We start from the raw sequence: 51,690 nt of genomic DNA, 5'->3' as shown, positions 1-51,690 counted from the left end.
GGGGCGTCCTGGCATGACCCATGACCTCAAAGGGGACTCCTTTAGTTTGGCGCAACTTCATATTTAATTGGTATAAGACATACTTTTGAGACTGAGCACACCCTAGTGGACAAGGCAGCCAAGGCTAAGACGTCCAGAGGTGTGTAGATATTACCACTAGTGAGCAAGTGCTTGAATCCAGTCGCTGCCAGCCCAAACAGAAGCGATCGGTTTGGGCTGGCAGCGCATGAGTTTGCCATCGTTGTGACGCAAGGTCCAATGACGCAAACCGCCTACCTGCCGCAGGCACTTTCATCATCAGTCACCTGATAGTGAAAGCGCTTGTCTCGGTCATGGGTGCCAGTGACGACCGCGACCACGAAACTTCTCTTCGACCTCTTCCCAGGAACAAGCGGTAATCGTGGGCGCAGTCGCGTCCTCATCAGTGTCTTCATCAGCGTCGGTCGCTTGGGCGAGCCGTTGCTCAGATTGCTTGGCCGTTTCGGCTTCCGCTAGGAGCAGGCTTTGCTGCTCGATGGTATAGGCAATCGCCTCGATGACGGTTGCATTGCGTTCCAGGTGGGTAGGTAGAAGGAACAGCGGTAGCACCTCTAAGTGAGCGTGTTTCGTGTTCTCGTAGTGCGACCATGGGGCTAGCAACTGCTCGGCAGTGTGTAAAGACAACGGCTCTCGCTTAAGGTGCTCTGGAAACGCGTCAAAGTCTGCCCCAAGTAGTTGTTACGCCATAGAACAACTGCACTAGAATAGCCGCATAGTCCATGAAGACGGCTTGTGAGCAGCATTTTCCAGGTAGAGACCTTAAACGGGATCGAGTTTGTCAACCTCGGCATGGTACGGCGTTTTGTGCCTGGGGCAGACAACTCTTTGGAACTACGGTTTGGCCAGGCAGAAACGCTGGTGTTGACTGGCGACAGCGCTCAGCAAGTGTTGCAGTGGGTCACGGCTCAAGCAGAAGCCTTCAAACTGCCAGCAGCGCCTTCAAAGACGCCACCAAAGGCAGCAACGTCCCGTCAGCCTGAGAGTAAGGCGAAACCACAACAGCGGCGGCGTATTCAACTCATGCCGTTAAACATAGCCACGCACCTGAGTGTCGTGCCCACTCCTACCCCTCCCACGACGCCTACCCTCGACAGCATGGCCGCCAGTGCAAGACTACAGTGCTTACCCAGTCACACCATTGACCGTCAACACTGGCTACCGTAGAGCGTCAGGACAAGAGTAGTGCTGCCAGTGCGTGCCCAAAAAACATTTGCGAAGCTTCGCAAAAACTTTTGATGTTAAGTTTAGCTTCAGTTAAGATGTGCTTTCTTCGGTTCAAGTAATAGAGCTTTAATCATTGCTATAAATCTTTGTAAAAATTCTTCTGCTTGTGCTTCGCTGAGATACCTCATCTGGAAGTCAAGCTTCAAATACAATTCATCTTCTTGTTCTAAAATATTTAGCATTAATGGAAACTCTACATAATTAATTGGAAGAGGGAGAAAGCTTGCTTTCTTAAGACTCTCACTAAACAGAGGTAGCTGAGGTTCTATGTTGAAACTAACTTGTATCGGTTGATATTCTGGTGAATGATTTTGAGTTACTATTGACATCCACTTGCTGTAACTATAATTTTGATTTGCAAAAGCATCTAATAATATCTCTTTGACAGTTTGACTGAAAATTTCAGGACTGTTGTTGTTCGCCTTGCATGAACACACAATAGGCATTAAATTCACACAACATCCCACTAAAGAAGCGCCTTCGGCAAACTGTCGATTTGCAGTTGGCACTGCTACAGTAAATTCCTCTTTCCCATAGGTTTCATAGAGATGAATCTGAAATAGAACAAAAAGAAGAGTAAATGTAGTGCATCTTAGACGCATTGCTAATTGCTTTAATTTACTTTTAATAGATTTTATGGCAATCACATGGAGTAATCTTTTCCCAATGAACGGTGAGATGCGATCGTCAACAACCGACAACAACATCTCAGGCCGCTTTTCAGCATGCTGCTTCAACCAGTACTGCAAAGTTGACTCTGAAACACGCGTAGGTTCGTTCATCACATACTCAAAATATGATGGAGGTACAGAGAGCCTAAAAGTACCATCTTTCTCATGCCCTTGATAAAACTTAAGTAATTCACCAAACAATAGTGAAAAAGACCATCCATCCCCTACGGTATGATGTGCAGTTAAAGACAAGTAACATGCTGAGTTTGTCCCTCTTATAACCGAAAGTAAAATCAGGGGGCCATTGATTAGATCGAATTCCTGATTTACTTGCTCAGTAAGTAACTCTTCTAAAGTGGAATTTTGTTGGGTTGATAGATCTATTTCATTAAAAGGAGTTTCTATAATTCTGCTTTTTCTTTGTCTCTCTCCATCTACATCTATCTGAACTGATAAAGACTCATGACGTGCTAATACTTCTTCCCAAGCTTTTTTCAAGCGTGAAGAGTCTATTTCTCGATTAATCTTGATGGCACAGCCCATATTGCCAGCTTGCTTCCCTTCATACCCTAGTCTAGCTAGGCGAGAAAACCTTTTCTGAGAGTCGCTCAGGGGATACCAATCGGTGACTTCATGACTTTCAGTACTGCCAATGCTTAAAACATTTCCTTTTTGAATGACTTCCCTACCTTCTGATAAGAAACTTTGAGTGGTCAAGTCTGAGAAAGTGGATTGTATGCCTGCTTGAGCTGTTAAAACCAACTTATCTTTTTTTTTACTTTGTAGAACCTGCAATTGCTCTGACATGATTTGGAGCTGTTTCAAAATGATTTCTTCTAATACTGATTCAGATTTTTGAGATTCCTTGCTTCCTAATGACATCTGTGTAATCTCATCCGGAGCAATGGCATTTGAGTCATACACATCATGAGATTTATCGGTCTCAGGACTTATGGGAGCTGGTGAGCCTAATTGCTCTTGAATATATAAGGCCAATATATTAAGTGTTGCGAGTTCTTCAAACAGTTGATGAATGGCAATTTTGACTTTGTAGGTTTTCTCAATCTTTTGTGTTGCTTCAATCAAAACGAGAGAATCTGCACCCATTTCTAAAAGGGATGAGTGAATATCGACTTCTGAACTGTCTAATTGCAGCAACTCGGCAACAGTAGAGCGTAAATCAGAGACAATTTCTTCGTGTTGAGCTGCTTTATGTCCTGTATTCATAGCAATCTTAAAAGGTACTGATTCTGTATTAGGCTGAGTCGTGATTTCCTGGCTTGCTTGAACTTGGTAGGAAGTGCATTGAAAAGGATAGGTAGGGAGTTCCAATCGACGTTCCACATAATCAAGATTCAACCCTTCCCAATTGATGCTTACGCCGCTGACATATAACTCAGCTAAACTTTCCATCAACACAGACCAATCATCTTTACCTTCAGCTAAAGATGACAACCAGATAACCTGCTTCCCTTTCTGAAAGCTTTTTCCTAAATTTAATAGAATTGGCTTTGGCCCAACTTCTATAAATAGGTCAAACCCTTGATTCAACAAAGTATTGAGTCCAGGCATGAACTTCACAGTTTCCCGTGTTTGACTTCGCCAGTAGCTAGCATCAGGCATAAACTCTGATGGCATTATTTCACCCGTAAGTGTCGAAACAAGTGGAAGACAAGGAGCTTGAAACTCAATTTGACTAGCTTTTTCCTCAAAGACACCTAGGATTGGATCAACTAAGCCTGAGTGGAAGGCATGAGACACCTTTAGTTTTCTAGTCTTAATTCCCGATTCTTCTAAAATAGTGATGAGCTTAACGATATCTTGCTGACAGCCAGAGATCACGGTGTTACTCGGAGCATTTACTGCAGCAATCGCAATACCAGGTGCATGATCTTGAACGGCTTTTTCAACGGTAGCTTCACCTGCGAAAACAACTACCATTTCACCGTCGCTAGGCAAGGTCTGTATTAATTGCGATCGCGCTGCAATGAGTTGCAATCCAGCTTCAAGGCTAAAAACTTCTGCAATACAGGCAGCGACGTATTCTCCAAGGCTGTGGCCAATCACAGCAGATGGCTCAACACCCCAAGATTGCCAAAGCTTGGTGATAGCGTACTCGATTGCAAATAGAGCAGGTTGGGCGTAAAGAGGTTGTGCCAGAAGCGATGAACCATCTTTTGAGAAGATAGTATCTGTTAATGACTGATCTAAATAAAGAGACAATATTTGACTACATTGCTCGATTGCCCTCCGAAAGACTGGTTGAGTCTCGTAAAGTTGAGATCCCATTCCCTGATACTGAGAGCCTTGACCCGTAAATAAAAACGCAATCTTAGGTTTTCTTCTTTGATTGGCTTTCTTTGTGACAAGTCTAGGAGCTTGTTCTCCCTTAACGAAAGCATTAAGAGCCTGTTGTACTTGAGTATGAGATTCAGCAGCAATCGCTAAACGATAATCAAAGTGAGATCTGCCCTGATTTGTTGTAGAACAGATATCCACAAGTGATGTATCTGGATGTGTGTCAAAGAAGTTTATATACCTTTGAGCCAGTTGCTTTAAGGCCTGCTCATTCTTTGCCGAAAGTGTGAAAAGGTGAACTGGGCGTTGAGCAGAACTAGATGAAACTTGAGGGCTAATGAATTCTTCAAGGATGACATGACAATTGGTTCCTCCAAAGCCAAAAGCACTGATACCAGCAATTCGTCTCTGATCGCCGATTGTCCAGCTTTGGGGCTCAACCGGAATGCGAAATGGCGTATCTTGCAATGAGATATATGGGCTCAATTGCTCTAAATGCAGATGGGGTGGAATCTGCTTGTGCTGTAAAGCCAGCACGACCTTAATCAAACTGGCAATGCCTGCCGCAGCTTCTAGATGACCTATATTGGTCTTGACTGACCCGATCCAGCAAGATTGATCGGGCGATCGATTTTCCGTCAACACCGCCTTTAACGATTTAATTTCAATTGGATCTCCAAGTAGTGTACCAGTACCATGCGCTTCGACATAGCTGACTTGATTGGAATCTACGTTGGCATTCTCCAATGCTTTGCGAATGACCATTTGTTGAGCAAACCCGTTAGGTGCTGTAAGCCCATTACTACGACCATCTTGATTGACCGCTGAACCTCTAATAATCGCTAGTACGTTGTCTTTTCTGCTGATTGCGTCTGACAAACGTTTGAGGATAACCATCCCGCACCCTTCGCTACGACCATATCCATCTGCGGCGGCATCAAACGCTTTACAACGCCCATCCGGTGCCATCATCCCTGCCTGAGAGAATGTGATGTGAAGTTCAGGAGTTAAGATGACATTCACACCTCCAACAAGACACAAGTCCGATTCTCCAGTTTGCAAGCTCTGACACGCATAATGCAATGCAACAAGAGAGGAAGAGCAGGCCGTATCGATAGCGACACTAGGACCGTGTAGATCCAAAAGATAGGAAAGACGATTTGCGATGATGCTAAAAGAAGTACCAGTGCCACAATAACCATTTACATGATCTAAATCCTGATAGAGCAACCGATGATAATCAGCGTTACTTACACCGATAAATACTCCGGTATGGGTATTCGCTAAGCTGTCCGGGGCGATTCCAGCATTTTCTAATGCCTCCCAAGCTACTTCAAGAACTAACCGTTGCTGGGGATCGATGTATTTGGCCTCACGAGGAGAGATGCCGAAAAACCCTGGATCAAATTCGTTTGTTTGCTTCAAGAACCCACCCGATCGCGTATTCATTTTTCCCGGAACGCCTGATCCTTCAGCGTAAAAGGCATCAATATTCCAACGGTCTTGTGGAATCTCCGTTATGGCATCAATTCCATCATACAAGAGAGTCCAGAAAGAGTCTGGAGTCTCTGCGCCAGGGAAACGGCAACCAATCCCAATAATTCCAATGTTTTCCACTTGGTAATCTCTACTTTTAAGTAGTGTAAACAACTTTCAAATTCGGCATCTTGTCGAATTTGTTACTGTTATGCGTTACTTCTCAGCATTAAGTTCCCCAGCCAAAAAATTAGCTAACTTTTGAATGCTAGGATGTTCATATAACAAGGTCGGTTCAAGGTCGATAGCTAGCCAATCTGCTAACTCGCCTGTTAAGCCTATCGCTGCCGCAGAATCTAATCCGTGTGAGTCAAAAGTTGCTTGCATATCGACTTCATCTTGACTAATATCAAGCAACTCGCTTAAGTAAGTGGTTAACCAACGTTCAATTTCTGTTGAACTCACTGATTCACTTACCTTATTTTGAGTATCCACGTTGAACCTCTCCTTTTTGATCAACAAGACTGGGGCTACATTTTTCTTCTCGCATCGATCATGGCTGTTGTGGGAATTTTTACATTCCACGCTAAGCCCACCTTTTCAAAAAGATGAATGACCCAATAGCCAATATCTAACTGCCACCACTGGAGTCCAAATTTAGCTGAACTTTGGAACGCGTGATGATTGTTGTGCCATGCTTCGCCAAAGGTAGGAATGGCAAACCAAATATTGTTTGTGCTGTGGTCAGAAGTATTGAAAGCACTCGTTCCAAATAAATGCATCATAGAGTTTACACTCCAAGTAAAATGATGTGCCAGGAACACTCGCAGTAGTCCTCCCCACAAAAAACCAGAAGTGAACCCTATCCAAGTCTTTAATAAAGCTGCTCCAATGAGAGCGGGTAGAAGAAGACCTAAAATTAACCAGACGAGGTAGTATTGATTAATTTTTGTGATGACTGGGTCGCGTAACAGGTCTTTCGCAAACAGTGAAGAATTAGTAACTTCACTGGTAAATAACCAACCAATTTGTGCATGCCATAACCCACGCAACCACCTGAACTTACCATCGCCTTCTAAGTGGGGTGAATGGGGATCGCCAGTTTGGTCGCTATATTGATGGTGACGACGATGATTGCTCACCCAATGAATAACAGGTCCCTGAGCAGCCATAGAGCCTGCGATCGCGAGAACTATTTTGAGCGCATTGCTGGTTTGAAAGGCACTATGGGAGAACAACCTGTGAAAGCCTACTGTAATTCCAGTAATCGTCAAAGCATACATCCCGACACATAGCCCGATCTCAACCGGAGTAATTCCTACTTGCCACAGAAGCCCAAGTGCAACAACAGAACCGGCAGAAGGAAGCAAAACTGTCGCTAAAGCAAACCGCCTTTGCTGATTTACGAGATATTCGTTTGCTATGGTTATTTTTTTCATTGTGTTCAACAATCCTTGTTCGCTTTCGTGTTTCCACCATGTTCTTTAATCACATCAAAGGCTGAGTTTAAGAAAAGACTACGGCAGGCATAGCGCTGAATTTTGCCGCTGGACGTTTTGGGAATACAGCCTGGTTTAATGAGGACGATAGAGAAAACCTGCAAACCATGCTGCGCTGCAACAGACTCGCGAATACGTGCCATCACTTTCTGCGTCGGTAAATCTCGGAGTCGGTCTCTTCTGACCTCTTGCACGATGACTAATTTCGCTTCACCATTCATTTCTACAGAAAATGCTGCCCCAGGTGCAGATTGAATCGCCGGATGGCTTTGTTCTACAGTGAGTTCAATATCGTGAGGATAGTAGTTGCAACCTCGGATAATAATGATATCTTTGATACGTCCAGTAATGAAGAGATTTCCATCTTGTAAAAATCCCAGATCTCCAGTGCGTAGAAAGGGCCCTTGAGTGCCTAAATAGGCATCAAAATTCTTTCTGGTTTCACTATCCTGATTCCAATAGCCGAGCGCCACACTTGCATCTGACACCCAAACTTCCCCAATTTGATCAGAGGAGCACATCGCTAAAGTGTCGGGATGGACAATCACAACCTGTCTACATCTGATTTGCCCACAACTGATAACGGCTTCTACTGCTGCTGCTTCCGAAACATCATTTAGCGATCGGTGCTGCTCAAGGTCTGACTTGCGAATGGAATGAACCAATAGCTCTTTTGTTTTGGGACCTCCAGAAACCAGTAAAGTAGCTTCTGCTAAGCCATAGCATGGGTAGAATGATTTCTGGCTAAAGCCGCAAGATTCAAAAGTTCTAGCAAAATCAGCTAAAGTTTTCGTGCGGATAACTTCTGAGCCATTAAAAGCCAAATCCCAACTGCTCAGGTCTAGCTCCTCTTTTTGCTTCGCTGTAACCTTACGAACGCATAAATCGTAAGCAAAATCAGGTCCTCCACTGGTCGTTGCCCTGTAGTGAGAAATAGCCTGCAACCATCGCAGAGGCTTTTGCAAAAAGTGTGCAGGGGACATTAATATGACTGGGAACCCGCCATAGAGTGGCTGTAAAATTCCACCAATTAAACCCATATCATGGTAAGGAGGCAACCAGACTAGACCTTTACTCTGCGATTGATGCGTAAAGGCGTTATAAATTAATGCTGAGTTGTGAAGAATATTGCCATGAGTGATCATGACCCCTTTAGGAGTTCCTGTGGAACCAGAGGTATATTGTAGAAAGGCCAGCGTCTGACGATTGATTTCAGGAGTCTCCCAGTCCTTCACTAAAGCAGGATGAGAAACATCCGTAGCAAGACATGGCAACGTATCTGCATTGAGTATTTGAGTGAATAGATCCTTTGCCTTGAGTAAGACTGCCTGCGTCGTCAGTGCCAGCCCTGGCTGGGCATCTTTCACAATTTCTTGTAGACGAGATATAGACTTGTTTGGCCGAGGCGGATAGGCAGGAACCGCGATGAGGCGCGATTGCAGACAAGCAAAAAAGGCAATGATGTAATCCAGACCAGGTGGATAGAGCAGCAATGCCCTTTCTCCAGGGGCAACTAGGGTACTCAAATGGCAAGCAAGACTGTTTACTCGCTGATGCAACTCTTCATAAGTGAGGCTAATTTCCTCGCGTTCGCCATCGACTAGGAAGGTATAAGCGGTTTGCTCAGGCTGGCGGCTAGCCCTGTACTCCAACACATCCAGCAATGATTTTGGGCTGAGTTTCAAACCAAAAGGATCGAGTGATTGGCTCATCATATCTATACTGTCTGGCTTTCCTCTGACTGTGCTTCTACTTTTTTGGTGGCTGTTTCTGACTTACACCTATAAAGTCTTTCTAAGAGAGGGGAACCTATGCAAGTTTGTCGATAAGTCTGACTAGATCGGCGGGGCATAGGCAAAATCGCGTGCTCAGGCGATGCCCGAGCACGGCAGCACTCGCATTCACAAATCCCCTACCTGTGAAGTAGTCATAGCCCAGAGCGTCCAGATCAATCGCTGTTTGTGCCAGAATTTGTTTCATCTGTCCCTGGATCTCCGTTATTAAACCTGACGCTACTGTTTCCAGTCGATTCTGCTCCTGAACGATCATGTGGTCGAGTGATGCGACCTGCTGTACCTACTGCTGCAACGGCTCCACCACCAGAGCTCTGACTATCCCACAAAGTTGAGGGAAGAGGCGAGTGCTAAACCGAGTCGCATTTGGAAGGATATTCCAGCCTCACCAGAGTACGGTTGGTCCAGGCTCAACATCATCCTTGCGAGCGAAGAAGCGACCCAACTTAGCAAGCGCAATCATAGTTTGAGACACACAAAAGTCTGAGCGTTGAGTCTCGCTAGCTTGATGCGCAAGCAGTAGCAACGTCCGAAGCCCAATTTCAGTCAAGATCGTCAGGTCCAATTCCCAATTAGAACGAAGGCAGCCCAGAAGTAGGGCTGCTTTTTGTATTGGGAATCATTCAGAATTGATAGCTGCGCACGACGTAGGGCTTCGGCTTTGGAAATACCAGACTTGTTGATTCGCGCCAATTCGCTGTAAAATTTGCCCATTAAACTTGCTGTGGCTTTGTCGTTGATGCGCCAGAGAGTGGCAACCGTACTACGGGCACCCGATCGCACAGCGACTCCTGCCAAACCCAAGGCGGCGCGATCGTCTCCATCTGCTGTTTCACAAGCACTCAATACCAGTAGCTCCAGAGGCTTCGTTCGCGATAATTCACCGCTTTTGAGAGTGCTGCTGAGTTGATTGATCGTGAGTTTGCCATCCCAGGTGAGAATAAAGGTTTCTTCAGCCGTGCCACCAAACTGCCCGTGCGTGGCTAAGTGAACGATCGGAAAAGGAAGGGCTGTAATCTGTTTCTGAAAAGCCGTACTGGTAAAGGCTTGATTGAACAGAACCCGATTGGGTAGTTCAGATTGAATTGTTTGAATTTCACGTTCCACATAAGGGAGAGGTGGAAAGTTGGCACGTTCTGCGTTCAGTCCAGCGGCAAACACGCTCAAGGATTCTTGTTTGAGCGAGCGTGGCGATAGCAGTTGCAAGCCTGGAGTGAGCGCAACACTATATTTTTCAATTAAAAACTGTTTCCCATCATACAAAGCTGCAATTGGGATATTACGAAGCTTGCCATCCAGTACAAACACTAATGTTTCAACTGGATGGGTAAGAAGATCAGCTGTGATCGGTTTAAGCAACCAATCATACATTTGCTGGAGTTTAGGGAACGCTAGATCTGAAGCTGTTTCTTGATCCAGGTCATCCCGCAAAATATCTACCAGATTTTCAACCTTTGAACGCTTCACTGCCGTTTTGTAATACTGTAATTCACGCATGGTAGAGTTTGCACTTTGGGGAAAACTGGCAATAATTGCTAGTTGATCGTCCAATAAAATTGGATAAATGACTGCTGCCCGCTGATCAACCTGATCGATCTGAGCTGGATTGGCATTCAAACAGGCTTCTCGAAAAAAATTGTCGAGTTCCACTAATTTCAATGACTCAATGATGTTTCGTGCTGTTTGCAGGCGATCAGGCTGAGTGGATTGCAGTAGTAATTCAACGAATTGTCGATGAATGGGTTCCACCGTATCTCGAAAGGAGAACTGTACCTCTGGATTTGCTGCTGCCAGGTCTGCTCGGAGTGATTGGATCGTGGTCACTGATTCCTGGTAGGAGGCAAGGGCCGCTTCATCGTTACCCTCTGCTTTGAGAATTCGTCCTAGTTGCCAGTGCCAGAGGTAAGTAAGTTCTCCCGCATCCAGCGATCGCACAAGTTGGAGCGCGTTTCGCGTGAGCTGTGCTGCTCCGGCCAATTGTTGCAATCGCTCGGTTTCATCCTTTCCACTGAGTGCGGATTGCTCGTAAACACCTCCCAAACTTCCCAACGCGTGGGATTCTAAGCGCGGATCACCGAGTTCCCTTGCCTGTTGAACTGCGGAGGCTAACGACTTCGCGATCACCTGCAGATCTGGCGTTTCTGCTAACTTCATCAGAGTTTGTGCCAGATTAATTCGGGCCTCAATGGATACTCGACTTGCAGGTAGGGCATCAACCTGTTGCTGAATCTGTGGCAACAAGCGTTGAGCCGTGACTATTTGCTTAGTCTGCAGCAATAGTTTCAACAGATTTAGTTGAGCCTGCACTCGCAAACTGTTCGAATCTTTATCCATTACCTGTTGATAAAATGCTGATGCAGTTTGAAAATCCGTTTCGCCATAAGCAATATTTCCTAAGCTGAGTTGAGCAAGGGCAATCAGATCATTCAAGGGCGATTGTTGGGCGATCGTTAAACAACGCTCCATGACACTTTTTGCTTGGGATAGATCACCAATCACTCGTAGCGATTCACCTAATTGGTGGAGGGCGACCGCAGCCTCGGAAGATGCCACAGTGTTAGCCAATTGAGTTTTTAGGGAGTCAGAGCCTTGGGTGGAAAGGTTAAGCGCTGATTGTAGGAGAGTGATCGCGCGTCGATGTAATCCCAGTTGTTGTAGTGCTTTGGCTTGATTGGTTTGGCTTTCTAAGACGCGGTTTGTCTGTCCTTGTTGGCGATAAAGGAGAGTGACTCTTTCCCAAACGGCTAAGGCTTCTCTAGCTTGTCCTCTCGTTAAGAGTAAATCTGCTTGGATGTCGAGTGCTTGAGCGAGTACTAATGAGTTGATGCTAGATGCATCAACTTGATTTTGTAAAATTGCTAAACTATCGAGAATGGCATGATTTGCCTCTTCCCAGGCTCCCATCTGCTGATGGCAAAGAGATAAATTGCTCAAGCTCAGTACTTGGCGAATGGAATCACCAGAGGCTTGATAAGCCTTGGCAGCTTGCAGGAATAAGGTTGCGGCTTCAAAGAATTGTTTGGCTTGATACCGCGATCGTGCTTGTTGTTCCACATCGGAGGCAGATGGAGATTGGCTAATGGCTCCTGCTGAATTTGTTGGAGAATGAGCCCAACTGGGCAAGGAAACACACAGCAAAAGTGCTAGCAAAAAGAGTGCAACGATGCGAATGAATCGATGTTTCATTGATTGCACTGCTGTATTCCTCATTTAAGGTGGGGAGCGAGTTGAGAACAATCCAATCGGGATGGATAACCTAAAACATCAGAAATTGGGATAACGGTCACCAAGAGCACCTCGCCGTTGTCAGTTCTAATAATTTTTTGGGCTTCGATGATTGGATCTGGTACAACAGCTTTTGGCTCGGAAAGTATTGGTTTAGAACCCCTTTGTGGAATGGTTTCGATCAGATTCGCCAGCGGCTTTACCGGAAAGCTACCAGTGAGCAAATCTGTCGGATTTTGCGGCAATCCTCCGCGTCCGGTTACGACAAAGGTGCCAAGTTCGCGACTTCCTACTCCACGAGGACAAGTTTGCACAATTTGCTGAGATGGATCAACCAGGTCAGTCGGTAAGTCTTGTAAACCTCGGCTCGGGTCGATATCAAGCGTGTCGAGGGTAACTATGCCGCTGATGCCGAAGGTAGAACTGGCAGTGATGTCGCTGAAGGACGTGAGTTGGGGACGAAACTGCAACCCGTAAATGCCTTGGGCGGTAATATTCACTCTGCCACCGCTTCCTGTGAAGGCATTCGCAGTAATGTCGCTGTTTTCTCCTTGCACCCCAATAATGAATCCCTCTGGTATCTTGATCGTAATGTTACCTCCATTACCGCCCGCTTCTGCAGTTCCTGCTGTTGCTGAGATGACACTACCGTTCCGCAATATCAAAAGATCGCGCACGTTCAAATTAATATTGCCCCCATCTACGGCTGCTGACTCTGCACTGATAATGCCTTGATTGAGCTGAAGTTGAGGCGCTGTAACGGTGATATTCCCTGCTCCACCTGTACCCTGTGAACGAACGAAAATTCCACCGTTCAGAATGGGCGTGAGTTTTGAGGGGTCAAACGCTGGATTCGTTCCTGCGATCGTGAGATGATCGTTGGCAGTGACTTTGATGGTGCCTGCTCGACCTGTACTTTCAGTGGCTGCATTAAATAGGCTGCCGTTGAGCAAATCAACTGTATTAGCATTAACCGTAATGCTGCCACTATCTCCGGTTGCAACCGTACGGACATCGAGTAATGCTCCATTGAGTAGCCGCAAGGAATTGGCATTGACGAAAATATTGCCACCGCTGCCACTACCACCAGTTTGTGTAAATAACCCACTGGGTTGTTTGTCCTGGGGATTTAGATCCGAAAGGGTGATTGTATTCGCTTCTACCCGAATATCACCAGCCTTGAAAGCTGTTTCAGTGTTAGCAATTACCGTTGAGCCATTTTTCAACTCAAAGATGTTTGTTGAGAGAACAATATCGTTTCCACCTCCAGTACTCCCTGGAAGGGCACGACTGGCAATAAAGGAATTATCAAATGAAACGCGATCGCTGGCATTGATAGAAACACCGCCAGCACTACCTGCGCCAACGCTAGACGTATTTAGTTGAGTTTGATTATTCGCTTCCAGAACCTTTGTGGAAATCTGTAAGTTGCCTCCATTGCCAACAGCCCCAGACTGGACAGCACTGACAATATCGGCACTGTTTAGCCGGATGCGATCACTGGCATTGATGAGAATATCTCCGGCATTACCAGTTCCAATGGTTGAGGTATTGAGTTGTCCCCGATTTGTTATTTCCAGAGTTTTGGTGGAAATTTGAATATCTCCGCCTCGACCAACAGCATTTCGATCGACAAAGCTAAGAACACTTCCTCCATTAAGGAGGACTCGATCGCGCACATTGATCAAAATATTTCCGGCATTACCGGGTCCCGCCACACTGGATTGCAGTGTGGACTCTGGTGTAGACAATTCTAAAGTATTGGCAGAAATCCGAATTGCACCTGCATTCCCAACACCCATATTCACACTTAATGCTTGCCCCGCGTTAAAAGTGACACGATCGCGTGCATCAATCACAATATCACCCGCATTGCCGCGTCCAGCACTCGCTGCCTGTAGCTGCGCGCTATCTGCTAGTTCCAGTGTGCCGGATGAGAGCTGAAGATTGCCCCCCTGCCCAACTCCAGTGGAAAGAACACTCGTGACAATGCCACTAAGACCATTTGCTAGACGCCCCCCGATGGTAATGCGATCTTGTGCCTTAAGCCTGATATTTCCTGAGTCTCCCTGTCCCGCTGTGAGCGATTGAATTTGAGAGCTATTCAGGGCAATGCTGTTGGCAACAATCTGAATATTGCCCCCCTGACCAATGCCTGTTTGTGTCACATTGCTCTCAATCGTGGATGCATTATTGAGCGTGACACGATCGCGAACCTGGATAAACACATTTCCTGCATTTCCCTCTCCAGTTGTATTGACCAATACTCTGGCACCGTCATTCAGTTCAAGAGAGCCTGCAGTAATTTGCACATTCCCGCCGTTACCAATGGAATTTGGTAAGACGGCGTTAATGATGGCACTGTTGGTGAGGGTATTGGAAGTGCCTGCGATCGTCAATTGATTCGTAGCATTGAGGGTGATATCCCCCGCCTGAGATGTGCCGCCGTTGCCAGATATGCCTGAAAGCAACAAACTGCCGTCAATGCCAATATTTTGACCCGTAATGGTAATGGCTCCACCCTGAGCTGCAATCACATCAATTACACTGCCATTCCGCAAGGTGACATTTGAGCGGAGCGTATCATCGGGAAAATTCAGACTTAATCGGTTCTTTACATCCAGCCCAATCGTCCCTTGCGCTGCTAATCCAGCAATTTCTATCCGCCTTCCTGGCGAGATGACAAATGATCCATCCAGGATTACCTCTCCACCAATTAAGGCAACATCAGTGAAGAGGCTATTCACTCCGGCACTAACTTGCATCGCTGACTGTATTTCGCCTGGGCTTTGCCCAACTTGTAAACCCGTGGGCACACTGACTGTTAGTAAAGGAGCCGGATCACGAGTATGGAAGACTGTTCCAGGATGGAACTGCATTCGATCAGCAGTGGTTGCCAGGAATGAACCGCCGATTAACAGCGTGGCATTCGGACCAAAAATAATACCGTTTGGATTGAGCAAAAAGAAATTGACTGGGATGAGAGCACCTGTTGAGTCAATGGTTGCAAGGGTGCCATTAATATTAGAGACAGAAGCATTACCCTGCCCAGTCACTCGCATAATCACATTTTGAATCGCTGGAGTAATGACAAAGCCAGCGGCATCCGTCGGGTTCGGTAACGAGAACTGTTGAAAGCTGTGAAATAAATTACTGCCTCGTGCAGAGCCATTCGTGATCAAGCAAGTCCCCGTACAGGGAGCCGTCAGGGCACCATTCACCTGAGTTCCCAGAGTCCCATCCCCGGCAATTTGAGCAGAGGCAGGCAGGGACATGACTGCCATTACCAAGGTTAAAAGGCTGAATAGACCGAGGCGTTCATCGAGATAAACCATGAATGCAGAAGGGGTTTATGGGGCAGATGATTGACATAGGGAAGCAACATAAGACGATCGCTGCTCAACAAATTGAGCCGATGGATTGCTGACTTCATAAATTACCTGGAGCGCATCTGACCAAAGGTCTTGATCCGCAAAAAACTCGGCTTTGATCAAGGCAATGTCTTCAGCTGATGCGTTTTGTTGCTGCAAACGTTGCTCTAATGTCCGCAAGGCTGTGCCGATCGCTTGCCGTTGCTCGGCGGGCAAAACCCTGAACGTTTCCCAGGTTTTCTGATTGGCTAAACGATTGGGGGTTGCCGGATCAGTCGCCATGATCTGCCATTGATAGAGTTGACCAGGTTGCAGCGCTGCTTGGCCGTCATATCGTACTGGTGCTTGATCCGTAATGGTACGCTCCCATAACACCCTGTCCCGCTGGTTATAGTCCCGCACCCGGAGTTGGCTCCCTTGACCCTGCCAGATGAATAAAGGCCGATCATGCCAGATATTCAGCGTTTCAATTAATCCTGGAGAAATGGGGCAAACATTACCGCGAATCGTTCGTGGTCGCCTAGGTTTGTGCTGCCAGAAGCCTATCTTGGATGTTGGTTGGGAGTTAGCTTGGGCAAATCCGCGTAACAAGAAATTCTCCGACTCCGTTAACGGGACTCCGTTCGCAGGCAGGTAAAGGATGGGTAGTATGAGGCTGGTCATGATAACTCTACTAAGCCATCGGCTGCATTGGCGTGGATTAATCATAGTACTTTCCTTTCAAAGTGACTGAAATATATGTGCAGCAAAGCCCTGTTGGCAGGAGCCACGGTAACAAAATTGCTCCAGACAGATAGAGCTGTAAGGTCGCCAGTCCATAAATTGCGCTCGCTCCAACTGTTCCCCCTAGAATTTGGTAGCGATGAATGCGTTTGCCTTGGCGCTGGGCAGAATGGATTCCAATCACCACACCCTTGCCGATCAAGGTAGCGAGTCCAATCATCCACCAATCAGGAATGGGCACCACCAATCGTTGGGTTAAAAAATGATGCGTCATATATGCCAGCAGTTCTCCGCCTGTTAACCCAGATTGTTGGCTCCAAAATTCGATCGCTTTAGGGGCAGAGAAGCAATCGGCTTGGCGCATTGAAAACCCCAAGCGATCATCGCACCCGCCTGCAATCAACGCCAGTTGGTTTGGCTGAATCCGCAAGGTTTGAGATGCCTTTGGGTCAAGCAATTTCCAGGCTGGAATGCGTTCATATACGCGATCGGGTGGTATCGAATAATCGACTAGTGGCTGCAAACCCAGAGGCGTTTGCATTGTTTTGAGCGCTGTTAATTGATGATTGGTTAGACTCGTTTCGCCAACTCTTTGTAAGAATTCAGTTCGCAGGTTGGAAGCACGAGACAGGGCTGGTTGGAGCAGTTGAGGACGATCTTGTTTTGCAGATTGTACTAGAGCTAGCAAGTAGGAAAAGGGACAGATGTGTTCACACGCCTTCAGATCAGCCATTTCTAGAAAATAGGAGTGAGTATCCGTATAGCCCTGTACCATCCAGTTGGGGTTGGCAATTCCCGTGGCTTGACTGACTCCTAATTCTCCATCACCATCCAAAATTGCCGAAAAGATCAGCCAGGTTTGTCGCTCAAGCGCACGTCGGACAGTCGCCGCCAAGGCCTTGTCCCCCGGTTGGCGTGTGTCTAGCAGAACATCGATCCCAATCAGCGAAGCATCTAGGTTTTGCAGTCGATCAATCAGTTGCGCGAGGTAACTGCGATCAATGGGATGCAGTTGGGACAACCCTTGGCGGTAAATGGATTCTTGATCAATCTGAATGAGCGCCACTGGGGGTGTGGTTTGAGCCGGGACTTGTCCTGTCACAGCACGATAGTAGGATTGGCACAACAGACGAGTATCCAGCAACCAATCTTGCACAGGTGTGAGCAAGCTCAACGTTAAGCCAGTGCCAAGTGCGATCGCTTCCAACCAATTGGGATACCAAGCTCGAAAGCGATGTGGAACGGAGCGAGGAATGCGAAATCGATTCGCTCCTGGATGGCAAAACAATGAGGGAATTAGGGCTGTGGAGGGATAAATGCTTTGTTGCGTCTCTAAAAAGTGCCGTGCTCGATGAATCGCTTCACAGACATCAAGATGTTTACCCAATCCATCCAAAAACGTCCAAAGAAACTGCTGTGCCACCGCATTGTGAATCGGTTCGCGCATGATTGCAACCTGGCTCAACCCTAAATCAATCAAGGCCTTTGCTAAACTTAGACCATTGCAAGAATTAAAAATGGCAACGTGTAATCCATGTTGCTTCGCGATCGTCAGTTGAGGCATCAGACTTTGCAGCGTGATGTTGATTCCCGGAGCAACACTCAGTTCTCCCCCCGTCAGCGCCGTTTCCTTGCTATGTCCGGCAAAAAACAGCACATCCCATCCGGATGGATGAGTGATCGCAGCAGTGATCTGCTGAATGACCTGAGTTGCAGTTTGTTGTGGTTGCCACCCCACAAATTGAATGTCTGCCACTTTTTGCAGCGATTTTACTGCCTGCCGATCAGTCTCAAAATTTAGCCCGGTATCATCGCCTAAAATCGCCAAAATTCTCGCCCGTTTGCCTTTTGGTTGACACATGGATTGGGTTGCTGCATCTCGCACATTGAGCGGTGAGCGCAAAATTTGTACAACTTCTGTCAGCCCAAATTCGCCACCTAGGTTCCAGCTTTCCCAGGGTAATCGTTCCAGTTCGATCGTGTTGCAGGTTAAAAAGAGCTGAATTGTTGTAGCTAGGCGTGAAGTCAGGAGATTAGATTTTGGTCTAACAGCAGTAATTTGCGTTCGCAATTCGTAAAGTTCGGCACTGTGTAACCAATAGTGAAACCGCTCCTTCAATTTCTTCTCAGTTTCATCCAATTGTGTGCGCCAATCCATCGTTATCGCGATTTTTCCTGCTCGCCCTCTGAGTTGACCTGACTGATAGAACCCTAAGTATGCTTGTTGCCAGTCCTGATAGATCTGAATCACGTCGCTAGGATAGGGAACCTGCACGGTTAAACTCTGCCCCTTGCCCCAACCCAACTCAAATAAACAGATTTGCCCTAAAGCTTGAACCTTAAGCTGGAAAATATGAGTGTGGACTGGCGTAGAACGGTTCATTGCGCTTCAAATGCAATCGGGGGCAGTGTGACGCTACTGCCAGGGGGGAAGCTAATCGTAATCATAAATTGCTCATGCAAAAAGCCAATCACCTGGGCTATCTCATAGGCAACTCCCGGCAGCAAGATCCTCTCAAGCATTAATGTCTGTTGCTCTCGGATGGCTAACCGAATGCCCTCGATGGGTGTGACCCCCTGTACCATTTCAACGATCACCAGGAGCGACCATTCTTGCTCTGCCTCATTGAGAGAGTCAGCCGCCAGTTGCCAGGTGACGATCGACAGTCGCAGCTTCTGATCACCCATTAATACATCTTGATAAACTGCGCGCACCGCTTGAGGTACGTCATACCCCTGGCTGCGTAGATTTTGCAGGATAGCAGCTAGATTAGCTACAGGTTGGGTTGCTGCTGCTTGAGCCGATCGCATTGCGCTAGCGGTCTGCCTCTCCGGTGGTACCCACGTCAGCACAATTTCATTGCTTAACTGATGCAGCCCCTTGGCCAGGTTTGCAAGCTGTTGCTGTGCCCAGGTTGCTGTATTGATGATTGGTTGTAACAGAATTTGTTGAATAGCGGGCGAAGTGGTAGTGGAGGGAACGGCTTGGGCGATCGCGGTTGATCGTAGCCCAGTTGCGAACAGTAAGAGATGATGCAAATCAGCATCAAAGATCGCTCTAGGCAGAAGGTAAGTGTGATGGATTGTTGGGAGCAAACCAGTGTCCTGCCGATACTGAGCAAGCTGATCGTAGCGGATGAAGCACTGCACGTCCGCTTGCCCAGATTCGTCATCGACAGCGATGGCCACATAGAGGTGGGCTACTTGACACAGTTCATCGACTACACTGAGCGGCACCTCGATCGCCTCTTCACGATCGGCGCTCGCCACAATCAAGCAAACCTGTAGTTGACTGAGCGTCAGATGTGTAATTGCCGCTGGGACATCAAAGTGGGACGGTTGAATTAGTCTAGCATCCGACCGCTCCAGTTGAATGGGTAGGGTTTGGGTTTCCAGCCAGGCTGCAAACCCTTCTAGTGCTAATAATGCCAGATATGATTGCCATCGAATTGGTTCAGGCATCGCTTGACTGAAGGCAACGGCACGATCAATGACCACTGGATCGAGAGCAACGCGATCGCTCACCTGCGGCATAAAGTCTAACGGAATTGAGTCAACAGAATCAGAAAACATAAAATCAATTGAAAGGGTGAATCATCGGCTTTTAAGCGAAAGTCCCTTAAGGTATTCACAAATACGCCGACCGAGTAAGCTGCCTTGTTGCTGAAGATGAGCTTTTGTCGTAAAGCCCCAATCCTGATCCTGTTGAATTAGTTGATCCAGTTGTTCAGTCAAGGCTGCATCAATGGCTAGGAGTTGATCTGGGCTATCTCCCACATTCACAACTACTTGAATATAGTTCTGCAAGCAGGCGAACATATGAAGTTTAATCTCCGATCGGAGTTGAGTCAGTTTTAGCAGTTTAGCGATCCGGTCTTGCCCACTAACCTCCATTTTTTTAGCAATCTCACCCTGAGAGAGTCCTTCGCAGTAATAGGAGTTGAGTGCCTGCAAAAAATTCTCGACGGTTGTGACGCGAATGCGGCGAGACGTTCCCTGGATTCGCCCCTTTACAACGGTATTGATGGATTGATCCAGACACTGCAAGACTTGCTGCTGATAGTCATGCAAGAAACGATCGATCTCAAGATCGTCCTCTCGCTCAACGGGTGGATCAATGCGTTGAAATGACTTGGGTTGCTGCTTTAGTCGGTATTGGCGGAGCCGCTTTGCACTCCACTGTAGGCAAGTCATCACCGTTGCAGGGGATAGAGATTGCTGGAATGTTGCCTGAATGTAGGCTACCATTCGCTGCAACTGCTCTGCTGTCGGGTCCGCGCAAATTTCTCCTCGACTACCTGGGCGATCGGGTAGGTAAACAAATCGATAAGCTTCATGCACCCATATCGCCTGATTGGTAATTGCTTCAGCTTCATCAAAATATTCCCTCAGAATGCGCCGAAGTTGTCGAGCTTTTGTGTCATTGAGTAAACCCCAATCTGAAATGAGCAAAAGCCCGTAATCCTTCAAGCATCGCTTTAAATCAGCATTCTGGCGCACTAATCGCGCAGCCCAAGTACTCAGTGCGGCAACCTCAGCATTATATTTCTCCAAAATCTCATACCCAAAGGGCTTGAAGGTGCCAATAGTAAGCTCACCCTCGTCATTCAGCACATAGGACAATAGATCTGCCACGTCAAAGCCGTAATAAGCCCCAAATTGCTTTACTAGGGCTTGGCATTCTTGCAAAATTACATGAGAGATGTAGCAGCGCAGGCTCAAACCAGCTTTTAATTCACCCGCTTGAAATAGTTGGGCAAGCCGCCTCTGAAGCGCTCGGTCGGGCTTAGGTTTTGCTTGTAAGTCTGGAAAAAGATGCTGAAGATAAGCATGAACTTGACGAATGTGATTAACCTGGTAGCCGCCTGCAGGATTCAACCGAACCAGTGACCAATACATTGACAGTTCCCAATTTTCCATCATTTGAACCTGCACCGACATCCACACTTTAGCCATCGTCAGGTGCTCCAACTGGTATGTCAATAGATGGGGTAAAGGTAGCGATGATACTGACTTGAAAATCTCGTCTAGTTAAGCTTTTGCTGAAGCACCTTGGGGTTGCACAGAGACTTGATGACCCAGTGTTTCTAGCGTTTGACTAAGCGTTTGGGTAGTGCTAAACAGGTAATTATAGCTGTAAGTTTTTCCAGATAAGGCTTTCAGAGTCTACAGCCAACTTTGCAGCTCGGAAGTATACCGACTTTTTCCACGTCTTTGCAGCCACACGCCCAAGGGAGCAACGAGAGAATCAGCCTTGTAGCTTCCGTCTTAAGCTGATACTTGGAGCTTTCCAAACGACAGTGTCTCGATAAACTCAAGGCTGGCAAAGCGTTTTAGCCATCCTTACATCTTTAGGACTACCATTAAATGTGACCCGAGAGTCGTAAAACCAAGCCGCTAGATTTGTTCATCCGCTTTGATAGGGCGATAAGATGGGGGCTAAGAAATCATTACGCTGAGATGCTTATGGCTTCGACAACTCGCACGCTACTGGGTACAGGTAGTGCCATCCAGATTGAGCAACATGATCCACCACGCCCGCCGAAGGAGGTGTTGCCAACCATGTATGATTTGCCCAGTGAAGACTCCAAGGAGCCTGGTTTGCCAGATGAATTTCATGACCTCCAACCGCAACTCCTGAGCCGGACGCTTAGTTTAGGGGGCTACAGTCGAGACAATTGCTTCACGGCCTCTGACCTTAACCTTTACTACACAGTGCGTCAGCCGCTTTGGTACAAGCGACCCGATTGGTTTCTCGTGGTCGATGTGCCGCGCCTCTACGAGCAACGAGATTTGCGCCGCAGCTATGTACTTTGGCAGGAAGACCATCCGCCCTATATTGTCGTTGAGTTTTTGTCACCGGGAACAGAAGCAGAAGACTTGGGGCGCTTCTACGATGAAACAGCGAACGTGACAGAGAGTGAACCGATAACGCCTGCGGGTAGCGCTGCCGTTTCAGAGGCCGAGCAGGCGGGGTTGGATGCAAAGCCACCCGGAAAATTTGAGGTCTATGAAACGCATCTGCGGGTACCACACTACTTTGTTTACAATCGTTACACACAGTGCTTACGTTACTTCAAGCTTGACGGCGGGCTGTATCAGGAACAGCCACTCAACCTGGAAACGCCACTGGTCTGGTTGCCAGATTTGAACCTTGGCTTGGGGCTCTGGCAGGGTAGCTTTGAAGGTGTGACTGCCCCCTGGTTACGCTGGTGTGACCAGACGGGCACCTGGTTGTTGACGGATACAGAGCAAGAGCGACAGGCAAAGGAACAAGCTCAGACCCAACTGTTGCGAGCAGCACAAACGCTTCTAGCAACGGGAATGGCACTGGAGCAGGTGACGCAGCTGTTGCAGTTGTCAGCGGCACAAGTGGAAGCCCTCAATGGCTTGCCCTGATGCGGCACTTGCTAGAGTAAAGGCTCAGTTTGCCCAAGCAACCGCAGCGTTGGCAGCCATGACGGCTAGCATTGTTCTAGGATGCCGATCAGGTGCCGTCCCTGCCTACCGATTCTGATTGCAGCGGTGCAGCGCTATGCAGCCGTATCAGTGATAGCAGCGTTGAGACGGATAGCGGAAGCGTTCTACGCGGGAGTGGTGGTTCAACAAATCGCCCACAAAGGCCAGCAAACAACTGATCTCCTGCTTGAGTTGCACAACCTGACTTTCATCAAGAGTCAATGGAAGGAATTCGGGCTGGGACAGTGGTTCTGGCAAGTAACGCTCCGCTTCTAGCAAGCAATACGCCATGTCATAATGCTGACTGCGCAGACTCTTGAGATGTTGACTCTCCTTGTCATCAATGAGCGGGGATTCTACAAGGATGCTACGCGGTAGGCTAAAACCGTACCGCTTCGATCTCCACCCAACTCTCTGCACCACAGATCACAGCACAAATTGTGATCATCACTATATCAATCAGTAAATGCTCAATGCTGTGTTGGGCACATGGATCAGGCAGTTCTCCGAAATGGGCTTTGAGGCTTGTAATGGCTGATTCAGGCATGAAGAACCTCGACTCAGATGCACGACTGCCTTGAATCCTAAGTCTTCTGTATTCTCCATGCACTCATTGTTAAGTTACGTGTGCGTTCGCCCTGGCCAGTAGCACCTGTGGCTTGCACAACAACTGTAGAGAGTGTAGAAGCGCCAACAGTCGAGACAGCGAGTTCTGGGCGCTCATTGAGTACGCCTACAGAAGCGTTGCTGCCAGCACTCGAACTGGGGCAAAACGTAGAGTTAGCCATTGTCGAGCCAGTCACGGAGGCTGAGAGTTCTGACCACTCATTCGTAGCGCCTGAGCCGCATTCCTGCCACTCATTCGTAGAACCTTTAAATGAGCGCCCAGAGCTCCCAAACGGAGCCGTTCGTACTGCAGCAACCGTCTTAGCGTTGCCAGTTACGTCAGACCTGACAGTCAATGTTCAGGCACCTTTGAGTTCCGACCAGGAATCCAAAGCGCCAACCATTGAGTTACGGGCAGCACTCGAAATGGCTGACAAAATTGTTGCTGAGCACGCTATGAACGGGTCAGCAGAGCAAGTCTTAAAAACGCCTGAAACCTTTGAGCAGTCAACAAGCTTCATTCTGGGCGCTAATACTTTAGGCGTTCTGGGCGCGAATGAATCGACAGTGCCAGAGTCGTTACCTGTAATACCGTTGGCAGAACCAATGGTAGAGACTGCTCCTTTGGCAGTGGAGCAAGGGGCTGTAACACCAGCGACTCCACTACCAGAGCCACCACCACCGGTTGACAGGGTGCAAGAGTTGGCGACTTTTGCTGAGTTGCTCTTGCACACGTAGCAACGGTTGACCCTTGCGAAGCGGGGTGAGTTGGCGTTGTGTTGGGGACTCCAGGTGAGCTTCGACTACCTTTTCCGCGAGGATATGACTGCGTACCGTTTCTTTGTGCTGTTAGAGACAACTACCCAGAAAAATAGCCATTGATCACAGAAAGGAGGCTCTTAACGTCCATCAGTAGGTTTAGGCTTAGCAGCGGAGTTAAACTCAGCCATAAAGGGTATTATGAACCGTCGTTGTCGCTTGGGTTATGGAAAACAATCCCGTCCAGGAGCTGCTAGTTGTCGCAACGCAAAAGTACGGGGTGTTGAACTTTGCCGAGAAGAAGCTCTTCACTTTGGCACAGGAGAAGTTTCAGGAACTAAGTGCTTCGGAATATGAGCTCTTTCGCGCGATCGCCAACGGTAAACGGATTGACTACCAAACAGGAGTAGTGGTAGACGACCAACCTGAGAATGCCTCACAGTGGGGAGAGGAGCGTACTCTACGCGGTGATCGTCTCCGGTGGCTGTGTATTGAGCCCGCAGTGTGGCAGTTGTGCTTGCCTCAAGGTCTGGACGTTGCAGGCGCGAAGATTGAGGGCGCATTGAACCTTAGTTTCTCAGACATTGCCATTCCCTTGAGGTTCGCCTATTGCTCTTTTGCTGAGCCGCTGCGTCTGCAGCAAACAACGCTGAGAAGACTCGATCTGAGTGGTACACGCCTGGCTCCGAGTCAAATAGAAACCGTTTCCACTGAGGCAGCGGTTCCCACTTCGATTGACGCTAGAGAGGTCGAAGTGACTGGCAGTATCCTCTTGCTCCAAGGCTTTGTAGCCGAAGGCACCGTTATCTTACGTGGTGCCAGGATTGAGGGCAATCTCGACTGTAGCAAGGGACAATTCCTGCAACCGGCACTTGCACTGGATCTAGAGGGTGCATCCGTAAAAGGTAACGTGAACCTAAGCCACAAATTTAAGGCACAGGGGACGGTTAACCTATTCAGTGCGACGATTGGCAGCAACCTCCAATGCGACAGCGGGCAGTTTTTGCATGCGGAAACCGCACTGACTGCCCATAGGGTCAACGTGACTGGGCATGTTTTCCTGCGCGAGGGCTTTGAGGCGAAGGGAACAGTCATTCTAGTCGGTGCCACGATTGGCGGCACCCTCGAATGTGAAGGAAAGTTTTTGCATGCGGAAACCGCACTGAACGTCCATTGACAGTTGCGTTAGCACTGGATCTAGAGGCGCAGCACGAAGCGTTTACTGGTCTTGAGAGGTAAAGGCGTGGCTCAGTAGCGGACAGGCCGCCATTCTATTTGCTGTTTCTTCTCTGTAGCATCAGAGTGGCTTCCCATAGAAGCGTTTTCCCAGACTGCGACGACCCATTCATCAGGCTGAAAGGAGTCCAAGCAGAAGATCTTTAACGCCTCTGTTCAGGGCCAGTGCTCCCGGTTATACACTCAATGGTCTACCAGGTGCGAATAAACCTGCGTCTGATCGTTAAAGTGAGGGCAACCTTGAACAGCAGTGCCGCCTCTGACACAAGCGTTTAAGCGCAGTCTAAAATGCATTGCCTTCTCCCTTGCTGCCAACCTGTTTGCAGATGCATTTGACAGAAGCATGGCAACCTCAAGCAACTAACGGGGTTGCCCTTGGGCCTTCAGGTAACCGCGTTGGATCAGGAGTGCTTTCAGGGCCGCGAGGAAGTTGGGATAGCGCCCGGTTTCTCGCCCCTCACTGTTATAGCGAGTCAGCCCCCAGTCCGAGGTGCGATCGTAATTTGCCAGCATCAAGTCCCAGCCCTGCTGAAACTCGCCCAAAAGCGCTTTTTGGGCAACGTAGCCAGCCAACACACCATTCCGCTCCCCTTGGTTACGACGCTCTTGGAAGGCCTTAAACATCGCTTGCAGTTGCTTCCGCAGATATTTAGGAACGAGAATTTAATAAGATGCAATTCTGGGGTAGGGGCTTGTCAATGCCAAGCCCCTAGAGCCGAGCGATCGTTCAGGTTATTTAATCCACGATCCTTAGGATGGTTGCGAGTGACGTCTTGAAGCCGCCCCTGGCGCAACGCGTAGATACGATCGGGTGGAACGGAACCTGCATAGGAGCTAAACGCATAGAGAAAGGCATTGTCAACGGTTAAAAACTCTTGCTTACCATCGTGATCAATGTCTTGAAACGAGCCGCCTATACCATCTAAGAAACCCGTGTCGGTCTCGATAAATTGATCCCCCCGCCACATATAGATTTTAAGGTTGGTGCAGCAGTGAGCACCACCGCTAAAGCTGCTCACGATGACTTCAGCCGTGCGATCACCATCCAGATCTTTGAGTGCCACTTCGCCACTACTCAAGGTGGAAACCGCTGCACTTACTTTGACCTGACCGTTGTAGGAAAGTTGATACCGAAGGTTGTTGGCCGCTTCTGGAGAGTCTTGTGCTGGCTTGTAGGGTTCATAACTTACGGAAGCCCCAATGGTGCCCGCCTGCAGTTTGCGGGATTGAAACGCCTGGGTGTCGTAAGCAATCGTGATGGCCGTTTGGGCCAGGGCCGGTTTTACGGCAACGACAGCGAGGGCAACCAAGAAACAAGAAAAGGCTACTCGGCATTGCATGATGCTACAACTATAGATTGGTCGTGATGTGAATGACGCGATCGTAACCACTCCATGCCGAAGTGCCAAGACTTGATCTGGCCTCAGTTCACTAGTGTGAGGCTGAAAGCGTTCACCCAAACTGGGGAAGTAGATGGATCGATGCCCCCAAGCAAGCAGGGCTGAGCACGATCAAAAGCGGCTCCGCCTTGACCGCTGCCACGTACTGTTCTTCAGCGCTTCTGAGCCTGAGCACCACTTCTACCCCCAATGCTGATCTGCCGAGCCAGCCATGATCACATCATTGTTGGCTAGTCGGTTCTTGATCGCCACCTGAAGAAGAAGTCGGCGAAGACGGTGATTGCTGTTGCAAAACCTGGTAGGCAAAGCAGAGCTTGGTTTCCTGATCACGAATACTCTGCTCGTCGTTGCCCATCACATGGCCCGCATCAAACCAATGCACGTTGATCGTCTTACCTAGTGACCGCAGTTTTGCCTCGTATACCTGCATCTGTCTCGCCGGACAGCGCGTGTCATGACGCCCCTGAATCACCAGGATGGGGGCAGTGACTTGGTCTGCATAGGTCAAGGGTGAGGCGGCCCGATGCGCTGCCGGCTTCTCTTCAGGAGTACCGCCAAACAAACTGCGTTGTACACCGCGCATCGTTTCTGCCTGGTCTTCATACATTAGAAACCAGTCAGCGATGGCTACATCTGCCATGCCACCGGCCCACAAAGCAGGTGCTTTGCCTAAGGTTTGCAAGGTCAGGTAGCCCCCGTAGGAACCGCCCGTCAAGAAGATTGCTTCTGCTTGAGCGATGCCTTGCTCGACCAACCAGTGCTGGGCCGCCACCAAATCCTCCACCTCCAGGTTACCGAGTTGCCCCCAAATGGCCCGCTCAAAGTCCCGCCCAAAGGTAGTAGAGCCCCGATAGTTCACCGACAACCAGGCAAAGCCATGATCTAACCAGGCTTGACAACTGGGCGCAAAAGCAGCGGTGGTGACACTGGTAGGGCCGCCATGAGCGTGCAGGATCGTCGGAAATGGCGCTTCGCCCTCCGGCAGTGCTAACCAGGCTTGCAGCGCCACCCCATCGAAGGCCGAGAAGGTGACTGATTGCCACGGACGAGTCGGTGGTGCGACCCCTGCCGACAGCACCATCCGGGTCTCTTTGGTCGCTGTGTTCAGTGCAATCAAGTGCAACGGCTGCTCCGTGCTACTAAAGGTCACCAAGACCTCGCCACTGGCTGTGAACTGTCCGCTACCAAAAGTCCCCTGCAGTAGTGGCAGGGGTTGCTCTTGCAGGGTTGCTAAAGAGTAGGTTGAGAGTCTGTAACAGGCTTGCCGCGCTTCGCACAGCAAAAGCTGTGCCCCATCCGCAGACCAGTCCCACACATCGAGTTCACCTTGCACCGTCGCTAGCGGTAGCGCAACTGACTCACCGTTACGGGGTTGCCAAAGCAACGGGCGGTTGAATCCAGAGTGATCGCTGGTTGCCAGTAGGCGTTGGTCACCCACCTGGGGTGAGAAACAAACGAGGCTGAAACTGGTGTCATTTTCATGTAACTCGTTGATCAGCGTCCCGCTAGCGGTCTCCCATGCCATCAAGCTAAACGCTCGACTGCCCGTGCGGGCTGTAGTCGCTACCACTACGATGGCACCATCGGCAGAGAAGGTGACACCACTGCACAAGGCTGGCGAACGCCACAAGAGACGCGGTGATGACAGTACGTCGTTTTCTAGCTGCTCGAGAAGATAGAGCTGAAACCCAGTTTCATCAGCGGCAATGAGTCCAAGTAAGGTACCAGTGCGATTTTCACTCAGACTTGTTGAGGCATAAGTCGGTAGGGCTGGGGTGATGTCCTGGGGTGCGCCACCTTCAAACGGGACACGCACATAGTGACCCCTTTCATTACCTTGCTGGTCCTCTAAATAATAGACATAGCGACCATCGGCAGCAATCCAACCACGGCTTTTGCCCTCAGGGTGCGTTGTCAGTGGGGTCAGTTGATTGGTCGCAACCTCCCAGGCATAAAGCTGATTGACACCAGACGCATTGGTACAGACCAACCCTCGCTGCGGTGCGGCTACAGCTAGTTGAGCCCAGAGGACCTTGTGGGCGCGGAAGCGTTGTTTCCAGAGGGCATCGTGATTAAGATCAGGTTGTTTGAGCATGAGGTGTGAACGCAAACTGCCCAAATTGTAGTGGAAGCCTGGTGCTCTGAGCCCAGTTAAACGACCCTCCAGGTTTTGGTTAGCGGTTCTGCCTCACCACCAGGAAATAGCGGTAGCGTTGGGAGCTTCGTGTCTTCAGACCGAAGGGGAAAACGCACACGAGCGGTTTTAACCGCCTAAGCTTTCTTCAATAAGCTGATCAACCACCGCTCTCAGTCGTCCCTGCCAGTCGGGTACGGACTTTAGTTTGTCCCTGACACCGGGTTTCACCTTGAAGCAAATTGGTTTTCTGTCTAGCGGATCGTCGCTAGTGAAACCCAGTTTGTGATCTTTCTGGAATGGCATAACACGACCCTAAATATATTGGTATACTAATATAATAACGCAACATAAAGTCATGCAAGTCCGCTGGAACTACAAACTACAACCAAATCGGACGCAGCAAACGCTGATGTCGGAGTGGCTTGTCACCTTGCGGAAGCATCGTAACTATTGCTTGGCAGAGCGTCAGCGTGGTTTTGAATCTAACCATCAAGATTCAGACGAACCTGTGATATACGCCTATGGTGCCTTTTGCGATCTGACTACCCGTGTTGCGTATGGTGCTTATACCAAATCTCGCAATAAACACTACAGATACGCCCTCACCCTAAATCCCTCTCCCACAGGAGAGGGACTTTGAATCCGGCTCTCTTCTCCCCTTGGGAGAAGGGTTGGGGATGAGGGCAAGATCTGTAGCCTTTACTAATTGATTTGGTATTACTGCCCTTTAACCTGTCCAGTCGTTAAACACGGGGTATTGTCTGCTGGTTTAACCAAGATCAGTAAGAAGCAGTTGCAATGGGGCAGTGCCTCTGATGTGCAGAGCAAGCGGACAACCGAGCTAAGGGCAGAGAACCCCTATTACAGCCAGATCAACGCTGATGTCCTGCAAGGCAATCTAGCCAAGCTAGACAAGGCTTACACTGGCTTTTTCAAGCATCAGAGAGGCTTTCCAGCCTTTCGTAAGGTTTCAAACTTCAAGAGCTTTCAGTACAAGCCAGGGGTGGCAAAACTCATCATCAACCGTGACGGCAAACGCTATAAGCGCACGGGTGAGAGAAAACCTTGCTATTCCCGTGTCTACCTGCCTAGTATCGGCACTATACGGTTTCTCGATAGTCGCGAAATCCCTGAGACGGCTGCACAGCGTACCATCACGGTCAAAAAAGAGGCAGATGGTTGGTACATCAGCGTGTTGTTAGAGCTGGCTGAAGAGTTGCTCGATCTCAAGGTTGATATTCAATCCTCCGTTGGGATCGACGTTGGCATTAACAAGCTCGTCTCGCTCTCCGATGGTTCCTTCATTGAGAACCCTAAGTTCGCCACCAATAAAGCTACTAGACGGCGTTTACGCATCAGGCAGAGACGGGTTAACCGCAAAGTCAAAGGTTCTAGGAACCGCGCCAAGGCTGGCCTCCTGGTAGCGAAGTTGCACAAACAAATCCGCGATCACCGTGACGGGTATCAGTGGCAAGCTGCCAGCAAGATTGTCAAGACAGCGGATGTGGTTGTTCGTGAAGACCTCAACATCAAAGGGATGAAAGCGCGATGCAAGCCCAAACGCTCTCAGGGTCGCTTTCTGCCCAATGGTCAAGCGGCTAAACGTGGTCTGAACCGTGCCATCAGTGATGCCGCTTGGGGCGGATTGTTTGACAAAATTGCTTGGCTCGGTCAGAAGGCAGGGAAGCCAGTGCTGGCAGAAAACCCGCAATATACCAGCTAGTCATGCTCTGCCTGTGGTCATTGCAGTTAAGCGAACCGTGATGGTGAGAAGTTTCTCTGTGAGGCGTGTGGTCATCTTGACCATGCCGATACGCAAGCCAGCCGGACGATCAACCGCAGGGCTGGCTTCAAGTTTGTCAGCAAAGACGTAAAAAGCCGACGCACTAGCCGTAAGTGCCTACCCGCCGACTGTGGGAAAGTCATGCTTGTCAGTGATGATGCCGCCCTTTTGGGCAAACGGCAGCAGGGCGAGAACTGGAACATAAACCAGATATTAGTTAACTCCGGTTAATTAAGAATCCCCGTCAATTTATTGCGGGGAGTGTCAAACCACGGTTGTGTCCAGGCTCAAATCTAACTGTTCCTGCTGCCACTCAGACACTTAACTTTTTTGTCACTAAAGGCGCGATCGCCCTATCTCGTCTTTGGCGTTCTACAAATCTTGATACGTCAACGCGGCGTTAGCCCAATTGGTTTCTTCGGGAACTGAGCAAAGGTCGTCAGTCGTCCGGGGAAGGCTGCTCGCAAGCTGGGAACATCCGCCTGGTAGCCTTTCTGGCGATACCACTGCGTTAAATCAAACAGAGCTTTGCGCCCTAACAGTAAGAAAAACATCAGCACCTTATACTACCGAGCCGCAGTACACTGCCACTGTCAAAGCGCAGACTGTTTTGGTGCTTGGTTGTCATGCCCCAAAAACTTTCAACGTCGCAGCCGTTTGGCAGCACTAAGTGTGCTAGCTATGTGAAACGGAGCAAGATGCTGTTCTTTTGGCCAAGTGATCACCCTTGCTCCTTACCTGTGCCTAGGGCATGCTATCGCAACACTTAGCACGGGTAAGACGGTTGGGAAATGCTTGCAGCCGCGTAGGAGTCTGGGGGGCAGTCATCGAAGCAATAGCTTAAATCACTACTTTGACTCCTTCCGGAGCCTTGAGATAATCAAACACAATTTGAGCCTTTTCCCTGTGCCATTTCACCTCAACCACACCTTTAGGATGGGGGACTTTACCCTCAGCCTGTTGAACTGATTTGGTTTGTGGTTTAATCAACACTTCGCTAAAATCAGGTGCTTTAGTGTAATGTACGCCCAAGATATATTTAGAAAGGTAATACACCGGGCTGGCTGACCACGCATGACAAAGGCTTTGATAAGGACTGTCGTGAAAATCTTCAGGTGTGGTTTGATACCCTTTGGCCAAGAAGAACCCCCATCCCTGTCGCATCAGATTTTCAGCGGTCTCTTCCAAGCCAGCAGTATACAAGCCGTCAAATAAATAAAACGCATAGCTTGGCGACATATAAACACCTGCTTTGTCGTCATAGCCGTTCACAAAGATGCAGCGTAAAGTCTGCGCTATATGCTTTTTAACTGATTCCAGTTGCTTTGCATCCACGACTCCTGCACGGAGAGCGAATAAATTAGCTTGAGCAGAATGTGTTCTCTTCTCTAGATTATCTGAGTAACAGCCTTTTTTAGCGTCCCACAACAAAGCATGGATACTTTGACTTACCTTTTCAAGGCGCTTTTTAAAGGCATTTGCCTCTGTTGGCTTCCCTAGTACGTTAGCTGCTTTAGACAAGCATCTTAATGCAATAACATAGGTGCATGAAAACTCACAATTGATGCCTGCTATATCTCTATAGCCATCAACGACACATGAATCACCAGCAAAACCATCATTGCTTGACACTTCTCCTCCTTTTTTAAGCCAATCAGCATCCAGGAGATAATCTGCACGTGCGTCTGATAAGTTGTTGAACCAAGCAATATTCTTCAACATCTCAGGCCAAAAATTTTCTAGTAATGATTGATCACCAGTATTTTCGTATTGCGCCCAAAAGCCTTCCACGGCATTAAGCGCAAAATCGGCAATCACATACGTGCCTGAGTTGGGATAGACAGCTCGAAACCGACCCGATGCGTCGAGTGATTGCCCATAGAGTTCCATACATCGTTGAAACAATAATTGGTCACCAAACAGGACGAGGTTATTGTGATACTGAATAACAGTGTCTCTTATGTACATGCCACGTTCTCTCCCGACACAATCTACATAAGCATCTTCCATGTTTGTTGCTTGAGTCAGTGCACACATTTCCCAGATACGATTAAGTAAGGGATCGGAACACTTAAACGCACCTTTTTTGACTACAGGATACGTCGCTTTACGAAGTGAAAAACTTTCAATACATATGCTTTCAGAAATGCCTCGAAAGGTAATGAGCATATACCGCACACCGCGAGGTTGATTGGGCATATAGGCAATAACATCTTCGGTGCATTTCACTCTATCGGCACTCTGATAATTAAAGGTGGGTTTAAGATGCCTTTGATCGTCATCGATATATTCACAATAGACAAAATCAATGTATGAACCTTTGGTCCCTGATGCTTTTAGTATGGGATAGCACAATCGTATATATTCCAGATCAAAGAGTAAAGCAAAGCCGCTGGGGTAGTCAGTAATTGAAAATCTTTTTCCCTGTATCTTTTGAATTTCAAACGACTCAAATGAAGCGCCATAGACATCCCAGCAAGATTCAAAAGCTGGATTTTCTGCCCTATTTGCTTGACGTACTTCTAACCACTCGATACCTCCCGGCAGTTGGACACCCTCCGGATAGGGTAGTGGCAATGCTTCTAGAAAATCAGTAAAAGCAGAAATCGATACATTTGGAGTATGCCGAAACAAAACATCTGATACATCGTTTTTATTTGCAGAAAGCGTTAAGTTGGCTGTTTTCGGTATACCTAGATAGAAATCAAGGATATCTGCGTAAGGAGCGACTTTGCCAAACAAATAATTCCAGCCCTCTTGCAAGTGCCACTCTAAGCTCAGCTTTAATTCAGTATCATGTCTGTAGGGTTTCACCTCTTTCCCATTGAGCCACATTTCGCCCCAAAAGGCTGAAATGTCTCGAACGATCTTCTCCTTTTCCGAAAACACATACGTGTAATAGGCAATATAATAACGTTCGGGATAAACAACCGCGTCATTGAGCTTGTCTGGAAAAGGAATCGTAAAAGAATATTTATCTTCTTGATGAATGAGCGGTATCACCTTGATTGGAGGCATAGACTGATTAATGGTCACTGGCTCGTACCTAAGCATTGGAATCTTTCTTTTAGCTAAGCTTCCCCATGCTTTTTGCTTGGCTATTGCAACAGCTGGTTTCCAGGCTTGATCGTTAAAGGCTACTTGCTTCCATTTCTCCTCCTTTGATTGGTCGTAGAAATCATTAGGATTTAGTGCGAAACTTAGTTGGGGTGTGTATCTGCTCCTTTCCAATGCAATTGCTGCTTTCCAATTCTGACTGTTGGATGATAAGTCAACTGCTTGCTTTTTAGTAAAAATCTTTCCCCAACAAATCAATCCAGGAATGTGATTAATACTTTTATATGTTTTACAGCCAAAAAAATTTGCCTGAATTGAAATAACATTTTCTGCGTTTTCTTTCAAATAGGGCTTTAAATCAATATAGTCAAAAAAGGGGTATCGCGGGTCAAAGCGTATCGGCCCCTGACATACAAAGACTTCATTGATAAATAATTGGTAGCTGGTATCCGCAAAAATGTTAAAGATCGACTCCTTGATGGTGCCACTCAATTTGATTTTTCTTCTGAAATTAACGTATTGATTCCTTCCTGCATTTTCAGTAGCGTGCCAGATAAATTGTGCCTTTTCAGGTAACTCTTGCGCAGAAATGTTTTCAATACCTTTCTTACCTAGAGCGGCAAAACCATTCGGTAAGAAGATGGCACTACCGAGTCCCACTGAGGTGTAACCAATAAACTTTCTTCTGCGCATACTGTTCTCCATTGAAACGGCAAGGAAGCTCTGGCGAGAGTATCTCGCTTTTAGAGGACACTTTAACGGTTCTGTAGCGGTAAGATAGTCCGAGCGCCTAACCCTGAATCTGGCGCTTAGCAAGGTAAATGAGTGCCTCTACGGTTTGCGGCAGTAGGCTTACAATCTTGCGCCAAGCTTCGACCTCCCATCCACCAGTCGAATGCGTGCTGCACGACCCAACGCTTCTTGAGTAACACAAAGCCTTTGGCCTGCGGTGGTCATAGCACCACCTGCAGGTGGTAATGCGCAAGTAGCAGTACTTCAACTCCTTGGCTAGCAGGACAATCGACGACCCACCGGGCACCCGTTGCAACTGACCGTCTAGCCTGACACCGCTCATATCTGCTTCCTGGTACTGGTCTCACGGTAACGGGGACAGAAGGGTACGTCAAGCGGTTGCACTGCCCAGTGACCTTAGCCTTGCCCGGTTGGGGTGCCGGGTTTAAGCTGAACGGGGAGTATAAAGAGAAGGGAACTGACGGGACGGAGTACGTGTGAAAGACTTCTTTATTAGCTATAACCGTCACGACAAAACCTGGGCCGTGTGGCTTGCCTGGACGTTAGAAGAGGCAGGCTACACCGTCATTGTGGAAGCCTGGGACTTTCAACCTGGCGGTAACTTTGCCCTGTATATGGACCGAGCGATTAAAGAAGCCAAACAGACGATCGCAGTCCTTTCTCAGCCGTTCCTGGACGCCAATTATGTTCACCCGGAGTGGGCAGCGGCGTTTGCCCAAGACCCACAGGGCTTGGAGCGCAAGCTGATTCCAGTGAGAGTCGGGGAGTGTCAACCAGCGGGACTGCTGTCCCAAATTGTCTACGTGGATCTGGTGGGAGTGACTGAAACCGAAGCTAAACGGCGGTTGCTGAACGGTTTGAAGGCGCGGGCAGTGCCAGACAAGAAGCCCAGTTTTCCCGGTGCGGTGGTACCGAAAGCAGAACGGGTGGAGCCGGAACCAGTGGCGTTTCCGGGGACTGAGGCGACGGTTGAGACTGCTGCTGGGTCTGGTCTGAAGCTACAGCTCTTTGACTTTACGGTGGTGACGGTGAATGAGAGAGGGGAGCAGGTTAAGTCAGAAAAAGGGACAGCGCGTAGCTTTCAAGAAGACCTGGGCTATGGTGTCGGACTGGAAATGGTAAGCATTCTGGGTGGAGCTTTTGTTATGGGGGCACCCCAAACAGAAGTAGAGTCAAGGGATTGGGAACGACCGCAACACCTGGTCAGGTTTAAGCCCTTCTGTATGGGCAAGTACCTGGTGACTCAAGAGCAATGGTTTGCAGTGTCGGAGTTGCCGAAAGTTAACTCGGCTATAAGGTCAGACCCGTCTCGCTTTAAGGGACTGAAGCGTCCGGTCACGGAAGTTTTCTGGGACGAAGCTGTGGAGTTCTGCGATCGTCTTTCTCAAAAGACTGGACGAGAGTACCGTTTGCCTAGTGAAGCGGAGTGGGAATATGCCTGCCGTGCTGGGACAACGACCCCATTTCATTTTGGGGAGACGATTACGACTGATTTGGCAAACTATAGAAGCATGGATATAGAACCCATTTGACATCTTTTCCCGTGATACTTGGCTTTGAACATGCGATGACACGCCTTACAACGAAACACCCCATAGCCCAGGTCTGTTGTGCGTTGCAGTTGGCTTGTGCGAGTCGAGCAGTAGTGAGGACAATCCGCAAGAAGTTCATTGGGCAGAAGTTTGAGGGCGATAGCCAGCCTATCAAACAGGGGTTCACTCCAGGGCTTCTACTCTCAACTTGAATATCCAGTCTGACAGTTTCGTTAAAAGCGCAACACTTCGCGATCGTAGTCATCTGGTAGCGGTTCTGTTTCCCATACCAATCCTTCTCCAGACTGCATGATGACTTCGACAACAAGTTGGACCAGCGGGCGCATTTGAACAGAAAGTTACGGTTTTGGCTAGAATCCCACTCCATAAGGTTTTCACTTCTTGTAAAGGCAACAGCTAGAAAAACGACCGTTTTCTTTGTGCCGAGCTTTTCGCTGCAATGATGTCTTGATCAGCACAAGAAAACTCATCAAGAAATCAAAATCAGGTTACATGGTCAGCTCTAAGTTTCCTGACACAGCGAAACCGTAACTTTCTGCATGGATGCGCCCGCTGGTCCATATTGATTCAAATACTTTTCACTAGCATTTCCAAAATTGGAAAGTCAATTTCAATAACTATTAATGACTTCCCAACGTGCCTAAGAGTATATTTCTGTTACTGAGAATGCAAGTTAAATCAGTGACATTTATGGTTGTGTCGCAAGAATGATAAGGTAGGAAGGCTCAATATTCTCTGACCTCAACCTAAATGGCTGCGCGTCCCTATTTAAGTGGCGACACTTTCTGCCGGAGATCATCGTGCTGAATGTGCGCTGGTACTGTCGCTACTCTTTAAGTTACCGGGATTTAGAAGAGATGATGGCGGAGCGAGGAGTGGAGGTGGATCATTCCACCATTCATCGATGGGTGTTGAGCTAGACCCCAGAATTGGACAAACGAGTCGACCGCACTTGAACCAGACCAACGACTCGTGGCGGGTGGATGAGACGTACATCCAAGTCAAAGGAGTGTGGAAATATCTTTACCGAGCGGTGGATTCAATGGCCAACACGTTGGACTTCATGCTAAGTGCAAAGTGGGACGGCAGAGCAGCCGCAAGATTTTTCCGCGAACTGCTGAAGGCGACTCATACGCAAACGCCACGGGTGATTACAGTGGATAAGAACGCTGCCTATCCGGTGGCAGTCGAAGCGTTGAAAGCGGATGAAACGCTGGCAGCAGAGACGGAATTACGGCAAAGCAAATACATGAACAATGTGATCGAGCAGGATCACCGCAACATCAAGCGACTGACAAAACCGATGATGGGCTTTGGCTCATTCCACACGGCAAGACGAACCTTGAGCGGGATGGAAGCAATGAGTATAAGTCGCAAAGGACAAGCGAAGGAAATCAGTCAAGGGGACAGTGTGTCTCAAGTAAAATTTATTGAAGAACTCTTCGGAATTAGCGCTTAACGGAACACGAATGAGATACTTCGTTTGTCATTAAAAAGTATTTGCGACACAACCTTCGATACTCTGCAATCTCAGGATTGTCATTGTTATTGCCAAACAGGTCTAGTCTTTTAACTTAATTCAATTACGACATTGTTCTAGCACTCTTACTCAAGGAATAGAAATGCTGAGAAAGCTCAGGCTGGGAGACCAGTTCACGTTGCTGCTTACTCTGATCTTCTTTGCTGGCATCATCCTTAGCGGGATCACGTTGTCCCACGCAATGCAGCGAAAAGCAGAGGATGAAGTTTCAACCAAAGCAGAAATCTTAACTCAAACCATGAATGCCGTCAGGAGCTACACCAGCGAGCACATTGCCCCTCTCCTGCAAGCACAGTTAATGACCTCACCCAAGTTTATTAGCGAAACGGTTCCTGCTTATTCAGCACTAGAGGTGTTTGAGAATTTTCGCAGTCAGCCTGAACATCGGAACTATATCTATCGGGAAGCAACGCTCAATCCGACCAATCCAAGAGATAAAGCGGACAAGTTTGAAGCAAACCTAGTCCAGCAATTTCGGCAGCAGCCAAGCCTCAACAAGCTGTCTGGCTACCGCAACATGGAGGGCGTGAATCTCTTTTATACGGCTCGTCCGTTAGCTGTGAAAAAGGAGAGTTGTTTACAGTGCCACAGTAAGCCTGAAGCGGCTCCTAAAAGTCAGCTTGCGAGCTTTCCGTCTGGGGGAGGCTTCGGGTGGCAACTTAATGACATTGTTGCGGCTCAAACCATTTACGTTCCATCGGATCAGGTCTTTCACCGTGGGCAACAGTATCTGGGATTGACGATGGGCATTTTTGCCTCCATCTTTGCCTTTGCCGTTCTGCTCATTAACAGACTGCTCAAGCGCAGAGTCATTCGTCCACTCAATCAGCTAACCTCGATCGCGCAAAGTTTGACGACTGACACCATTACCTCTGAGCAAGTGAGCGAATTTAACTCACCTAAGATTAGTAAAATTGCGCGACGTGAAGACGAACCAGGGCAACTAGCGCGCTCGTTTCAACACATGGCACTAGAAGTCGCTCGACGAGAGCAAACGCTAAGTCAAGCCGTTGAACAGCGAACGGCTCAACTGGCTGAAAGCATGAAAACGGCTCAACTAGCAAAAGCTCAAGCCGAAGAAGCGAATACTACGAAAAGTAAGTTTCTTGCGAATATGAGTCATGAGCTTCGCACTCCTTTGAATGCAATCATTGGCTATAGCGAGATCTTGGTCGAAGAGATCACAGATTTGAAAGTTCCAAGCTTGATTCCCGATGTGCGGAAGATTCATGGCGCGGGCAAGCATCTTTTAGGTCTGATTAACAATATTTTAGATCTCTCAAAAGTTGAAGCGGGTAAGGTTGAACTGTTTCTAGAAACTTTTACGATCGCGCCATTAATGCAGGAGATTATCGGTACAATCCATCCCTTAATCGTCAAGAACCAGAATCAACTCGTTGTAAATTGTCCATCTGACATTGGAACAATGCGATCGGACATCACAAAGCTTCGACAGAGTTTATTTAACCTGCTAAGTAACGCAAGCAAATTTACCGAAAATGGTACAGTCACTCTTACAGTGGAGCGTCCAGAGCCAGACTGGGTTACTTTTTCAGTCAGCGATACTGGCATTGGGATGTCTTCGGAGCAGCAAGCTAAGCTTTTTCAGGCGTTTACTCAAGCTGATATTTCGACCACGCGCAAATATGGCGGAACGGGATTAGGGCTGGTGATCACACAGCAATTCTGCAAACTTTTGGGTGGAGAGATTCAAGTCGAGAGCGAAGCAGGAGAAGGCACAACCTTTAAGATGCGGCTCCCAGCAGAAACGGCTCAAACTGAGAAAGCTGCACCAGAGATTCCTCAGCCAACCGTTCAGCGTGAAGTCATGGGCGATGGTGGAACCATTCTTGTGATTGACGATGATCCCGCCGTTCATGATCTGATGCAGCGTTTTCTCGGTCGTGAAGGCTATCACGTCATTGCAGCACTCGGAGGGCAAGAGGGCGTTAATCTTGCGAAACAGCATGCTCCCGATGTGATTTTGCTCGATATTAGAATGCCTCAGATGAGTGGATGGGAGGTTTTGAGCCTGCTCAAGTCTGAACCTGAACTCACGAAGATTCCGGTTGTCATTGTCACGATCGAAGAGGATCAAGCTCTGGGATCAGCCTTGGGAGCCGTGGATTACTTGTTTAAACCTGTGGACTACGATCGCTTAATCGCCTTACTAGAGCCGTACTGTGCAAACGCTGCTTCAACTTCTGTTTTGGTTGTAGAAGACAACACGGAAAACCGAGACGTGATCAGTCGCCAACTGACTAAAGCAGGCTGGCAGGTCTTAGAAGCAGAGAATGGGCGCAAAGCTTTAGAAGTCATGCAAAGTGAGAAACCGGGCGTGATTTTATCAGATTTGATGATGCCAGAAATGGATGGCTTTGAGTTCATTCGCGAACTGCGCCAGCATCCTGAGTGGCGATCGCTGCCTGTCATTGTTCTAACTGCAAAAGATTTGACTGCTGAGGAGCGCCAATGGTTAAGTGAGCAAACGCAACGAGTGTATTCAAAGGGTTCTAGTAACCGTCAGCTTCTAGATGAGATTCGCAGTTTGATGAAAAAAGCCCCGCGATCGTAGGAATAAAACATGAACCGCTCCCCAGTTCAAAATCGCCTGCTCGTTTATCTTCGTCACGAACTCTGTACTCCGATCAATGGCATGATCGGTTACAGTGAGCTTCTGCTAGAAGAACCACAAATTCAGCAGAGGCCAGAGCTTCTTGATGATTTGCAAAAAATCCATGCTTGCAGCAAGCAGTTACTTAGTCTAGTCATCACAACGCTCGATCCCGAAAAGCTAGAAGTCAGCGAGATTGAGGGAGAGCTAGACAGGTTTGGAACGAAGCTGCGAGTCGAACTGCTTACGCCCTTGAGTACGATTATGGGCTATTGTGAAATGCTGCTCGAAGATGCACCAGCCGAATCGATCCCCGACTTAAATCATCTTAATGCTTCGGCTCAACAGCTTCTCATTCTTGTGAATGACATTGTGAGCTTAGCACAGCAGCAGCTACAAACTCTCGACGAACAAGGGGACGCTGCGACTCTTTCAGTCAAGAGTCTAGCCGCAGTTAATTTTCTGCAAAATGCAACCACAACGTTTGTGAGTTTACATCGAGAATCTCCTGAAAAGCAGATTCAGGACGGGATGATTTTAGTCATTGATGATTCTAATCCTGATCTTCTTGCTCGCAAGTTAAAACGACAGGGCTACACAACGGTTACCACTGCGACCAGCGCTCAGCAAGCGTTAGAACAACTCAAAGCAGCGCCTTGTGACCTCATCCTGCTTGATGTGATTATGTCAGACATGAACGGCTTGGAATTGCTAGAGCAACTCAAACAGCATGAAAATTGGCGGGATATTCCAGTGATCATGATTTCTGCTTTAGAGGAAATTGAGGGGGCGGTGAAATGTATCGAACTTGGAGCGGAAGACTATTTGCAGAAGCCTTTTGATCCCACGCTATTAAAGGCAAGAATTGGAGCTTGTTTAGAGAAGAAACGTTTGCGAGATCAAGAAATTCTCTATCTACAACAAGTCGATCGCTTAACCACAGCAGCAGCAGAAATCGAAGCAAAAACCTTTACCCCAGGTAGCCTAAATGACCTCAACCAGCAACAGGATGAGTTTGGGCAGTTAGTCCGAGTGTTTCAGAAAATGGCGCAGGAAGTTCAGTCCCGCGAACGAACGCTAGTACAACAAGTGAATTTCTTGCAAGCTGCCGTTCACAAGGATCAGAGGGTTCAAATCGCAGACGAACTTGCAGCAACCAACCATTTTCGCCAAAATCAGAAACGGGGCAAAGGCGGGCGAGATGTTGAGAACTTATATCGGGGTTCTCTCTATCCTTCGCTCTCTCGCTTCTCTGCAAATGAAGAACGTTCCACGATTCAGAAAGTGAATTTGTCAACGATCTCAAAACGCGGGAGCTTCGCTGTCGCCGAAGGCAATCGCACCACTAAAAAGATCGTAGTTCACGCTTTCCGAGGTGGCACAGGCAAATCGAATTTGACGTGCAATCTCGCAATTAGCCTGGCAAAGCAGGGATACCGAGTAGGGATTGTGGATACTGATTTGCAATCACCCGGAATTCATATCCTGTTTGGATTAGATGATGAAACAGTCACACTAACTTTGAATGATTACTTGTCGGGGCGCTGTGCTTTGCATGAAGCAACCTATGACTTCAGCCGGGTTTTACCGGAACAATCTGAGGGGGCAGTTTATCTGATTCCAGCCAGTGTCAAAGCAGATGAGATTACTCGAATTTTGCGAGAAGGCTACCACGATGAGAAGTTACTCGATGGATTTTCTGAAATTAGTCGCGATCTGAGTCTAGATTTTCTACTGATTGATAGTCATCCTGGGATCGCTCCGGAGACTTTACAAGCGATCGCGGCTTCCAGTCTATTGCTGCTCGTTCTTCGCCCGGACTATCAGGATTATCAGGGAACAGCGGTGATTGTAGAACTTGCTCGAATGCTGTCGGTTGAAAATATTTCTTTAATTGTGAATCGGGCATTGCCGAACTTTGATGTAGAAACCTATCGTCAGCAGCTAGAAACTTCTTACGATGTTCCAGTTGCCGGAATTTTGCCCTTCTCAGAAGAGATGATGCACCTGTCGAGCAGCGAGATTTTCTCAGTTTGTTACCCCGATCATCCTTTAACAAAAGTCATTGATCAAATTAGTCAGCAGTTAATTGGTTAGTATTCGCAGGAATGACAGATGACCACGATCCTTTTAGTTGAAGATAACGAAATCAATCGTGATATGCTCCGTCGTCGTTTAGAACGAAAAGGATATCAGGTGATTATCGCAGTCAATGGTGAAGAAGGGGTGACGAAGACTCAATCAGATCAACCTGATCTCGTTCTGATGGATTTGCATTTGCCAATCTTAGATGGATGGGAAGCAACTCGACAGATTAAAGCCAATCCACAAACTCAGCAGATTCCAGTCATTGCTTTGACGGCAGATGCGATCGTCGGTGAACGTGAAAAAGCTCTCGCGGCAGGTTGCGATGAGTATGATACGAAACCTGTAGATTTCGCACGATTAGTTGAGAAAATGGATTCGCTGCTCAAACCAGTCGTACCAAAGCCTCCAGAGCCAGTGACTCTGAATCACACTCAACCATCACTTTCATGGACATCGCTTCGCCAAGAGCTTGAACTGCCAATCTACAGCATGATCAGCTATAGCGATATGTTGCTAGATGCGAGCGATGAAGATTCATCGCTCTCGAATGATCTCCAAAAGATTTATGTTTCAGCCTTGCAATTGCTCAAATTGGTGCAAGGTATTTTGAATCCAGTCTTACTCGAAGTACAACAGCAAGATTGGACGATCGATCTTTTTGCTCCAGCACTCCGACGAGAACTTCTAACCCCGCTCAGCACCATTATCGGTTACTGTGAACTTTTACTAGAAGAAGCCCCTCATGATTTCGTCTCAGATCTAGAACAACTTCACAACTCAGCACAGAAGTTATTAAGTCTGGTGAACAATCTCGATAGCGTTTTAGCTCGTCACACTCAAACTAGCGAATCAAGTGAGTCGAAGTTTTTAGCTTGGCAACCGACACAAAGAACTGACTTCTCTCTGAGTGAAAGCAATCATATTCTCATCATTGCTGCGAATACTGCAATCGCTAGACAACTCGAACGCCAGGGCTATCAGGTCAAGATGGCGACAACCAAGCAGCAAGCTTTAGAGATTCTTCCTGATGCTACTTTTGATTTAATTTTGTTAGAGGTGAATCACACAGAACTATTATCAGACCAGAAATTGAAAGACGTTCCTATTTTGCTTATTGCAGCCTCTGATCAGATGCCGCAAGTTTTACAAGGAATTGCACTCGGAGCAACAGATTACCTTATCCAACCTTTCCCATCTACGCTGCTGCGTACAAAAGTAGCAACTTGTTTACAAGCAGTTCAGTTACGCGAGCAAGTCGAGCATTATCAAGGCGTTGTCGAAGAGTTTAGAGAACAAAAGCAACTCGAAGCTGAACTCAAGCAGCAAGTCGAAGCATTGCAGTTTGAACTAGAGCAAGTGAAGCGATCGTCGTCGCATCAAGTTGCAGAGGTTGTACAAACCGATGATCTCCAGCCTGAGTTTCCGGGAGTACAATCCCCGAACTTACCCTTGAAAATTCTACTAGTTGAAGACAATGAACTAAACTCCGATATGCTCAGTCGTCGGTTACTGCGTCACGGCTATGAAGTTGTACTCGCAAGTGATGGAGCAGAAGGAGTCTCAAAAGCACTTTCAGAACAACCCCAAGTCATTCTGATGGATATTAATTTGCCTGTCATAGATGGATGGGAAGCAACACAGCGACTCAAAGCCAATCCACAAACGAGCCGCATCCCAATCATTGCTTTAACGGCTCATGCGATGACAGGCGATCGTGAAAAAGCGCTCGCATCCGGTTGCGATGACTATGATACCAAACCGATTGAGTTACCCCGCCTACTTAGCAAAATTGAAGACTGCTTGAAAAGCTCTATCTCTCGCTAAATAACTATGTGTGGAAATTTTGGTTTTTTGGGAAAACGGCTCCCGCAAGATGATGCTGAACTTCTACCCGCACGAGTGGTAGAGATTTTCAAAACAATGGGTCGAGAGACTGAAATTCGAGGAGAGCAAGCAGGCGGCGGTGCTATTTTCGCTCGTGATCGCGCAAATCAAGCGATTTTCGTTGGCGAAAAAGTTGTCAATCAAAAGCGAAAAAATCTGACTCAATCTCTAGAATCTGCTTTCTCAAAGACTCGGCGCAAAGCCGCAGGAAAAGGCGCTAAGGCTTCAGATGTTGCAGTTTTAGGAATCTGGCACTATCGATTTGCAACCAGTAGCCCACCGGCTGTTTTAGAGACTCACTGGCACGAGTGGATGCCTGCTCGATTTGCAAATGTTTGGCGCGTCGAAGAGGGAAAATGGATCTGCGGTCGACATCTAGTGAATCATCGGATCACACACAACGGCGACTTTGATGGCTGGACAATCTTTGATAACACGATCGAGAATGCAGAGCTAGGACTTTGGCTACAACGAGTCTTACACACGCCAAATGCAGCATTGGGCGACTCTCCCAAAATTGCTGGCATGATGGATTTGCTCATCACTCAGGGCATGTGGGATGCTTCTTTAAGATTGGCACATCAGCTTGCGATCGCAGAATCGACGCGAGATGCCTGTGGTGGCAGAACTCCCTCCAAAGATGCTCCAAATACGGCTCCCACTGAAGTCGAGATCGAAGAGTGGAGTGCGATTGCAGAAAAAGTTTTTCTCAGTCATCAGGGTAAGCTTCTAATGCCGTATGCCAGTTCGATGCTTGAACTATCGAGAAAACATGTGAATCAATTTGAGCAAGAGCTAGTTCAAGCATTCAGTCAGCATCATTCAATCGGACAATGGTCTGCAAGGCTTCCTAACTTTGTCAAAACTGCAATTCACGTTTTCTTTCATAACAATCTGTATCAAGCCACAAAACTCTTTTTATCCAGAGCGCACGGCAGTTTCGGCTTGGTCACAGCTTCAACTCTGAGTGAAGCCACTCTTGTTGTCAGTGCTTGGGGACAACCGATTGCAACTGGCTTCAATGTTCAAGATGATTATATGGTCTATGCTTCAGAACCTGCTGCGGTCGATGCGGTACTGTCTCATATTCCGCGATCGTATCGATTAGATCTGGACCAGAAAGGTGGCGAAATTGCCTGGGTCGGCGTGAATCACATCACCGTTTACTCAATGCTCGAAGACCGAGAACTGAGAAGCTCAGAACTTGAAGAGCGCTGGATTCCGCTGCAAGGCAATTCCTACATTCTGCCCCCGGAAGAACATGCAGCAGATCCCGTCCAACGTGACATTCAGGAAATTCCTAAGATTCTAAAGTCGATCGAGCAATCTTGGGATGATCCAACTTCGTTTAATCGTCAGACCGCAGATTACTTAGTTGAACTACTCATTGAGAAAGCTAAGAACCTCAAACTAGAGCGGGTCACGGATACACCCGCGATCGATTTATTGATTACAGGAGTTGAAAGTAGTCTTTGGCTCGGTGAGCGATTTGCTCAAGATCTCACGCTGATATGTCCAGCCTTGACGGTTAAAACCATTTCCTCAAATCAGCTTCTCCAACGATTGCAGTACGACGGCAGTTTACGATTGGGCAAGACCTCGATCGTGCTTGCAATCAGTCAGTCTGGACAAACCTTCCCAACCCTGCAAGCAACGAATGCTCTAGAAGAATTGCACCTTCAAGGAAACATTCGCGAATTCTTTATCCTAACTGGAGAGCTGTGCAGTCTGATGGGAACTGCAATCTCCCAGTACTACTATCAAGAGTCAAGTTTTACGAGACGAATTTTCATCAATGGCAGTGGACGACGAACCGCAGAACCCACAACCGTTGCGATCGCTGCGGCTCAAGCAACTTTAACAGAGCTACTGCTACACGTTGCAAAACAGTTAAGAGCGAGATTCCCTGCTCATCAAGGTGCATTTGGCATGACATTATCGACCGCCGATGTGTTGATGCTAGAAAAAATGAAAATTGATTTCCCCAATCGTGCTGAAGCGATCGTGGGGATAACTGCGAAAGGCAAAATCAATCGCTCGTCAGATTATTCTCAACTCCTTCAAAGTAGTAAGAAGTGGGCACAGCATATCATTGAAGCGCCGCTTGTGTGGGCAATTCACTCACTCTACATTGCGCTCACAGTTGGACTAGGCATCCCATTCATTCAAACTGTATTTCGGATCATTTTTGGCTTTGCCAGCCTGTCGATTCCTGGATTTTTACTGCCTTTACTCATCGCTGCAGACATTCTGATTTACATCTTTGGTCCTTGGCTCTGGAGTTTAGCATTGCGATATTTTCAGCATCGACCGCTCCTAGCACGAACAGGGAAACGTTCTGTCGTTATTGGAGATGCGCCTTGGATTCATCAACTTCTAAGATGTTATGTGAGTAAGCTCTTTTCTCTCAGTTATGGGATTGCTTCTTTAGATGTGCATGGCGGGAATCCACAAGATCATATGCTGCACCAGTATGGACATCGAGTGGTCAGAGGCTCACTGATCTTTCTGGGCATTCCCGATGGGCGGCGGAGTCCGATGCAGAAGGAGAGTGAAAGTGCCATTGTGATGAGCGGGAAGCAAGCCATTGGAGTTCAAAACCTTAGTACAGGTGCAGAGATTATTGCTCTAGGACATGATCCAGCGATCGCACATCAAAGCTTTCAAGATGCGATCGTTCTTTCTAGTTCCAACATTGACACTTCTTTCGATCGCCAAATCACGCTAGAAGAACTTCGAGAATCAAGATTTACTGGGTTTGAGAGATTGTTAGCGAGCTATGTGTTCTTCTGGGCAATGGCAAAACAGGTCGCATCATTCCCGCTCCTACAGTATCAGCACTGGAAATCTCAAAGTCGCACTCGAATTATGACCACTGCTGCCCCTGTTTCACGTGCAACCGTTGATCGAACCAAGCGCCCTATGGAACGAAGTGGATCAAGGTAATTTGTGAAACCTACATTGATTAAATTGAGCAGTCTAACGACCAAGATAAGCGGCGGCAGATAACCTCGGCAACCCCCCAAGATCTCTCGCTCGTCCGCTTCATCGACTTGTTAGGTGGCTTCACTTCCCATAATTACCAGCATTCTCTCTTCAATTCCCTGCCAAACTTCCCTAGATATCTGTATTGCCGCTTCTTTACAACGAACCATTAGTTCGCTGATATATAAATAATTTGCCAAGGCGTAAGACTCTTCATAGGGTAAATCAAGCCATTCCTCCTGAAATTCAAGGGATTCGAGCCACACTTGCCGAATTCGATTTATATAGAATCGATAACCTTCATCATCTGCATATACCGCTGAAATTTCGATAGGAGCTTCATCCTGAAGTGCTTCTAGTTTAAAAATTAAACCTTGACAATCAATATTTCTAAAAATTTTGTTTTCTTCAAATTTGCGTACTAAATCACATGCAAATTCTAGACTAGGCTTATCATGAATTAGAGGGAGATATTTATTCATTTGATCAGGATAAACAGGTCGATCATCCAATATTATTTCCGATCCATCTTCAGCAACAAAATTAATGTCAGGGACAGGAAATCCAAGCTCCCATATCTCACCAAATAAGCTAGGTGAGAGTGCATTGAGTAAATGATTTACTCGGTAGGAATGTGGCTTGCCAGCATCACGTTGCTCATCGAAGATAATACTGATGAACACATATATTGCAGCCCGCTTTGTGGCAGATCTGCACTTTTCTTCTGAATCATCTACTGCTTGAACTACCCATTTAGCCAGTCCCCTAAGCTTAGGTGTTTTGAGATAATTATAGGATAGCAATCTTTCCTCCATAAGCTCTAAAAACGTATCCCCACAACGCAGCAAACCAGCTATTAAAATAAATATCTCTCTCCATCTTAAATTATCTAAATTTTGTTCTAAAGAGTTTCTGATTAAACTGGAATCTCGACCAATATACTGGGCTGTCAAATATTCCTGAAAAGCAAGATGAGAGAATGAAAAAATGTACTCAGCACGTTCAATGAGAATACCTTGTTGAATTGAAATTGCATCTAAAATTGCTTTCCCATTTAAATATTTTGGCTTATCTACTATATCGGACAAGTAATCTTTGATCTGCTCTATCAGCTCTTCTTGAGTGAAGAAAACTTGATCATTAACAGAACCTTGATAAGCAATCTGAGACAATAAATCCTTTTCTACTTCATTGCTGAATCGCTGATAGATAGGATCTTGCTGAAGCTTTTTTTCCTTTGCCCAATCCTCTAAAAGATGGTCTAATGCTTTGCGATATAAAGTTGCTTGACTCGACGGCAATTTTTGTTCATGTTTATAAATTCTGCAAAGCAGAGTAAGTAACAGAGGTGTATGCGCTAGTTCTTTTGCAGCAACGTTATTAGGATCATTCAGAGATTCCCAGAATCTTTCAGCAGCTTGTACTTCTCGATTCGCTTCAGATTGGAACCAATTGCAAATAAATTGCTGGATCTGGTCGTCATCAAAATCTGCTAATTCAATATCTTGAAAACGATTCCAGGCACTTTGGTAAGCAGCGATACGACAAGATGCTATATAGCGGTTACTATCATAGCGAGTAACAAAGCCCTGGATAGCTCCAATAACAGCATCTTGATGTATTATAGGAACTTCATCTAATCCATCCATTAAAAGCAGCAGTTTACCCTGTTCTAGTAATTTTAAAGTGAATGTTTCGGTTTCAGGAAATCCAAAATTTGATAGTTCATCTGCAATCGCTTTGGTAAGGTCAATTTCATTAGTATTAAACCGTTTCAGTTCTAAAAGTACAGGAATACAGCGATGCCTAAGACTGCCTTTTTCTCCTTTAAGTGCCTCTAGTCCTGTGCGTCGTAGAAACGTAGATTTTCCGGAGCCAGGTTTGCCCAACACCATTAAAAATTGATTTTCATTAACGATCGTTGAGCTATCTAACCCAGCAGTTTTCTGGGCTTGAAAACGTTGTTTCTGGGTCTTTCGGTAATTTTGTTCTAGAGCTTTTAATGAAGTTAAGCTGCAAATACTCAACTCATCTAAAAAGCGAACTTTGGTGTAAATCCCTTCCAAGGGGATACCTTGTCTCATTCCCAGAAAACGGACTTCCCCATAGCGATTAGCGTATTTATCAGCGTACTGCCTCAGAGCAGCAGCAGCTTTGGCGCGATCGCCTACTACTTGAGCGAACCCACCCCCAACTTTCTTTGCAGTGTCCACCAAAATCCCAACCAAACCACCTGCTAAAGGATCAACAAAGGGTTCTATCCCAGTCATGGCATTAAACACTAAAGACACTTAACAATATTTTAGAGGAACATTGGGGTATTGCTCCACTGGCTCAGGGATCTTCAGGTTAGCTTAATGCTGAATACCGACAAAGCATTTTCCACCACTGTCCCCGCCGAGGACTCAAGCCGCCTAACTATTATTAGACTGAAAATTTCCGCCTAAGATCCCAAAATGGGTAGATAGGCAGAACGATTCAGCCTAAGATCCCGAATCACTACTTATGCTGATTATTTCCGCATAATACGCCGTTTAAGCTGATTAGCTAGAATCTTTCCGCATATTTTCAGATCCCTTATACGGATGAGCATATGTACTATTTAATACACGGTACATCTACTTATCTCTATGCAACCACCTCCCAAGAAATTGCTGGATCAGGTGCGGGATGCGATTCGGCTCAAGCACTACGCCTACCGCACGGAAGAAACCTACGTACAATGGATTCGCCGCTACATCCTGTTCCACAATAAGCGCCATCCAAAGGAGATGGGCAAAGCTGAAATCGAAGCATTTCTCACCCATCTAGCCGTTGATGGGCAGGTCTCCGCTTCAACCCAAAATCAAGCTCTCAGCGCCTTGCTGTTTCTCTATCGGGAAGTGTGCAAAATGCTCAATCTTGAAATGACGGGCATTGATGCTGTTCGAGCGAAACGACCTCAGTATGTGCCTACAGTGTTGACCAAGCAGGAGGCAATCACCGTGATCCAGCAGTGTGATGGAGTCTATCAATTGGTGGTGAAGCTGCTGTACGGGAGTGGTCTTCGCTTGAGCGAAGGGTTGCGCTTACGAGTCAAGGATGTTGACTTTGCCCAACACCAAATTGTGGTCAGAGACGGCAAAGGTAGCAAGAGTCGTGTGACGCTGCTACCAGCGAGTGTCGCAGCAGAATTACGAGATCATCTAGTGGGTTTCCAACGACAACACCAACGGGACTTGAGCAGAGGGTTTGGAGCCGTAAATTTGCCCTTTGCGCTGGAGCGTAAATATCCCAATGCCAATCGGGAGTGGATCTGGCAATACGTGTTTCCATCCGGTTCATTTACCAAAGATCCACGCAGTGGGCTGATGTGTCGGCATCATTTGCATGAAAGTGGAGTACAAAAAGCGGTTAAACAAGCAGCAAGGGCTGTAAGGCTTACCAAGCGGATTGGCTGTCACGCCTTCCGGCACAGCTTTGCCACTCATTTGTTAGAGAACGGGTATGACATCCGCACGATTCAAGAGTTGCTTGGGCACAAGGACGTTAAGACAACCATGATTTATACCCATGTCCTAAACCGGGGTGGGCGAGGAGTTCGTAGTCCACTTGATGGGTGACGATGAATTGGGCATCAACGAGCTACCACCCAACGTGAATGTCTACCAGTTCTTATCTTTAATTGGCGATCGCCTGCCTTGCACTTGTATGTTGAGAGTGTGTGGTAGACCGATTGGCACTGGGTTGTTAGAAGCCGAGCAGAAGCTTGGGTCACCACACACCTTGGCTACTGAACTCGAACAATCGCCTGGAACTTTGATTCCGTATCGTGCAAGTTTGAGTCCGACCAGGATGCTGTCTACTCCAAAAAGCTCATGAATCAAACCGCATATTGGGTTGGGATTGATGTCTCGAAGGCTCAACTTGATGGTCACATTCGACCCACCGCAGAAGCGTTTCAAGTCGCCAATACGGAAGCCGGCATTGCCGCTTTGGTGCAACGCTTACAGCAACTGCAACCAACGCTGGTTGTGATGGAAGCGACTGGCGGTCTAGAAGCCCCAGCCGCCGCGGCCTTAGCCCTCGCGCAGCTGTCCAAAAAGCGCTGGTCGTACTGGCAATTGAGCACCGTAGTTGTGCAAAGCTAAGCAACCTGGGCTACTCGCTGAACAAATTTGCGACCACAAATTGGCAAGCAATCAGTTCCCTGTTTGTCGGCTCTGGTTCGGTTGCTTTGTTCCTAAAGTGGCTAATCGAGCGCAAGAGCGGTCAATCCTCACCACCAAACGACCAATCAACGGTTGGTTTTGGGCGGTTGCTAGGGAAGCAGCCTGAGTCTACCAAGTGAATACTAGGCAAGACGTAGCAGTTAGTCTTGAGCCAGAAGAAGAGAACAGCCGCAGCACTCGCATGACGTCCCCCTTCCCTCTGGTCAGGCAGGGTGGTTTCATACAAGAATAAGAAAATGAGGATGGACTGAGTAGTTATTATTCAGTCCATTCAGTCCATGACCCTCATAGAGCAATTAAAGCAAA

At 47.5% G+C, this 51,690-nt stretch carries 34 protein-coding genes; 15 read left to right on the top strand and 19 right to left on the bottom strand.

Annotation, left to right across the window (positions count from 1 at the left end):
* Nucleotides 1–330: 330 nt before the first annotated feature.
* Entirely contained in the window at nt 331–663 is a 333-nt protein-coding gene (locus C7B82_RS24980) for a hypothetical protein (protein ID WP_106259477.1), read from the bottom strand.
* 108 nt (nt 664–771) lie between these two features.
* Between C7B82_RS24980 and C7B82_RS24975 the strand changes: the two genes are divergently transcribed.
* The gene (locus tag C7B82_RS24975; protein ID WP_106259476.1) at nt 772–1,203 is read left to right on the top strand and encodes a hypothetical protein; all 432 of its coding nucleotides are present in this window, start codon (nt 772–774) and stop codon (nt 1,201–1,203) included.
* A gap of 86 nt (nt 1,204–1,289) precedes the next feature.
* On the opposite strand, the gene C7B82_RS24970 is transcribed toward C7B82_RS24975, so the two are convergent.
* The 10 genes from C7B82_RS24970 to C7B82_RS24915 all read right to left on the bottom strand — a co-directional run bounded on the left by C7B82_RS24970 (nt 1,290) and on the right by C7B82_RS24915 (nt 21,275).
* Nucleotides 1,290–5,849: a type I polyketide synthase gene (locus C7B82_RS24970; protein ID WP_181357655.1), complete on the bottom strand. Its 4,560-nt coding sequence runs from the start codon at nt 5,847–5,849 to the stop codon at nt 1,290–1,292.
* 75 nt (nt 5,850–5,924) lie between these two features.
* Nucleotides 5,925–6,203, bottom strand: a complete 279-nt coding sequence (locus C7B82_RS24965) for an acyl carrier protein (RefSeq protein WP_106259474.1) — start codon at nt 6,201–6,203, stop codon at nt 5,925–5,927.
* Between the two features lie 35 nt (nt 6,204–6,238).
* Nucleotides 6,239–7,147: an acyl-CoA desaturase gene (locus tag C7B82_RS24960; protein ID WP_106259473.1), complete on the bottom strand. Its 909-nt coding sequence runs from the start codon at nt 7,145–7,147 to the stop codon at nt 6,239–6,241.
* 5 nt (nt 7,148–7,152) lie between these two features.
* Complete coding sequence (locus tag C7B82_RS24955; RefSeq protein WP_106259472.1) at nt 7,153–8,919, bottom strand: fatty acyl-AMP ligase; 1,767 nt, start codon at nt 8,917–8,919, stop codon at nt 7,153–7,155.
* A gap of 636 nt (nt 8,920–9,555) precedes the next feature.
* Entirely contained in the window at nt 9,556–12,186 is a 2,631-nt protein-coding gene (locus C7B82_RS24940; RefSeq protein WP_219904681.1) for a CHAT domain-containing protein, read from the bottom strand.
* A gap of 20 nt (nt 12,187–12,206) precedes the next feature.
* A complete protein-coding gene (locus C7B82_RS24935) occupies nt 12,207–15,560 on the bottom strand; it encodes a beta strand repeat-containing protein (protein ID WP_106259468.1) in 3,354 nt (1,117 codons plus the stop codon).
* A gap of 15 nt (nt 15,561–15,575) precedes the next feature.
* Nucleotides 15,576–16,259, bottom strand: coding sequence for a hypothetical protein (locus C7B82_RS24930; protein ID WP_106259467.1), 684 nt, complete (start codon nt 16,257–16,259; stop codon nt 15,576–15,578).
* 37 nt (nt 16,260–16,296) lie between these two features.
* Nucleotides 16,297–18,702 (bottom strand): CHASE2 domain-containing protein, encoded by a 2,406-nt coding sequence (locus C7B82_RS24925; protein ID WP_106259466.1) that lies wholly within the window; start codon nt 18,700–18,702, stop codon nt 16,297–16,299.
* A complete protein-coding gene (locus tag C7B82_RS24920; RefSeq protein ID WP_106259465.1) occupies nt 18,699–19,892 on the bottom strand; it encodes a DUF1822 family protein in 1,194 nt (397 codons plus the stop codon). The genes C7B82_RS24925 and C7B82_RS24920 overlap by 4 nt, the downstream gene beginning before the upstream one ends.
* Nucleotides 19,893–19,913: 21 nt before the next feature.
* On the bottom strand, nt 19,914–21,275 hold the full coding sequence (locus C7B82_RS24915) for a hypothetical protein (RefSeq protein WP_106259464.1): 1,362 nt from the start codon (nt 21,273–21,275) through the stop codon (nt 19,914–19,916).
* Between the two features lie 510 nt (nt 21,276–21,785).
* Between C7B82_RS24915 and C7B82_RS24910 the strand changes: the two genes are divergently transcribed.
* Together C7B82_RS24910 and C7B82_RS31655 are read left to right on the top strand one after the other, a co-directional pair.
* Nucleotides 21,786–22,718, top strand: coding sequence for a Uma2 family endonuclease (locus C7B82_RS24910; RefSeq protein ID WP_245940079.1), 933 nt, complete (start codon nt 21,786–21,788; stop codon nt 22,716–22,718).
* A gap of 81 nt (nt 22,719–22,799) precedes the next feature.
* Nucleotides 22,800–23,054: a hypothetical protein gene (locus C7B82_RS31655; RefSeq protein ID WP_146141258.1), complete on the top strand. Its 255-nt coding sequence runs from the start codon at nt 22,800–22,802 to the stop codon at nt 23,052–23,054.
* Between the two features lie 103 nt (nt 23,055–23,157).
* On the opposite strand, the gene C7B82_RS24900 is transcribed toward C7B82_RS31655, so the two are convergent.
* Nucleotides 23,158–23,325 (bottom strand): transposase family protein, encoded by a 168-nt coding sequence (locus C7B82_RS24900; protein WP_106259462.1) that lies wholly within the window; start codon nt 23,323–23,325, stop codon nt 23,158–23,160.
* Between the two features lie 107 nt (nt 23,326–23,432).
* Between C7B82_RS24900 and C7B82_RS24895 the strand changes: the two genes are divergently transcribed.
* Both C7B82_RS24895 and C7B82_RS24890 read left to right on the top strand, forming a co-directional pair.
* Nucleotides 23,433–24,122 (top strand): hypothetical protein, encoded by a 690-nt coding sequence (locus tag C7B82_RS24895; RefSeq protein ID WP_146141257.1) that lies wholly within the window; start codon nt 23,433–23,435, stop codon nt 24,120–24,122.
* A 247-nt stretch (nt 24,123–24,369) separates the two neighbouring features.
* On the top strand, nt 24,370–25,320 hold the full coding sequence (locus C7B82_RS24890; RefSeq protein WP_106259460.1) for a hypothetical protein: 951 nt from the start codon (nt 24,370–24,372) through the stop codon (nt 25,318–25,320).
* Between the two features lie 419 nt (nt 25,321–25,739).
* Here the strand turns inward: C7B82_RS24890 and C7B82_RS24885 are convergent, their stop codons facing one another.
* The 4 genes from C7B82_RS24885 to C7B82_RS32665 all read right to left on the bottom strand — a co-directional run bounded on the left by C7B82_RS24885 (nt 25,740) and on the right by C7B82_RS32665 (nt 29,219).
* A complete protein-coding gene (locus C7B82_RS24885) occupies nt 25,740–26,003 on the bottom strand; it encodes a hypothetical protein (protein ID WP_106259459.1) in 264 nt (87 codons plus the stop codon).
* A 71-nt stretch (nt 26,004–26,074) separates the two neighbouring features.
* A complete protein-coding gene (locus C7B82_RS24880; protein ID WP_146141256.1) occupies nt 26,075–26,689 on the bottom strand; it encodes a hypothetical protein in 615 nt (204 codons plus the stop codon).
* 310 nt (nt 26,690–26,999) lie between these two features.
* On the bottom strand, nt 27,000–28,874 hold the full coding sequence (locus C7B82_RS24875; RefSeq protein WP_106259457.1) for a prolyl oligopeptidase family serine peptidase: 1,875 nt from the start codon (nt 28,872–28,874) through the stop codon (nt 27,000–27,002).
* A 168-nt stretch (nt 28,875–29,042) separates the two neighbouring features.
* Nucleotides 29,043–29,219 carry a hypothetical protein gene (locus C7B82_RS32665; RefSeq protein WP_181357654.1) on the bottom strand — a complete coding sequence of 59 codons (177 nt, stop codon included), beginning with the start codon at nt 29,217–29,219 and terminating at the stop codon, nt 29,043–29,045.
* A 52-nt stretch (nt 29,220–29,271) separates the two neighbouring features.
* On the opposite strand from C7B82_RS32665, the gene C7B82_RS24870 reads away from it, so the two are divergent.
* Both C7B82_RS24870 and C7B82_RS24865 read left to right on the top strand, forming a co-directional pair.
* Nucleotides 29,272–29,556: a helix-turn-helix domain-containing protein gene (locus C7B82_RS24870; protein WP_106259456.1), complete on the top strand. Its 285-nt coding sequence runs from the start codon at nt 29,272–29,274 to the stop codon at nt 29,554–29,556.
* A gap of 117 nt (nt 29,557–29,673) precedes the next feature.
* A complete protein-coding gene (locus tag C7B82_RS24865; RefSeq protein ID WP_181357653.1) occupies nt 29,674–30,639 on the top strand; it encodes an RNA-guided endonuclease InsQ/TnpB family protein in 966 nt (321 codons plus the stop codon).
* A gap of 449 nt (nt 30,640–31,088) precedes the next feature.
* Here the strand turns inward: C7B82_RS24865 and C7B82_RS24860 are convergent, their stop codons facing one another.
* A complete protein-coding gene (locus tag C7B82_RS24860) occupies nt 31,089–31,253 on the bottom strand; it encodes a hypothetical protein (protein ID WP_219904680.1) in 165 nt (54 codons plus the stop codon).
* Nucleotides 31,254–31,539: 286 nt separating this feature from the next.
* Nucleotides 31,540–34,449: an alpha-L-rhamnosidase-related protein gene (locus C7B82_RS24855; protein ID WP_181357652.1), complete on the bottom strand. Its 2,910-nt coding sequence runs from the start codon at nt 34,447–34,449 to the stop codon at nt 31,540–31,542.
* Nucleotides 34,450–34,985: 536 nt separating this feature from the next.
* On the opposite strand from C7B82_RS24855, the gene C7B82_RS33965 reads away from it, so the two are divergent.
* The 6 genes from C7B82_RS33965 (at nt 34,986) to C7B82_RS24825 (ending at nt 47,134) form a co-directional block, all read left to right on the top strand.
* Nucleotides 34,986–36,041: a TIR domain-containing protein gene (locus tag C7B82_RS33965; protein WP_245940078.1), complete on the top strand. Its 1,056-nt coding sequence runs from the start codon at nt 34,986–34,988 to the stop codon at nt 36,039–36,041.
* 749 nt (nt 36,042–36,790) lie between these two features.
* Nucleotides 36,791–37,521 (top strand): IS6 family transposase gene (locus tag C7B82_RS24845; RefSeq protein WP_422632142.1). Its coding sequence is split into 2 segments (ribosomal slippage): nt 36,791–36,977 and nt 36,977–37,521, totalling 732 coding nucleotides; the frame shifts between segments, so codons are not numbered across the junction.
* A 163-nt stretch (nt 37,522–37,684) separates the two neighbouring features.
* Nucleotides 37,685–40,177 carry a response regulator gene (locus C7B82_RS24840; protein ID WP_106259453.1) on the top strand — a complete coding sequence of 831 codons (2,493 nt, stop codon included), beginning with the start codon at nt 37,685–37,687 and terminating at the stop codon, nt 40,175–40,177.
* A 9-nt stretch (nt 40,178–40,186) separates the two neighbouring features.
* The gene (locus tag C7B82_RS24835) at nt 40,187–42,313 is read left to right on the top strand and encodes a response regulator (RefSeq protein WP_106259452.1); all 2,127 of its coding nucleotides are present in this window, start codon (nt 40,187–40,189) and stop codon (nt 42,311–42,313) included.
* 18 nt (nt 42,314–42,331) lie between these two features.
* Complete coding sequence (locus C7B82_RS35295; protein WP_106259451.1) at nt 42,332–44,128, top strand: response regulator; 1,797 nt, start codon at nt 42,332–42,334, stop codon at nt 44,126–44,128.
* Nucleotides 44,129–44,134: 6 nt separating this feature from the next.
* Nucleotides 44,135–47,134: a hypothetical protein gene (locus tag C7B82_RS24825; protein ID WP_106259450.1), complete on the top strand. Its 3,000-nt coding sequence runs from the start codon at nt 44,135–44,137 to the stop codon at nt 47,132–47,134.
* 110 nt (nt 47,135–47,244) lie between these two features.
* On the opposite strand, the gene C7B82_RS24820 is transcribed toward C7B82_RS24825, so the two are convergent.
* Nucleotides 47,245–49,443, bottom strand: a complete 2,199-nt coding sequence (locus C7B82_RS24820; RefSeq protein ID WP_106259449.1) for an NACHT domain-containing protein — start codon at nt 49,441–49,443, stop codon at nt 47,245–47,247.
* A 360-nt stretch (nt 49,444–49,803) separates the two neighbouring features.
* On the opposite strand from C7B82_RS24820, the gene C7B82_RS24815 reads away from it, so the two are divergent.
* Both C7B82_RS24815 and C7B82_RS24805 read left to right on the top strand, forming a co-directional pair.
* A complete protein-coding gene (locus tag C7B82_RS24815; RefSeq protein ID WP_106259448.1) occupies nt 49,804–50,775 on the top strand; it encodes an integron integrase in 972 nt (323 codons plus the stop codon).
* A 255-nt stretch (nt 50,776–51,030) separates the two neighbouring features.
* Nucleotides 51,031–51,303 (top strand): IS110 family transposase, encoded by a 273-nt coding sequence (locus tag C7B82_RS24805; protein WP_106259446.1) that lies wholly within the window; start codon nt 51,031–51,033, stop codon nt 51,301–51,303.
* The last annotated feature ends 387 nt before the right edge of the window (nt 51,304–51,690 follow it).

Source organism: Stenomitos frigidus ULC18 (assembly GCF_003003795.1).
GTDB lineage: Bacteria > Cyanobacteriota > Cyanobacteriia > Leptolyngbyales > Leptolyngbyaceae > Stenomitos > Stenomitos frigidus_A.
This window is presented reverse-complemented; position numbering and strand designations above follow the sequence as displayed.

Coding starts and splice junctions, on each gene's coding strand:
- C7B82_RS24960 (WP_106259473.1), bottom strand. CDS start 7,147: ATGAAAAAAATAACCATAGCAAACGAATATCTCGTAAATCAGCAAAGG.
- C7B82_RS24955 (WP_106259472.1), bottom strand. CDS start 8,919: ATGAGCCAATCACTCGATCCTTTTGGTTTGAAACTCAGCCCAAAATCA.
- C7B82_RS24940 (WP_219904681.1), bottom strand. CDS start 12,186: ATGAAACATCGATTCATTCGCATCGTTGCACTCTTTTTGCTAGCACTT.
- C7B82_RS24935 (WP_106259468.1), bottom strand. CDS start 15,560: ATGGTTTATCTCGATGAACGCCTCGGTCTATTCAGCCTTTTAACCTTG.
- C7B82_RS24930 (WP_106259467.1), bottom strand. CDS start 16,259: ATGACCAGCCTCATACTACCCATCCTTTACCTGCCTGCGAACGGAGTC.
- C7B82_RS24925 (WP_106259466.1), bottom strand. CDS start 18,702: ATGAACCGTTCTACGCCAGTCCACACTCATATTTTCCAGCTTAAGGTT.
- C7B82_RS24920 (WP_106259465.1), bottom strand. CDS start 19,892: ATGTTTTCTGATTCTGTTGACTCAATTCCGTTAGACTTTATGCCGCAG.
- C7B82_RS24915 (WP_106259464.1), bottom strand. CDS start 21,275: ATGGCTAAAGTGTGGATGTCGGTGCAGGTTCAAATGATGGAAAATTGG.
- C7B82_RS24910 (WP_245940079.1), top strand. CDS start 21,786: ATGGCTTCGACAACTCGCACGCTACTGGGTACAGGTAGTGCCATCCAG.
- C7B82_RS31655 (WP_146141258.1), top strand. CDS start 22,800: ATGCCGATCAGGTGCCGTCCCTGCCTACCGATTCTGATTGCAGCGGTG.
- C7B82_RS24900 (WP_106259462.1), bottom strand. CDS start 23,325: ATGCCTGAATCAGCCATTACAAGCCTCAAAGCCCATTTCGGAGAACTG.
- C7B82_RS24890 (WP_106259460.1), top strand. CDS start 24,370: ATGGAAAACAATCCCGTCCAGGAGCTGCTAGTTGTCGCAACGCAAAAG.
- C7B82_RS24885 (WP_106259459.1), bottom strand. CDS start 26,003: ATGTTTAAGGCCTTCCAAGAGCGTCGTAACCAAGGGGAGCGGAATGGT.
- C7B82_RS24875 (WP_106259457.1), bottom strand. CDS start 28,874: ATGCTCAAACAACCTGATCTTAATCACGATGCCCTCTGGAAACAACGC.
- C7B82_RS32665 (WP_181357654.1), bottom strand. CDS start 29,219: ATGCCATTCCAGAAAGATCACAAACTGGGTTTCACTAGCGACGATCCG.
- C7B82_RS24870 (WP_106259456.1), top strand. CDS start 29,272: ATGCAAGTCCGCTGGAACTACAAACTACAACCAAATCGGACGCAGCAA.
- C7B82_RS24860 (WP_219904680.1), bottom strand. CDS start 31,253: ATGTTTTTCTTACTGTTAGGGCGCAAAGCTCTGTTTGATTTAACGCAG.
- C7B82_RS24855 (WP_181357652.1), bottom strand. CDS start 34,449: ATGCGCAGAAGAAAGTTTATTGGTTACACCTCAGTGGGACTCGGTAGT.
- C7B82_RS24840 (WP_106259453.1), top strand. CDS start 37,685: ATGCTGAGAAAGCTCAGGCTGGGAGACCAGTTCACGTTGCTGCTTACT.
- C7B82_RS24835 (WP_106259452.1), top strand. CDS start 40,187: ATGAACCGCTCCCCAGTTCAAAATCGCCTGCTCGTTTATCTTCGTCAC.
- C7B82_RS35295 (WP_106259451.1), top strand. CDS start 42,332: ATGACCACGATCCTTTTAGTTGAAGATAACGAAATCAATCGTGATATG.
- C7B82_RS24825 (WP_106259450.1), top strand. CDS start 44,135: ATGTGTGGAAATTTTGGTTTTTTGGGAAAACGGCTCCCGCAAGATGAT.
- C7B82_RS24820 (WP_106259449.1), bottom strand. CDS start 49,443: ATGACTGGGATAGAACCCTTTGTTGATCCTTTAGCAGGTGGTTTGGTT.
- C7B82_RS24815 (WP_106259448.1), top strand. CDS start 49,804: ATGCAACCACCTCCCAAGAAATTGCTGGATCAGGTGCGGGATGCGATT.
- C7B82_RS24805 (WP_106259446.1), top strand. CDS start 51,031: ATGAATCAAACCGCATATTGGGTTGGGATTGATGTCTCGAAGGCTCAA.